Genomic DNA, 46,959 nt, shown 5'->3' with positions numbered 1-46,959 from the left:
ATCGTATCGTTCCAGTATCTTCAACGCCTTTTCGTGCAGCGGCACCCTGACAGTTTTCGCCTGACATTTCTTCGTCTTCTGCGGCATGTATTCCAGAAAACCGTCCTTGATATTGTCCCTTGTGAGACGGTAAAGGTCGCCCACTCGGCAGCCGACATAGCAGTGGAACACGAAGATGTCACGGATGACGGCCAATTTCGGGCAGTCGCTCAAGTCCGCATCGTAGAGGATATTCCTCTCTTCGGAAGTGAGGAAGAACGGGTCGCCGTAGGTAGGTTCCTTGCAGCCGTAGAGCACATAGACCTCATTGTCGGAATACTTCATCTTCTTGCACCAGTGCAGGAAGGTGCAGAACAGGTTCATGATGTTGATGACGGTCGTACCGGAAAGCGGCCTCGGTCTGTGGTTGATGAGCATGCGGGGAGCATAGAAGTCGGGGTGTTCCTGCCGCAGCTTGTACTCGTTCACCACATAATCCCGGAAAGCGTTCATCTGCTCCAGCGTGACGGTCTCCACGAAGAGGGTGAAGTCCGCCTCGCCCAGTATCTCCCGGCGGTAGTCGTGATAGCGGGACATCTTGCGCTCGAAGCGGACGATATGCTCTTTTGTTCTCTCCGCACCGTCAAACTTCTCCAGATACTCGTGGACACGTGCGAGCAGGTTCGGGTGGTTGCGCTCGAAGGCGCGGGCAGGGTACAGCACATCCTCGATGACCTGCCTCATCCACCTGCTGTCCGCCTTGTCCGAAAAGGTCTTCTCCGCCCGCTCGATGATGGAGGCGATCTGTTCCGGCAGCCGTTTCTGCTCGGCGGCAGGCACGGCTGTCGTGCGTCTGTAGCTGAGGGTATCGGATTCCCAATACTTGTCCTGCACTTCAAGTGGGGAAACGACCTTTATGTCCACATTCTTATCCCTGACCCGGAAGCAGATGTTCGAGGCCTCGGGGGAACACTTTTTCAGATAGACGGAAACTTTCATTCACGTTGCTTTTTCGGTTATGCGGCAAAGGTATAACAAATTCCCGTAAATGTTCCCATATATCCCGAAGAATCTTGCAACGGATTAAGATAAATTAAAAAGTCGTTCCCGAATCAGATACCATATAAAGTACAGAAAATCAATGGTTATATTTGCAGATGTTTAGCTCTTTTTTTCATTTCGGGCTGTATCCGGCTCCCCGAATATCATATATTGCAGTTCCACGCTTTCTTTATATTAACGAATCACTATCCCGGAGTTAGATAGTAGCTCAAACATCATGAAAAAAATTTTATTCCATTTATTTCTGCTGGCCTCATTATTTATGGCAGCTTGCCATGACGATAACGGAGGTCCCTCTTCTATTGTCATCGACAAAGATCAGCAAAACCAGACAGCTTACGCCGACGATACAGAAAAAACCATCCGGTTCGAAGCGACAGAAGCCTGGCATACCGAAGTCGACTACACAGCAACAAAAGCAACGGAAACCGTAGAAAAATGGGTAAGTCTCGATCCAGCCAGTGGCGAAGCAGGCGAAATCACCATTAAACTCGCCTTATCCACCAATTACACCGGTACTGACCGAAAAGCGACGATCCACATCATTTGCGGAGGTACGACGATCACGGTCATCATCGAACAAAAAGGAGAAACTGAAAACGGAGAGGTGCCGGATGAAGATTCTCCGGCCGATGGAGTACGTAAAATCTCTGAAATCATTACTTCCACCGACGGCGAACCGAATCACATCGTATTTACCTACGATGAACAAGGACGTGTACAAGAATACTCACTGTATAAAGAAATCTCCGGTCAGAAAAAAACAGAATACGTGACGACTCTGACTTACTCAGAAGACCGGATCGTCAAGAAAACCCAAGCTTACAATGACAGTTATACGACAGGAACAACAACCTATTCGCTATCCGAAGGCCGTATCGGCAAAGCAAGGGCGGAAACCGACAATTTCGATTGTGACACCTGGTACTACGACTCAGAAGGCAATATGACCAAATATATCGAAAGATATACGATTACGATGGGAAGTGTCGATCAGGAAGGAAATACAGGAGCAACCGTCGAAGTTCTCGATTCGACTGTCACCACTTATATCTGGCAAAACGGAGTGGTGAAAACCATGCATTACTATCCGGAAGACAATGTTTCCAACGATATCATCACCTCGGAATTCGAATATTACGATCTGGATGAAATCCGGCCATTACCATCGGTAATAAAACTACAATATTACCCGGAAGAACTGGCGGGTGAAGATCTGACTTTATTTGGTTATAACGGTAATGTTCCTGCCCGGTTCATAAAAAAAGTAACTACTTCGGGAGACCGGTGGAATAAAGACAATGGCACGACTACTTATCGCTATGTAACCGATTCTAAAGGATATGTGGTCCAAATCTACAGCAAATGGGAGTCCGCGCAGGGCAAGACCGATGCAGAAGAAAAACTGGAATGTGAAATCATTTATGAATAATTCTACGGCATGGTTGGATTGCCTGGCATTCGAGGAATCAGGCATAAAAGCCTTCGGCTGTTTCGGAAAACGGAGTGCTTACCTGATGAGCAAAGAAAAAGACGGGTACAACAATGACGAACATGTCTTCGAATACCGGACAGACAACGAAGGCTATATCCGGGAAATCACCGTTACAACTTACGATGGCCAACACCAGGTAAGCAGTAAACGTATTCACACCATCAGCTACATCGACGCAAACTGATTCTATCGTTTCATCGATCGGAATCATTCCCCTATCTTCCCGCTGAAAGCCGATTCGCTTCATATAGAGAAGATAGGGTTTCTTTATTTCGCCATAACAACCGGGGAAGCGTCTGATATGATTCACTTTGACCGGCGATCAAACGGCTTTTACATCATAAAGTCAACTTTGTTAGCGCCGGACATTCTTTATTTAAAGTTTATTTTATAATTTTGCAGCTTGTTATAAAAAAAGTGTGCTAGTCATGAAACGGATTGATTTTCAACCGGTATTATTCGATACCCTAAAAAATTATTCGAAAGAAAAATTCTTTACCGACCTGATGGCCGGAATTATTGTCGGAATCGTTGCTCTTCCATTAGCCATCGCTTTCGGTATTGCTTCGGGGGTAAGTCCCGAACAAGGTCTGATCACAGCCATAATCGCAGGATTTATCGTTTCCTTCCTGGGAGGGAGTAACGTACAGATCGGAGGACCGACTGGGGCCTTTATCGTTATCGTTTATGGTATTATTCAACAATTCGGTATCGAGGGTCTGGCGATCGCTACCGTTATGGCCGGAATCATGTTGGTCTTGATGGGAGTATTTAAACTAGGCACAATCATCCGCTTTATCCCTTATCCGATCGTCGTCGGATTTACCAGTGGTATTGCACTTACCATTTTCACGACTCAGATCAAAGATCTGTTCGGATTAACCATGGACAAAGTGCCCGCCGATTTTATCTCCAAATGGATTGCTTATTTCCACAGTTTCGACACAACGAACTGGATTGCACTAGGGGTAGGAATCGGAAGTATCCTGCTCATTATCGTCACTCCCCGGTTTTCTAAAAAAATACCGGGTTCGTTGATCGCCATCATTGTCATGACCGTTATCAGTTATCTGTTACGCCATCACCTGAATATCACCGGCCTGGAAACCATCGGCGACCGTTTTGAGATCAATGCCAGCCTGCCGACTCCCAACGGCTTAGCGTTTAATATCGAAACCATCAATCAGCTTCTGCCGGCAGCTTTCACCATCGCCATTCTGGGAGCCATCGAGTCTTTATTATCGGCCACCGTAGCAGATGGAGTCACCGGACATAAACACAATTCCAATACAGAGTTAATAGCCCAGGGAGCAGCCAATATCGTAGTTCCTTTCTTCGGAGGGATTCCAGCCACCGGAGCAATTGCCCGGACCATGACCAATATCAATAACGGCGGCAAAACTCCTGTAGCCGGTTTGATCCATGCCGTTGTATTATTATTGATACTCTTGTTCCTCGGCCCCTTGACCAAACATATTCCGATGGCTTGCCTGGCCGGCGTTTTGGTTATCGTTTCTTACAACATGAGCGAATGGCGTACATTCAAATCACTGATGAAAAACTCCAGATCGGATGTCGCTGTATTATTGACTACTTTCTTATTGACCGTCATTTTCGATCTGACCATCGCCATAGAAATCGGTCTGTTACTGGCCCTGGTACTCTTTATGAAACGAATGAGCGAAGTAACGCATATCACGGTTGCCAAAGATCAGCTCGATCTGTCGAACGAGGGCGAAATCTACCATGAAGAAGAAAAACTGATCGTACCGCAAGGAGTCGAAGTATATGAAATCGACGGCCCGTTCTTTTTCGGTGTCGCCAATAAATTCGACGAATGTATGAAAACCATCGGCGACAAACCCCGCATTCGTATCATCCGGATGCGCAAAGTACCGTTTATGGATACGACAGGGCTGCACAACCTGGAAAGCCTTTACCGTTTATCTACGAAAGAAAAAATACAGGTCATCCTCTCCGGAGTAAACGAACAGGTTCGTGCAACTTTGGTCAAATCTTCCTTTGCCCGAACCATCGGCGAAGAAAATATTTGCAGTAACATTCACGAAGCATTGAAACGGGCGGAAGTATGTCTGAAAAGTTAAAGCGCTGACTTTTCAGACACCCCGGTCTGCATCAGAATCCGAAATCATCGAGTATTACCTCTTTTTTCTCTGCTTCCTGAAAAGGTTTAGCTTCCTGATGCACCGGATTCCCTTCAATATAGATGGCGCGGAACGGACGTACCGGGCAGACATATTCACATCCCCCGCATCCGACACAAATATCGGGATTCACGGAAGGGATCGTCAAACCATTTTTATAAGGAATCATAGTCACGGCCTGAGTAGGACAATGTTCGGAGCAAGCCCCGCAACTGGTCTCGTCGGTATTGACGATACAATTTTCGCGGACAAAAACCACCCGTCCCATCTGCAGCTTATGCTTTTCCTCTTTGGTAAGCGGCAATAAAGCCCCGTTCGGACACACTTCAGAACATACCGTACAATCGAAGTTACAAAAACCATGACCGAAATCCATTTTCGGTTGCATCATCCCCCCTAAACCATAATCCATAAAGGCAGGTTTCAACACACGCGAAGGACATTTGGTGACACAAAGATGACAAGCCGTACAATGTTTCAATAAATGCTCTGCACTTTGAGAACCGGGAGGGCTCAACGGATGCTCTCTTTGCCAGGATTTATTGGTTTTAACGACAGCCTTTCCCTGAGCCAGCACTTTGTTGGGAAGAAGTAAAGACAAAGCCCCTACGGTAGCCACAAACTGCCGCTTAGAAGTATCCACCGGCTTTTCCGGCGTCTTCCGCCCTTTCTTCCACCCCAATCCGTATTTTATACTATGCTTATGGCAAACCGACAGACAATTATAGCAGTCCACACAACGGCTCTGATCTACCTTTTTGGCCTTGCTATCGATACATCCCGCCTTACATTGCCGCTCACAAAGCCCACATGAAACACAGGCATCGGCCTCTATCCGGATCTGCCAAAAAGAATAACGCGATAAAAAACCCAATAATGTTCCTACCGGACAGACAGTATTACACCAGGTACGGCCATACTTCCAGGCCAACCAGCCAATCCCGCAGAAAGTCAGGAGCCCGATGAAAAGAGAGGCCATACTCAATACATAAATATCGGTATGATAAAATGTATAATTACCGAAACTATTGAATACCCAGGCCAGCAAATTATTTACAGCCAAATAAACAGGCCGGAAAACATTTACCCCCATCCGTCCAAATGCACTATATGGATCGAGCAGGCTTAACAAAACAGTAGCACCGAGTAAAAAAGCCAACACCACTATTCCCAACACCCCATAACGCAAAACGCGTTTTTCACGGGTATAACGATAATGCTTTTTACGATTTATTCTCTTCGCTATCCAAGCTACGACATCCTGAAAAATACCCATCGGGCAAATCACCGAACAATAAATACGCCCGAATAATAGTGTCGCCACCAGCAGGATCAATACAATACCGAAACTCCCCGCCAATAAGGCCGGGACAAACTGTATCCGTGCCAGATTAGGCCATCCTGTAGTTAAACCGGCAAAATCCAGGAAATAAAAGGTAATCACGGCCCCCATGACTACCGCAAACAAAACACGTAATTTTTTTAGCATAACATCCCCCACCTTTAGCCTTTTGCCTTTAGCCTTTTGCTTTTAGCCTTTAGCTTTTTGCTTTTAGCTTTTTTACCTTTTTTTCAAATCTTAATCCTCTTCACTTTCAAGCGATTGATGTCCATCGTACCGATTTTCAGCTCCTCTCCTTTAGCCAAATGTCCAACCACCTCCAGAGGCATCTTTTCCACCTGATTGAAAAACTTAGTAGCTGCCGTATCTACAGCGACAATATCCGGCGACATAAACACCCCCTTGGCCAGCACCACGTCGGCTTCTGATTTTCCGCGCGGTCCATTGGTTTTCATCAGACGGTAAGCATCCACGACATTCAATACCGCCGGCTTACTGATTGTGCAAATATCAGCGATACATTGCTGCAAATCATTGCGATGGAAAAATCCGCGATCCCAGACAATCCCCATATGATTTTTCATCGAAATGGTCATTTTAGCCCCACCGTGATTTTTCAAAATAGGAACATTGATCCACACATCACAATCCAAAATAGCCGAATGTATTTTAGCTGTTTTCAGGCTTTTGGCCTTAGGTAGTTCCACTTCCCGGTAATAAGATTCCTCATGTGCCGGCATCACCTTAGCACCGGCCGCTTTGGCAGCCTCTTCGATTCCGCTGTTTTTATAACATTTCCGCCAGTCATCGCAAGTATGATCGAACACAACCACCTCCTTTGCACCGGCATCGAAACATTGCTTAATAATTTCAGATACCAATTCAGGATTGGTATTTCCTGCCAATTCGGGCACTTTATCCCAACCGATATTCGGTTTGACAACCACTTTTTGTCCGGCTTTGACAAATTTCCCCATACCTCCGAATTCAGCGATTGCTTTCCGGAACATTTCTGCCGGTTCACCACCCATTACGGCGACCAAATCGCATCCCCCGGCCTGAGAAGTATTTTGTGCCATGATATCCATCACCCCATCCCACTTCATTGTCACAGCAGCCCCTGTCAAGGCTAGTGTCTTTAAAAATTCTCGACGATCCATAAAGTCTGTTTATAAAGTTCGTAAAGTTATAAGGCCCATCATACGCACGAACAACTCCTTAATCCGTCCGCCATGGAAAACGAAAACACATTTCATTATACAGGCAATAGTCGGCATTCCCATTGACAGCAAAAGTCTTCACTACAGCAGCCCCCGCACCGAGCAACAACTGTCGGGCATAATTCAAGGTTGTTCCGGTTTTTACCCGGTCCTCTACCAATAATATTTTTTTCCCTTTTACCTCGAACCGGATTTCCTCTAACAACCGGGGCCGGTCGTACAATTGTTTTTGATCGGCATCCCTTAAATGCAATTTCAGCAACTGCATATCCAGATTCAAACGCTGATTCAGCATCGCTGCCGGAATAATACCTCCATTCGCAACAGCAACAATCAAATCGAATCGTTCTTCGAAAGTAATCTCCAGAAAACGCTGTCTTACTTCCTCAAAAGTCTTAACATTCATATTTAGCCAACCCTTTCAGGATTACCCAGCCAAGCACCACTTGCAACAACATTCCCGGGAATCCGATTTTAAAATCTTGCAATGCAGCAGACAAATCCGAAGCGATCAACCATTCGGCTATACCACCGAGCACCTGATAGGCCACCACCACCGCAGCGACATGCAATAAAGAAACCCGTTGACTTCTGTCGGCTACAATAGCTCCCACCAAAGCCAGTAACGTAGATTTTACCAACAAAACAGGTAACATCCCTGCCGGCGGCATCCCGAATAAGAGGTGATTACACAAAGGTGACAATACAGCAGTCAGTATACCCACTTTCAAACCGAATTTATAAGAAGCGATCAAAGTAAAAAAATAGATCGGTAAAAATATTTTACCTCCATCCGGCATTAAATGGCACAATTGGGGAAGCAGCATATTTCCTCCGACAAAAAGGACCGCAAACAAATAGGTCCGGACATTCACAACAGAAAGATTTAACTGACGAAATTGAGATACGATCATCATTTTAGTGCATATTTAAAATTTAACCACTTCAAATATACAAATTTTTCATAGTTTTGATCAATCGCTATACTTTTTTCCGATTGAAATTAAAAAAAACAATGCTTATCTTTGGAACATGAAAATTTTAGGAAATATCATTTGGTTACTATTCGGAGGAATCTTCGTCGCCGTCGAATATTTCATCGCCAGTATCGGATTATTTATCACAATCATCGGTATTCCCTTCGGGCTCCAGACAGTCAAACTCGGTATATTGGCATTATGGCCCTTCGGAAGCGAGATCGTACACCAAGAATCGCCCCACGGATGCCTTTCTACCCTGATGAACATCATCTGGTTTTTTATAGGCGGAATCTGGATTTTCCTATCGCACATTTTTTGGGGAGTCCTGTTTTGTATTACGATTATCGGTATCCCATTCGGAATGCAACATTTCAAATTAGCCGGACTGGCACTCACTCCTTTCGGACACGATGTAAAATAAAACCTTTTATCTTACAAACAATATGCTGACTCCGATGACACAATAAATCAAAGATTCTGCCACATTCACCGCCAAAGCCACCTTAGGGTTTTGCATCAAGCGACGAGCTAACCGATCCGCCACAGCAGCTACCATTGAAAAAATCAGGAAAGCCTGAACCATAAAAACAAGCCCTAACAATAACATCTGAGGAATGGGATTTTCTATCCCTTTATCTATAAATTGCGGAAAAAAAGCCAGAAAAAACAAGATTACCTTAGGATTCAATATATTCATCAGTATCCCTTTCCGGTATAGTTTTCCACTGACAGCAGCGTCTCCCGACAACTCGAAATGATTCTCCCGACGGGCCAGAAAAGCTTTTACTCCAAGATACAACAAATAAGCAGCACCGGCAAACTTCAACATCGTAAAAGCTACAGGAGAACTCATCAGCAAAATCGAAACACCCAGACTGACAGCCGTTACATGAGCGATCAAGCCGGTACACAATCCGGCGGCAAAGACCATCCCGGCCTTTCGTCCCCGGGTGATACTCTGTGTAATCACAAAAAGTATATCCGGTCCCGGCATCAAAGTCAGCAGCACTGCCGCACTAATAAATCCCCAAAGGTTCATAACTATAAATCAGATTCTAATTATTTTCAGCTAAAATTAATGCTAATAATCAAAAAAAATTAATTTTGTGAGAATAATTTAATCAATAACCATTAAAATCCATCGATCATGATTTCACTGATTATCCTGGGTATTATCTTCCTGTATGCCATTATATCTTACAATACGCTGACCCGAAAAAGAAACAATGTCGACAACGCTTTCGGTTCGATCGATGTCATGCTGAAAAAAAGATTCGACCTTATTCCCAATTTAGTCGCTACTGTACAGCAATACGCGAAACACGAAGAAGAGACGTTTGCTAAAATCACAAATTTACGGACGAAGAGCTACGACTCCCTCACAGCTGAAGAAAAAACAGATTTTGACAAAGCATTCACGGCTGCTAAAAATAATTTCTTTATGGTAGCTGAAAACTATCCGGCCTTACGGTCTTCGGAAAATTTCATGCAACTACAAAAGACACTGAACGAGACAGAAGAACAACTTTCGGCTTCCCGCCGGACCTATAATGCAGCTGTTACGGATTACAACAATTCGGTGATGACCTTTCCATCCAACATCATTGCCAATCTGTTCAGTTTTACCAAAAAAGAAGTATTCGCTATTCCGGAGGAGGAAAAAGTGAATCCGGATGTAAAAAAATTGTTCCGATCTTAATCCACAGTTATGGAACAAAACTTTCAGGATATTTATGAACAATTGCAATCCCGAATCCGACAAGCAGAAGACAAGAGGTTGCAATTAAAAGCGAAAGGAACGAAAAACGGGCTGATAGCGGGAGGTATTACCCTTGTCGCAGGAGTTGTCGTCAGCCTGATTATCGGAGGGGGATGGCCGGGTATCCTTATAGCATGTATGCTCGGCTTGATCGTACTATTTTCTTGCATTCAGTCCAAGTCGGGAGAATTATGTGCTTATTATAAAGAAAATATCATCTCATCCATTATTTCTTATCTTTGCCAGGAAGCAAGTTACCGGCCGGAAAGCGGAATCGCAGAATCGGTCTTTATGAACAGCCAGTTATTCAATACCTCACCCGACCGTTATCGCAGTGAAGATCTGATTTGCGGAAAAATCGATAAAACCAGTTTTATCTGTTCGGAAATTATAGCCGAAGAAAAACGGGTCACGACCGATTCCAAAGGCCGCAGGCAGGAACACTGGACAGATATTTTCAGAGGTTTCTTTTTTATAGCCGACTTCAACAAAAACTTTCAGGGCCAAACGGTCGTTTTCCGTAACTCCTGGTTTAAACTCAACCTGAGTAAACAGAGAGTCAAACTGGAAAATCCGAACTTTGAAAAGCAGTTCGACGTATTTTCTACAGATCAGGTAGAAGCCCGGTACATCCTCACTCCTAATTTAATGGAAAGATTACTCGAACTTGATTCCAGGTTTCCGGGGAAAATAACGGTAAGTTTCAGAGATTCTTCTGTCATCATCGCCATTCCCGATCAAACGAATCATTTTGAAACCAACATTTGGGAATGCCAGTTGAATACGGATAAACTGAAACGGGAATTCGGGACCTTGGTCAATTTATTTCAAATTATTCATGATTTAAACCTGAATCTGCGTATTTGGACCAAAGATTAACTTTTTATTGATTTATGTTACTAAATATCATTTACTTATTAGCAGGGTTTATTATTTTAGTGTATGGAGCCAATTTTCTGGTCGACGGTGGTGCAGCACTGGCCCATCGGCTGAAAGTACCGAATATCGTTATCGGCCTGACAGTGGTAGCCTTCGGAACCTCGACTCCGGAACTTGTAGTGAATATCATTTCATCGATCGAAGGAAGTTCTGCGTTGGCATTAGGTAATGTTCTGGGGAGCAACATATTCAACATCATGGCAATCCTGGGAGTGACCGCCTTATTCGTCCCTATCGGAATCAAAAGATCCACAACATGGATTGAAATTCCGCTGGCTGTACTGGCAGCAGTTCTTATCCTGATATTGGCGAACGGTGAGCCGGCAGGTATCATCACCCGGGCAGAAGGATTTTGTTTACTTTGCTTTTTTGCCGTTTTTATCGCCTACACCTTATTTATTGCCCAACGGGGTGGTCAGGAAACCGAAGAAGTAAATATAAAACCTTACAGCCTGAAGAAATCTGCACTTTTTATTTTGTTAGGTCTAGCCGGCCTCGTCGGAGGAGGACGCTTATTGGTTGACGGAGCAGTCAGTCTGGCTCAGATGGCAGGTATTTCGGAACGAATCATCGGATTGACCATTATCTCTATCGGAACCTCCCTGCCGGAATTAGCCACTTCCTTGATCGCTGCCCGCAAGAAAAACGCAGATATAGCCATCGGAAATGTCGTGGGTTCGAATATCTTCAATACCTTCCTGATCCTGGGAGCTTCGGCCGGCATATCCCCTCTGAAGGTAACAACGGATAGTGTAACCGATTTATGGGTCAATATCGGAGTTTCCGTCCTGCTGTTTATTTTTGTTTTCACCGGCAAGGGAAGACAGATCAACCGCTGGGAGGGTGCCTTATTTTTAACCCTGTATATCACCTATCTGACTTTATTGATCGTATCATAAAAGACCGGCATGTTTTTTTATACCGTTATGAAAACCCCTATCGTATATCTCCTATTCATGATCGTTCTGTATCTGTCTTGCTCACCTCGTCCCCAAAGCCCGGCCGATATTCACACCGATCTCAGCAATAACAAGATATTACAATTATCCGAACTATTCGACAGGATCCGTTATATTCCTTTGGAAACTCCAGATACCGCTTTGATAGCCAACGTACAATCGGTCACTTATCATAACGGCCGTTATTATCTTATCGCCGAAAACACCCTTTATGTTTTCAACCGCCACGGGCAATACCTCTCCCAGCATAACAACCGGGGACGGGGAGCAAACGAATACAGCAGTATCTTCAAAGTAAAAAGTTCCATCGGTGATTCTGTGATCTATGTATCGGGCGATAACGGTAAAGGCCACATCGTCATGGCTTACGACAAGAACGGAAACTACCTGAAAACATTGATACAAAACCGATCCTTCAATATGGAATTTAACGTACTGGAGAATAGTATTATCATTTCGGACGGGCGAACTGTCTCCCTATATGACAAACAAGGGAAATTGGAAAACGAAATTCGGATCAGTCCTTTCGATTCTATCTCTTTCGGTACGAGCAATCATTTATCCGATTTCTCCAGCCAGGAGGTTATATTCAGTTGTCCCGGTAGTGACACCCTCTATTTTTTGGGTAAAAGCGGCATTACCCGTAAAATATCCCTGGATTACGGTCATAATCAAAGCCCGGAGCAATTCAAAAAATCGCTTTCGAACCCGATCACCTTCCCTTATTTTCACAATTTCATTTCCTTAGGTAAAACCGTTCTGGATCTCATCGTTATCGATCAGAAACAATACATGATTCAACTGGACTTAACCCGTCGGACCGCCACGGTATGCGATACCCTTGTCAACGATATCGACCACACAATACCCTATATCCCCCGGGAGATAGTAGAAAATCAAGGTTTGATGGTTTTACCGGCCCCGGTTTTCTTTCATTTTATCCAACCGGAACAACTTTCAGCTATCCCAGCCCTCCGCAACCTGACCGAAGATGCTAATCCGGTAATCGTCGTTTTAAATTTAAAATCCTCCTCTTTATAAAACAATAGAAATATTTCTCGGCCTATCTTCACAGGCAAATCACAGAAATCATTAACTTTGTATCTGTGAGAAATAATTGTTTTAAAAAAACATAAAATTTTATTGACAAAATTTATAAACACATGAAAAAGGGATACATTGTTTTAATCGTTATCGCTGTAGTTGTATTGAGTATTTTCTTTTGGTTTAAAGGGGCTTACAACGGTATGGTCAATATGCGCGAAGCCGTATCGGCCCAATGGTCGAATGTGGAAAACCAATATCAACGGCGCCTGGATCTGATCCCCAATCTGGTCAATACAGTGAAAGGGTATGCTTCACACGAAGAAAATACACTGACCGAAGTAGTCAATGCCCGGGCAAAAGCCACTCAGATGCAATTGAATATCGACCAGCTCGACGAAGCGACCCTAAAAAAATTAAGTAACGTACAAGGGGAATTATCCTCCGCTTTATCCCGATTGATGGCTATTTCTGAAAATTATCCGGATCTGAAGGCTAACCAAAACTTTCTTGATTTGCAAGCCCAGCTCGAAGGAACGGAAAACCGGATAGCAGTAGAACGCCGGAAATTCAACGATGTCGCCCGCAGCTACAATGCTTTCATCCTGCAATTCCCCAGAAACCTGGTAGCCGGAATGTTCGGATTCACCTCCAAACCCTATTTTGAAGCCAATGCAGGAGCTGAAAATGCTCCTAAAGTAGAATTTTGAGCAATGAAACCATCCGATTTTTTCACCCCGGCTCAGAAGACCGCTATGGTTGCCGCCATCCGGCAAGCAGAAAAAGATACTTCCGGCGAAATCCGGATCCATTTCGAAAATCATTGCCGGAAGAATGTACTCGACCGTGCAGCCCAGGTCTTTGCCGACTTGAAAATGCATAAGACAGCCTTGCGGAACGGTGTACTGATTTACGTCGCATTAGAAGATAAACAATTGGCGATATTGGGAGATGCAGGGATCAATGCGAAAGTGCCGGACCATTTTTGGGATGACATAAAAAACAATATGATAGAAAAATTCAAATCAGGACAGATTTGCGAGGGAGTTTGCGAAGCTGTCCTGACTGCAGGACAGCAGCTAAAAGTTTTTTTTCCCTATCAGGCAGACGATGTCAACGAACTGTCGGACGATATCTCATTTAAAAATTAAACATGAAACGATCAGTCCTTATTTTCTTTATATGCATTACTTCCTTTTTACAGGCTCAGGATCTACCCGAACCGATGCGCCCCAAACGGATAGTCAATGATTTCACTCAGCTGTTCAGTCCACAGCAACAACAAGCATTGGAACAAAAATTGAGAAATTTTAACGACACTTCTTCCACCCAGATCGCAATAGTAACCGTCCCCACCCTACAAGGCTACGCCCCCAGCGATTATGCCCAGCGTTTAGCTGAAAAATGGGGAGTCGGCCAAAAAGGAAAAGACAACGGAGTCTTACTTCTGATCAAGCCCAAGAGCAGGACAGAAAAAGGACAAGTAGCCATTGCCGTCGGATATGGATTGGAAGGAGTCATTCCGGATGCCATCGCTTCGAGAATCATCCGGAACGAAATTATACCTGAATTTCAACAAAACAATTATTACCGGGGAATTAACAAAGCGACAGATGTACTCATGCAGCTTGCCGGTGGGGAATTTACAGCCGAACAATATGCCCGCAAAAACGGAAATGGCAGTGCCGAAGTGATCATCATTCCTATCTTGATCCTATTTCTCCTGCCTCTGTTTTTCCGAAGAAAAAAAGGGTATACCACAGGTAGCCATGGAAGTGGAGGAATCCCTCCCATATTTTTCGGAGGTTTCGGCGGTGGCGGCAGCAATTTCGGTTCTTTCAGCGGAGGTAGCGGAAGCTTCGGAGGTTTCGGCGGAGGGAGTTTCGGCGGTGGCGGGGCCAGTGGAAGCTGGTAAAACGATAAATACAGATAATGCAAATACCGGACAGTACCATATGTTCACTCCTCAATCAAGGCGAGGAGAAAGGCATGGAATATTTGTTTACCAGATATTACAAGCCTTTGGTACTATGGGCGGCTTCTTTCCTGAACAACATTCCCCAGTCGGAAGATCTGGTACAGGACTTTTTTATCCGTTTATGGGAAAAAAGGACCCAAACCTCCCTACAAGCAACCACCTTCAAATCTTTTCTTTACACTTCTGTACGCAATCTGGCATTTGACCGGATGGAAAAAAAAGATCCCCTGCGCCATGCTACCGATCTGAAGTCTTCCGACAAAGCCTGGGAAGAATACGATACCCTGGAAGAAGAAGTATTGGCCCGGGTCAAAAACGAAATCGATAAGCTTCCCGAAAGAAGCCGTCAAATCATGCAATGTATCTATTTACAAGGATTACATTATAAAGAAACTGCAGCTAAACTAGGCATTTCTATCGCTACGGTGAATACGCTTTTAGTCAACGCCCTCAAAAAAATTCGTCAGGCCTATCCCGATATAACCCAAAATATCATCCTGTTTTTGCTTTTATCCGACAAAAAAAAGATAAAAAACCAAAAACACAAAAGATTAAATTCCAATTCATTATAATTATTTTTTCAACTATTTCAAAAAAAGTTGTCTTTTCCATTCAATGAAAATTAATATTTTCCCGTACTATGGATAAATGCAACCGATATGCTAAATAAAGACAACATCGATCAATTACTTTTAAAGCATCTCTTACAGGAAAACGCCGTAGAGGAAGAACAGCTTCTGAAAGAATGGTTGGGACACGATCCTGAACATCAAAGGTACTTCGAAAGATTCCGTCGGCATCACATTCACCTTCAGGCTGCTATCCAATCCGGCCGTATTCAAGGTCAATATATTGAATTTGCATCCTGTCTGAAACGGCGTCATATCCGCCGTCTTTTTATCCGAGTTGCAGCCATCGCCCTGATTCTGCTCGGAGGCGGACTTTCCTTTTACCTGATCCATACCCCTTCACTGATTCCGACTTTAGCCGAAGTTCCGATTCATCCGGGTTCGTCAAAGGCGATTCTGCATCTTTCTTCCGGAACTGCGATTCCCGTAAACACCACTTCGCAGGAGTTAAAGGAAAAAGATGGAACACTAATCCGTATTTCCAATGAAGGAGTCTTGAATTACGCAGAATCAGCCAACATTTCGACTGCAAACCTGATAAACCGACTCGAAATCCCCAGAGGTGGAGAATTCAAAATCAAACTGGCAGACGGGACCGAAGTATGGTTGAATGCAGAGACAGAACTCCGATACCCAACAGTTTTCTCAAGCCTGGAAAGAAGAGTAAAACTTCAGGGAGAAGGCTATTTTAAAGTTGCTAAAAATGAAAAACAGCCTTTTATTGTCGAAGTCGGCGATATTGAAGTCAAAGTATATGGTACCCAATTCAATATCAGTACTCAAAATAAAGACAACATCGAAACCGTTCTGGTCAGCGGTAGCGTCAGTATCCGCCACCACGACCAGGAGACTCACCTAAACCCTTCCCAAAAGGCAGCCTATACCTCCTCCGGGAAACTAACGATTGAAGAAGTGGATGTTTTACCTTATATCACCTGGAAAGACGGAAATTTCATGTTCCAAAACGAGTCCTTGGAATCGATCATGAATAAATTAGCCAGATGGTACGATCTGGACGTATTCTACCTCAACGAGCAAACTAAAAATATTCACCTGTCAGGTATGATGACCAGATATAAAGAGGTATCGGAACTTTTCCACTATTTTGAAAAAATTTCCACCGCCCGTTTCATCATCAAAGGCCGGACCGTGACGGTAAAATAAATGTTCGTTTATTCAAAATAAACAGCCGGGAATGTACCACCATTCCCAGCTGCAATCAGATAAAAAGACAGCGGACAAAGCTAACTGTAGGCTGTCGGATTGTTTTACCTTAAAATACAAATTTATGGAATGTAAACGAATCTTTGTCCTTTCGGACTTAAAAAGATTAAAAATTGTCAGGATTATGAAGTTATTCTCAATTTTTATGCTGGTATTCACCTTGGGAGGTTTTGCTTCCGGATACTCTCAAAAGCAAGTCGTCACTTTGAATTTAAAGCAATGTGACGTCAATACGCTATTACAGGAAATCTGGAAACAAACCGGGTTGCGGTTCGTTTATAACGAACAGGATGTCGCCCAACTAAAACGCTTTGACGTTAACGCCCAACAGAAGCAAGTAGACGAAATTTTAGACCATATCTTCAAAAACACGCCTTATCAGTGTGCTTATGAAAGCGACGTTATTTATATCACCCCTCGTCCGGTAGGCGATCTTCCTCAAGTCAAACAGGAAAGAGTGAAACTTTCCGGTAATATCAAGGACAAAAACGGAAATGTTTTACCGGGAGTAACGGTCTTCATCGGTAACTCGGACATTGGTACTTCTTCCGATATCAATGGTAACTATCAGCTTGCCATCCTCAAAGGTAATGCGGTGGAAATCGTCTATTCTTTTATCGGAATGAAAAAAGTCACCTATAACTTTCCGGCAACGGAAGATGTCCGTCATAATGTCGTCATGGAAGAAGATCAGGTTGAATTGCAAGACGTTGTAGTTATCGGTTACGGAAGCAAGTCGGCAAGAAACCTGACCAGTTCCGTATCGTCGGTCAAAGCGAAAGACCTGGAAAAATATGCCAACGGAGCCACGACTTTCGACAACATGCTAGGTGGAGCAGTGAAGGGGGTATTGGTCAATCAAAACTCAGGAGAACCAGGTGCCAAAGCAACTTTAAACATCCGGGGAATCACTTCCCCGTTAAAATCGCAAAACAATAATGAACCCTTGTATGTCGTCGACGGTGTACCTTTCTTTGTCGAGCGCAGCCTGAATATGCTGAATCCGCTTTCAACTCTTTCCCCCAACGACATCGAAAGTATCGACGTATTGAAAGACGCTGCCGCAACAGCTATTTATGGTTCCAGAGGAGCCAACGGAGTAGTCATCATCAAAACCAAGGACGGTCACCGCAACGAACAAATGAAAATCAGTCTGGGATATACCTTGAGTGTCGGTAACCAAATTAAAAAATTCAAACCATTAAACACAACTAAATTTAAAAATCTCCAGGAATTAATCATTAAAAATACACTCGGAGCCATCAACAAAGCACAAATCACAGACGATAATATCATATACGGCCAAATCTATCCTGCAATCGATTATATGGCCAATACTTCCTATGATAATTACGGAAATATGATATTCGACGGATTAAAAGACGAGGCTTTCGGTGAAGAAAATACCAATTGGGTAGATGAGACCAATAATAAGAATGCACTGACTCACATGTATAATCTGGCTATCCGCGGAGGTGGAAAATTATCCAATTACTCCTTTTCTTTCAATGCAATCGACCAGGAAGGTTTGTTTATCAACGACGATATGCAACGTTACAACAGTCGTCTGTCCTTTGACTCGGATGTCTCGAAACGCTTCAAAGTAGGAGCAGCCCTGGGTTATACAATGACCAAACGCCATAGCGGAGCTGCAGGCGAAGAAATGGGTATTACCCGAGAATGGAATGTCAGACCCGATGTACCCGTATACGATGAAACGGGAGAATTATACCGCATCGACGGAACTCTGACCTGGGGTTTCCCCGTAGGTTTAGCCAATCCAGTCGCAAACCGGCAAAATAAAAACAAAAAAGAATCTTATCAATTCCTGGGAAACAGTTATCTGGAATACAAAATCTTCAACGGTTTGAAAATCAGAGGAGATATCAATATCTCTATGTTTCAGGATCAGTATAGTAATTACAACCCGCTGGTCGCCCAAGACGATTGGGGAGGCGGAGGCATGTCCACCCTTCAGGACGACCGCAGCAAAGCCGCCAATACTTCGATCAACTTCAGGGCCGACTATAATTTCCAGATAGAAGACCATTATTTCAGTTTTATGGTCGGCTATGGTTGGGACCGTTCTTTTAGTGAATATACTTCGCATTACTACATGGGCTTCCCGGATGATGAAGTCCTGAATAATGCGGGGTCTGCAACAGAAACACACTGCATCGGAGACGCAAAGTCCAAAAGTGCCCTCAATTCCATTTATGCCCGTGCCAGCTATAATTATCTCGACAAATATCTGGCAGAAATCAATTTCCGTTCTGATGCCTCTTCCAAATTCGGCCCCGGTAATCAAAGAGGTTATTTCCCTTCTATATCCCTGGGATGGCGGATGAGCAGCGAAAATTTCATGGCCGATGCAGAAAAAGTCGACGATCTGAAATTACGTTTCAGTTGGGGACAAACCGGTTCTACCAACATCAACGATTTCGTCTACAGACAATTTTATGAAAAAGGCAATCCTTATATAGGACAATCGACTCTGACTCCCGGTTTATTACCTAATCCGGATATCAAATGGGAAAGGACATCCGAATTCAACGGTGGATTAGATTACGCTTTCTTCAACCACCGCCTGTTCGGTAGCATCGACGGATACTATCGTTACACCAAAGGTGCATTGGCTCCTTCCCCCTATCCGCTCGAATCAGGTTCCACTTCCTATACGTCCAACTTAATCGACCTCTCCAACAAAGGCGTTGAGATTGAAATCGGCGGGGATATTATCCGTACAGCCGACTGGACCTGGACCTCGAAATTCAATATAGCCCTGAACCGGAACAAAATCGAAAAACTCAATGGAGCCGAGCTTTCCAGTAACGATGTCGATACCTATATAGAAGGTCAGCCTGCCGGCGTTTTAAAAGGATATATCGTCGAAAAAATATTCCAAAACGACGATGAAGTAGTTACTCTAAATAAAACAGCCGTAGCTCGTGGAGCGAATTATTACCAGGAAAAGTCGACCGGTATGGGTGACTTCAAATACAAGGACCTGGATGGGAACGGTTATATCGACAGTAAAGACCGGGAAGTTATTGCTACTCCTCAGCCTAAATTCTTCGGAGGATTTTTCAATTCGGTCAATTACAAAAATTTCAATTTGTCGTTCGTTTTCCAATTCTCCCAAGGAGCTAAAGCTGCTGTTTATAATATGATGAGCGATATGTATGGGTATATTGGAAATAACATCTATCCCGAACTCTATGGGAAAACCTGGAGTCCCGAAAATCCCGATGCTCGTTATGCACGTCTGGTTTATACCGATCCTTCCAAAAACTCTCGTTTCTCCGATCGTTACATTTACGAAACATCGTATTTACGCTTAAAGAATATTACTTTCTCTTATAATTTACCACAGAATTTCCTGAAGAAAATCAATGTACAATCGGCCATGTTATTTGTCAGCGGCTCTAATATCTGGACCGTGACCCAATGGCCGGGTATCGATCCGGAACTGATCAGTAGTTTCACTACTTCACAGATGACCCTGAATGAAGATCCCTATCCATTGAGTAAAACATTTACCTTAGGTGTTAAAGTTGAATTTTAACGATAAAATCTCATACTATGAAAACAACATATATTATTTCTACCTTATTTCTCTCTGTATTGATTTGGGCATGTGACCTGATGGGAGACGTAGATAAAGTAAAACCTTATTATAAACTGGAAGACCAAACCGCAATACGGAATGCCCAGAGTGCAGAACAGGTGTTACGCGGGGTATATACCCAATGGAGGGCCATGAGTCTTTGTAACTTCCGAAGCCATATCGGCCTGCTCGCCGGTTCATTAGCACTCTCGGGTAGTGGTGGATTGGCAGGAGAAACCGGTTTCACCGACAACAATGTACTGGAAGACAATAGTATCATCGGAAATGTCTATAATAATTTATATGATGTAATCAACGCGGCCAACTTTATGATCGAATTTTTGGAAAACAATACGGTAAAAGACCTGGACCCTGCGAGACGTATGGAAATATTAGGCGAAGGCTATTTCAACCGGGCCATGGCTCACTTTATGTTGTTACGCTATTTCGGGCAATTTTACGATACCGATTCTCCATATGGTATCGTCCTGTCCGACAAACCTTACCGGGAACCGTTAGCAAAGGCCCGCTCGACTGTAGCTGAAAGCTATAAATTTATCGAATCGGATCTCGATTCAGCTATATTATATGCTCCGGACATGCCTATGAGTAATTATACGCCCACTCATGCGCAGGCCGGAAAAACAACCGCACAAGCCCTGAAAGCAAAAGTATTACTAAGTAAAGGAGATTACGTAAATGCAGCCCTACTGGCCGATGAAGTGATTCAAACAGCCGGCAACTACGGATACGGGCTGGTTGACTTTATGAGTATCTTCAGCGATATGTTCGATTCTCCTGAAGTGCTGTTCGCTCCTTATGTCTCCAACTATGAAGAACAATGTAGTTTCATTTTAGACCGGACAACTTATAGTTCTTATTCTCAAAAAATAGCCGATGCGATGGATCCCACTCCAGGGAACAAAGAAACAGGAGAAGGTTACGATCCCCGTTTTGCCGCCCCGTTTCTTACACCGGACGTCATCACAACTTCTTTCAAAAACGGGAAATATCCTCACAGTACCAATGATGACGGCAAGAGCAATACCTACTACTTCCTGCGTTTGGGAGAAGTATATTATATCCATGCAGAAGCGGAAGCCCGGCAGGGAGGCAATCATCTTGCGGCAGCCCGTACCAGTCTGCAAACCGTTTTGGATGCCCATGTCCCGGGAGTATATGACGTGAGTACTATTCCTGACAACCAGCTTTTAGAAATGATCCGCCAGCACAAATGGATCGACCTGCTTTTTGAAAACCAAGAAGAGTGGTACGACATGATCAGGTATTATAAACACGGCGATTTAGACATCACCACCATACGCCCGAATATAAAGTCGGATAAACAATTGATCCTACCCATCCCGCAATCGGCCAAAGCAGGTAACAACTTACTCATCGAAAACCCTTAAATCCCCAAAAATGAAAAATCTGTTAACTGTGCTATTCCTTGTTCTGGCAATTCAGTATTGCCAGGCACAAAATAAATCTTTTCACATCACCGGCTCTATCCAAGGCCCATGTGAAGGGATGGTTTTCAAACTGTTGGATAATAGCTATCCTCCTCAAACAATTGCAACAACGGTCATTAAAGATCATTGTTTCGAATTGACCGGGGAAATTCCGGCACCCGGCTTTTATCGTTGGATCATCGATACGACTCCCGTAGGGAAAAAATCCTCGGAAGCCAACTGGTTGGCCGGCAATTTCTATTTGGAAAATTCGGATATCACTTTCCAGGGAGATATCCATACTTTACCCACTTATTACTGGAATCCGGAACGTAAAGGTAAGATGATAATCCAGGGTTCGGAGACAGAAGATCTGTATCAGTCATTCAAAACTTCTATCCAAGAACTGAGTAAAGCCAGAAATCAGGCAGACGGCGAATACCTCGAGCAATATCACCGTCCGGCATTAGACAACATCTTCAATACCGAGGAGGGCATTCGCCTGGCCCGCCGGATCTCCGAACTGGATCGGCAGATCATTCAGGCCACGATCCGATTTATCAAACAAAATCCGGCTTCTGTAGTGGCTCTCGATCAAGCCGGTTATTTCCTGCTCGGAGAGATCGACTTAACCTCCGGTCAGATCGAAGATCTGCAAAATACACTTTCCGGGGTTTGGGGAAATTGTCCCCGTATGACCGAATTCAAGGAAAAAGCAGAGATGGCCAAAAAAATCGCTATAGGAGCCCCGTTTCAAGACATCGAACTCACCGATCCGGAAGGGAAAAAAGTAAAATTATCCGAATGCCTTCCAACCGGAAAATATGTGATGCTCGAATTCTGGGCATCCTGGTGCGGCCCCTGCCGGGGTGAAATTCCTCATCTGAAACACGTCTACCAGAATTACAAAGACAAAGGATTCGAGATCATCAGTGTCTCGATCGATCAAAAGAATAAAGATTGGCAAAAAGCCATGAAAGAAGAAAAGATGCCCTGGATACAATTAAATGATCCGCAAGGAGAAAACGGACCGGCAATACAAGTATATAATGTGACCGGAGTACCCCATTGTATTCTGTTGGACAAAGAAGGTAAAATATTCAAAACCAATATGCGGGGCGCATACCTGGACGCCGCATTAGAACAATTAATTCCTTAATACGATGAAAAAAATATTTTTAGCTTTTTTATGCAGCAGTAGTTTAGTCGCTTGCCAAACTAAATATGACGGTTATATCCTCAACGGTAACATCGGGGGAAACAGTGAAGGCATGAAAGTACAGTTAGTAAACGAAGCCGTCTATCCTCCGGTCACCATCGACAGCACGGTTATTAAAAACGGCAGGTTCCAATTGAAAGGTAAAGTCGACCGTCCCGGTATGTATCAATTAATCATCGACAAAACCGGCCAGGATGACCCGTCCCAAATGTTAGCCAGCCGGTTTTACCTGGAAAATTCGGTTATCAGTTATTCCGGTCACGTCGACAGCCTGCGTACTTATTATTGGAGCGATGAAACCTTCCGGAAAGATCCGGTAGTAAAGGGCTCCGCCTCCCAGGATCTGTACGACCGGTATTTGAAAAGTATCGCCGATCTCAGAAAACAATCCGGAACCATAAATGAAAAGTATCTGGAAGTATATCATCGGCCGGCAATGGACGGCATATTCAATACAGAAGAGGGAATCGCGTTAATCAAACAAGAAAACGAGATCAACAAGAAATTAAACATCGCCCAATGGAAATTTATCGAAGAACATCCCGAAAGCATAGTAGGATATGATTTAGCCCTTCAATTCCTACAAGGCATGTACGTCAATTTAACCGTCCCTCAGCTCGAACAATTGACTGCACTCATCACCAAAGCCTGGGCGAATATTCCCCCAATGGCCGAAAACTTCAAAACCATAGCTGACAAAGCCAAAACGATGGCTATCGGCGAAAAATATCAGGATATCGAACTGATGAATCCGGAAGGGAAAATGGTCAAGCTTTCTTCCTGTGTACCCGAAGGAAAATATGTGATGCTGGAATTCTGGGCATCCTGGTGTGGTCCCTGCCGGGGCGAGATTCCACACCTTCGTCATGTATATCAGGAGTATAAAGACAAAGGCTTTGAAATCATCAGTATTTCTATCGACGAAAAGAAAACCGACTGGGACAAGGCGATGAAAGAAGAAAAAATGGTTTGGAAGCAACTGTGTGATCCCAACGGTTTTAACGGACCTGTCGCCCAAAAATACAATATCACAGGAGTCCCCACCTGTATCCTTCTCGATAAAGAAGGCCGTATCTTTAAAACCGAAATGCGGGGAGCCGCCTTGGATGCTGTATTACAGGAACTATACTGACTTTACCTATTCCCCCGGCCACCGATGTTGCCGGGGGTAACCTCCGTAACCATCAATAAGAATAAACCTCTCCTTTATAGGTGATTTTCAGAGAGCGGTCACTTCCCGGAAGTGGTTTCATCTCGGCCTTAACAATCTCTTCTTTCGGAGAGAACCTATTTTTCAACCGCAGATACAATAGTCCTTTATCAAAAAGATAATGACTCTCTGCATAACGGATCAGCGATTCTGCAATTTCAAAATTCAGTATTTCTTCCTCATCGGTCATACTCTTCCCCACACCGGAAACAATCCAATCTCCATCGTTAAAATTCCGGGGTGTTTGTTCTCCGTTATAATTAATTTTCAGACTGGCATCGGATATCCATTTCCGGTTTTGCAAAGCGGAAACCTGAAACACCCAGGTTCTTAAACCGGAACACAAAACGGTAATCTGTCCCTCATACGGAGCCCGGTAGCCCACAATTTCCCAGTGAGCTGTTTCAGTGGTTAATGCCAGATCGTCTGTTACAATCTTAAAAACCGAATCCTGTCCCTTCCATCCGACCCATTCGTGTTCATTCACTTGCTGAAGACGATATTCCGGGAAAAGTTCTTCTGCCCGGTCTTCTCCTTCCTCATCCAAAGCCGTCAAATAGGTGTTCATTCTCAAAGCAAGATCCCAAAACGACAAAATAGAAGCCATATTACCTTCCAAATAATCGAAATTTTGTTTACCTAACTGATAACCTGCATGAGAATCGTAGCCACACTCCTCCGAACAAGCTCCCAAAGAACCTATTAAAACAAAAATTAAAACACTGTATAACAACGATTTAAATATTTTCATAACTCTCACAACTTATTCCTTCAAAAGGAATTTCATATTTTATGTAAAATTAAGTAAAATATTTTAATAAACCAAACAATACACTTATAACAAATTCTATTCCAAAACTTATACCGATGAAAATTCTCTCAGCCAACCCGGAACTTTCCATCCGAATTTAAGTATAACAAGTATCATTAAAACGTTTAATTATGGAAAAAAACACTCGTAAAATCGAACCGGGTACACCTACTCCTGACCCGAAATATCACCTTGAAATTACAGTAGACGGCCCCTATCTGGTATATGGAAATCCCCCTCTTCAACAAGAGATCTTCGTTTTAAATAAAGAACAAATCCCCTGGGAATATGCCAAAGGGCATAAATACCCGACCGACAACGAACCCACTGCTTTATGCCGCTGTGGTCAGTCCAAAAATCATCCGTATTGCGACGGTTCCCATCACCATGCCGATTGGGATCCGACGCTAACTGCCGGCAATATCCCTCTTTTAGAGAATGCCGATCTGTATGACGGTCCCGGAGTCCAGTTGGCCGACAACACCGAATATTGTGTACATGCCCGTTTTTGTATGGCCAGAGGAACGGTTTGGCAGTTGACGGAAGATTCCGGTAACCCCGAAGCCCATGATCTGGCCGTACACGAAAGCATGTACTGCCCCTCCGGCCGGTTAAAACTCTGGGACAAAGAAGAGGAAAAATTTTATGAGCCTCCCTTAAAACCGGCTTTAGGCCTGATCGAAGACCCACAGGAAGAATGTAGTGGCCCGCTCTGGGTCAAAGGAGGTATTCCTGTGAATGGACCTGACGGCACCGAATACGAACAACGCAACCGGGTCACCCTATGCCGTTGCGGAGCATCCGCTAATAAACCCTATTGCGACGGAACCCATGTTACGGTCCACTTCCAGGACCACCTGCCCCTCAGTACCGAATCAGAAGAAAAAATGAAATAAATACAGATTCAAATCGTTCGGTTACTCTATTGTCTCAATCAGAGTTTCAGACAATGGAACAACCGAACTTCTCAAACTGTTAAGCATGCATAAATTCAGAATTATTTCCAACTCCGATAGGGCCGGTGTGCCAGCCTTACATTATAATAACGCAGATCTCCGGTCACTTCTTCTCCCAACCATTCCGGCTTTTCAAAAAGCTCATCCTCCTGCTTTAATTCAACTTCAGCCAGCAATAACCCTTTATTCTCCCCCAGAAACTCGTCTACCTCGAAAATATGCCCCCCTACTTTCACTAAATAACGAATTTTGTCAACCACCCCAGGCTCGCACAATTTCAGGAGTTCTTCTGCATCTTCCCTGGCAATCTCTTTTTCCCATTCATAGCGGGTAACTCCATGAACATCACTTTTACCTTTTACAGTAAGATAGCCCTGTTCACCTTTCACCCGTATCCTGACCGTCCTTTCCGGTACGGAGGACAAATAGCCCTGTACAATCCGAAAGGATTGGTAAGCATATGCTTTAAAGTCTCCCCGGACCAAAAACTTTCTTTCTATCTCTTGTGGCATATTGATTTCTTTTACAACAAAATTAAAGCAAAAGAAACACTTAAACAGCCAAAAAACTAAAAAAAGTCAAACTTGTCCGGGCAGCCCTGTTTAATTTACCTGTCTGATAGCCGCAACAGCTTGTGTCAATCTTTCAAAATCCTCCGGGAATACATCTCCAATAGTACCAATCCGGAATGTATCAGCATCCGAAACCTTTCCGGGATAAATGACAAAACCCTGTTGTTTCAGCAACCCATAAAACTCTGTAAACGAAAAACCCGGCTCCGGATAAAGAAAAGAAGTAATAATCGGAGACTGCTTTTCCGGTTCCAGCAAGGTGGAAAAACCAATAGCCCGCATTCCTTCCACTAATACCTCATGATTCCGGCAATAACGGCGGTAACGGGCTTCTATACCTCCCTCTGCTTTCAACTCTTTCAAAGCTTGAAAAAATGCCCGTACAACGTGAGTCGGTGAGGTAAACCGCCATTTTCCATGCCCTTTTTCCATTTCTTCCCATTGGGCATAAATATCCAGGGACAAAGAACGGGCAACTCCTTTGCATTTCAGCAATTTTTCCCGTGAAGCGAGAACAAAGGTAAAGCCCGGAACTCCCTGTATACACTTATTGGCACTACTAACCAGAAAATCAATACCCAGTTTTTTCATATCGATAGGAATCCCTCCAAAACTACTCATGGCATCAACGATCCAGGTGATCCCGCGTCCACGCAACACCTCTGCAATTTCTTCAATCGGATTCAATAAACCCGTCGTTGTTTCACTATGGACCAAAGACAAATGGCTGATTCCAGGATGATTTTTCAAAGCCTCCTCCACGATTGCAGGGGTAATCAGCTCCGTTTCTTTCAAAGCCACCATGACATAATCCAGTTTATAATAATCAGCAATGGCCGCCATCCGTTTGCCATAAGCACCATTCGCTATAATCAGTAACCTGTCGGTAGGTTTCACGACAGCTCCCAAAGTTGCCTCTACGCCATAAGTCCCACTTCCTTGTAGCAACACAGTTGTATATTCCTTCTCATCCAGTCCTGCCACCTCCAGCAATTCTTTCCGGATCACAGTAACTATTCCTTCATTGTAATCTTTATCCCAGGTACACCAATCCTGTAACATGGCTTCTTTCACCGTCTCAGAAGTACTCAACGGTCCAGGGGTCAACAGTAAATAATTTCTCATACACCTATTATTTTTTATTCATTAAATTATGTATCAGGTCCGGCAATTCACGGATATTATCCAGCACATAATGTGCACCGGCTGCCATCATCCGCTCTCTGACCTCTTGTTTCAAAGTATATAACTCCGGTTCAGGCATAGTTTTGTATTCCTCCTCGGTCAACCCCAACTCATTACTACCTGTAATTACTCCGACAGAACATACTTTTGCATTCAATCCTTCCCGGATATCGGCGATAGTATCTCCAACTTTAACCACCTCGTCAACAGAAGGAATCGCCAGCTCTGTCATGTTCCGGTAAATCATATAAGGAGCCGGGCGTCCGGCAGGCAAATGATCCGGAGTTACCAGACAATCTACAGTATATCCCTGAGCAGCAGCTCCGGGTTGTACAATTTTCATCATAGCGTCGGTATACCCTGTCGTTGAACCAATACGGATCCCTTCACGACGTAATTGTTCCATTGTCTCTATAACTCCCGGAACAGGAGTCGTAAAATCCTGAAGTGAAGCAAACAAATGTTTCTCAAAACTCTGATACATGATTGCGACATCATTCTGATTCCATTCCCGTCCATGTGCTGTACGAAACCTTTCACTCACTTCAGGCATTTTCAAAATAGCCTTTATATGTTCAATCTTTAATAATCCCATCGGTTCACGGGCTTGCCGGTAAGTGATCGTCACTCCCTGCTCCTGAAACACCTTCAAAAAAGCATTCAATGGAGCAAAACACCCAAAATCGACAGCCGTTCCGGCCCAATCCATAATGACACAACTAACTTTTTTCATGTCCTTAAATCAAATATTACTGTAATTAGAATAAAACCAATCAATAAGCATGAGCAGTTTCCAGAGGCATCACCTTTTCAGACGCTCTTCGTTTTGCCCGCCGGTACAGATAAACCCAAGCACCGACAAATAATACACTGCATCCCAAACCCACATAACCCGCCAATTGGTTATAAAACGATAACCAATTGATATCCGGATTTAAAAATTCCTTTATGGCTAAGACAATCACCGTTCCTAAATAACCGATGAAATCAATCAATACAATAAAAAAACCGACATTCCCCCGGATACGGAAACAAGCTATAAAACGATCAAAGAAAATAGTCTGAAAACACAAATAAGCAAGATACAAACAGAGACTTTGAATAAATAACCAAACTACCGGACTTAGTTGCAATGCCTCATATCTCAACGAAATAAAAGACATGGTCAGCATGCCCAAAATCACCAAACTCAATAAAATCAATAAAACCCGCATATTATTACGGACAAAAACCATTAATCCGAAGATAATCAAGATAATCAAAGTAACGATACTGTCCAATTGAGCGAATATCCATGAAGAATAACCACTCCCCGCAACATCAAATATTTTCACCAGAAAATCTTCCTTTATATCCCGTAAAGCCACCAACAAAAAATTAGCGACTAAAATAATAGAGAGAAAAGGCATATAATTTTTGAATAAAGCCCAGCGTTGCCTTCCATCCAAAGTCATCCGCTCTGCTTTCAAAGCCCTGTCTTCTTCGGAAGGTTTTGGCAGAGATTGCAACACATATCCCAATAAAGCCAGGCATGGCAAAGCACAACCACCGATCAGGGCAGGCATCCAAAACTCACTGACCTGCCAATGGTCCATCACAAACAATCCCAGGGATTTCGCTGCACCTGAACTAATCACCATGCTAATCCCCAATAAACTGGCTAGCATATCCGTTACCCGCCGCCCTTCTATAAAACTGAAAATCACTCCCCACATACATCCCAAAGCCAGCCCATTAAAAAACATAGCAAAGATATTACCCGGAGACGGCAGGATAGCAAAACCGACTAAAGCCAACTCAGCTAAAACAATCGCCCCCAAAATAAATTTTAAACGATGTTGTCCCTTTAACTCAGAAATCAATTTAATGCCGATAAACTTGGCCAACAAATAACCTAAAATCTGAGTAATAGTCACTACAACCTTATAATCCATTCCCCAAATACTCAGCCCATCAAATGTAGCAGCCGTAAAAGGTTTACGCAATGCATATACTAACGAATAAGAAAGCAGGGCCGCTCCTCCTGCCCACAGAATAAAAATAAAATCTGAAAATGATCTACGATCCCGGATAAAAGAAAAATTCATAGCCTTGTCTTTAACTGTGACAAAGCTATGAACCCAATGTTACGCCGACATTAAAAAAAATATGACGAAATAATGACGATATTCACTTTTTCAATGACACTACCACAGGCCACATCCTCGGTTGTGCCATATCCCTCCAGAAACAGTCTCTTCAAGCAGCTTTTCCGGAATAGTTCCCGGACGATCCGGATATTCCCGTTTCTTAGCATCCGTAACGATACAGGTATGTTCCTGCACCGGCTGTTCAGAGGAAATGACACCGCATTTCTGCATCAGTTCGTTAATCCAGGCGACCTGTCCATCTTTAAAAATCTTCAGTACCCTATTCTCCATTTCAAAATCATAAGCCGTACCGATTGAAAAGCCTGTGACTTGAAATCTCCCTTGACCAAAAATTTCCGTTCTATTTCCTGTGGCCTACCATTCTTCCTGATAACAAACCCGGCTCCCCGCAATTATTTATTAAAATAACTGTCTAAAAAATTCTTCAAATCGATGTGTGATTGTGGTCTGGCAAGCACCTGATTATCTTTTCCGATCACATAATAAGAAGGTATGGCCTGCACTCCGAACGACCAGAAAAAAGCCTGATTACAAGTGGTCATCGGATAAGCGAACTCATATTTTTCAACCTGAATCTTAGCATCCTTTTCACTGAGCAGACCGGCACACAGAAAAACCAGCTCCGGCTGCTCTTTCCAGCGATCATATAATTTATTCATCCACGGCTGGGCCAATACACATCCGACACACCCGGTAGAAGTAAATTGCATCACCACGATCTTGCCTTGCAGCGATGCGTTGGAATACACTTTCCCGGTCATGACATCCGTCAATTCATAAGCAGGAGCCTCATCACCCACCTTCACCTCCTGCACGAACTCGTCGAAAGAAGCGACATAGCGAATTTTATCTGCCTGAGCAGGATAAAAACAACTGTCCGGAATATCCTTCAGCTCCATATTTTCCAAAAATTCCGTATTCCGGTTTCCCGGAATTTTCCTGCCGTCCTGATCTCCCGAATTGGTATAAGACCAGTAAACAGGCAAACCTGTATGTTTTTCTATAAATAAAGCATACGTATTATAACTATGCATCACTTTATATCTTACATTGGCTTTCCATGACTCATTATCACTTTTCGAGGGAATAAGCGTGACATCATTATGCCGTTTGAGTACATAACAATCCTGCCCGTTAAAAAGCGTATCCGGCGCCCGCTCCACCCATACATCGACGATCCGGGAAGAATCGGAAGCAACTTCACGCAGTTTCTTACCATCCAGGATTTGCTGCATCAAATCGAGCTCCTCCTGGATCCGGGCAAAATAATCATACCTTTTCGCACCGGGTTCAACAGGAATACGCGTACCAAGTAACATATCCAGATATACACAAGCCATATAAGGCTGATCGTTCCGGTAGAAAACCCGGTTATCGATTTGTTCGAAGGTAAAAAAATAAGTACCCGAATCCCGTACTACCTGTTTAAAGAGAAAAGGTATCCGACTGGCCAGCTCATCCGACAACTCCGCACCGTCAAAAGCAGCATTACTGACCAGGACAGCCGACACAGACTGTAGTTCATCCAAGCTTTTCACAGCAAGCCGAACAATCTCTTGCGGTTGCTGTGACCGACAGCCACAAACCACATAAATCATTAATATACAAAACAAAACATTCTTCATCATAATACAAAGATAAAAAATGTTTTCAGGTTTCAACAAATAACAACAAAAAAAAGCCGCTCCCCGGAAAGAAGCGGCTTCCCAAATCAAAATCCCGATACTTTACTTTTTACGTATCCCCTTCGTAGCAACCTTTTTACCTGTACCGGTAGCCGCGATCTTTTCGACAGGTTTACCGGATGAAGCGCGTTTCACCCGTTCGCCTTCCAAATACCGAACCACCGCATACTTGGCAGCGGCAATCGTCTCCCGGTTCACTTTTTCAATGACACTACCACGAGCCACGTCCTCGGTCGTGCAATATCCCTCCAGAAGCAACAACTGTACGATCATATTATTGATATTCGTTTCTTCACTATATCCCTCTGCGACATACAACTGTTCCATATGTTCGGCGAATTCACACGCAAATTCCGGATAATTCGGCAAACTCATCAATTCCTCGAACGTCTCGCTGAAACTACTCAGTTCGATATTCAGATTGGGATTCACCAACAAAGGACTGAATTCTTTCTTCGGGTCTACAGGTACAAAATCCACCAGATTACTCATATCTACCTTACGGTCGATATCGTCCATCCGGCGATAGTCGGCTTTCTTCATGTTCTCCAGCTGATAGATAAAGAAATTATATCGCCACAATTCCGAACTATTCATTTCTCCTTTGAAAATAGGACGATATTTCTCGTTCAGCAGGCGTTTCACGCAAATTTTCCCTTCATTGATTTCCGGGCGGGTAATCCGTACCTCTTGAATCATCCGTTTCAGCTCCATAGCGGCTTTCTGAGGTCCGGTAATCTCCCGGCCTTTCTTGCCGATCTCCGTTGAAAGCATACCACATTGAATATTCCGGGCTTTCCCCTTACCGTCGCTCCCTCCGCGCATGATTTTCACCAGGTTCATCACCGATTCCAACTGTCCTTCCTCAGCAATAAACGGTTGCCCTCCCGGAGTACTGGCCAGAGAATCGAAAATCGCACTGAACATCTTCCGGTCGATCATCATTTCCCGGCTTTCTCTTTCCCCATACGATACGGTAGCAATAAACCGGTTCTGTATCATATCGAAAGAGACCGTTTGGATGGTATAGCCAACCCCGTCCCGTTTAAACTGCTTACCGCCGAAAATCTGACCGACTACTTCCGTAATATCGATCTTATCCAATAATTTGAACGAAGAAGCCAGATAATATTGCTTTTCATTTTCTACATAATCCCAATCTAAAATATCATCCAGATAATTACCATGACGGGCAATCACATCTACAATATTCTTATCTGCCGTATAACGCTTCAAGGTACGCTGGAAATTAGGACCATCCTGACTGGTCGCTTTCTCTTTCCTCTCCCCATGGGCATCCATATACAACAGGAAATTTTCAGGATTGTCCACCCGGGTTATACCTGCTTCCTCCTTCGAATAGTTTCCGGCACTCAGCATGATATCGATCTTATAAGGCATCGTGATATCACACATACCGCTCACCGTGCTCCGGGAATTGAGATCTTCGACATTACTGTCGGCACTACTTTCAAACAGATACTTATAATACTTGATATAATCCGGGTCGAAATCCGTCGTCCGTGAGAAATCACCGACCTCTGTACCGATCCCATACAGATTACCTTCGGCATCCTGAAACTCATGGAACATATCGCCCGCAATCAGTTTTACCGAACGGACCCCCTCGAGGTTATTCCGCAACCATTTCAGGATAAAAGCGGCGATCATTTCCGACTTCCCTACCCCACTATCCCCATTGATCTCGATAACAAAGATACTACCGTCGTTTTCTTCCACGGCAAACAAAGAACCGTGACGCGGATTACCGCCGATCTCTTTAATTTTCTCATTGATCACCGTCAGACGTGGTTTCTTGACATCCCCGAAATAATCTACCTTCTGTTTCAACGGCGTAACGATCGTCTTGATGTTCCCGTTCGGCCCCGGTATATCGAAATACCCGATCTGCGGGAAAGAAATCAGCTTTTCGGGAGCCCCCAGGAAACTGATCACATCCGGGACGAACCGGGTGATATCTTCGATCGGAATGTCTTCGGTATAATTCAGCCGGTAGTTATCGGTCAGGTATTTCATATATCCCTTCTGGAAAATCACCAGCTCCTTCACCATGCCATGTTTCACCACCTTACAGCGATAATCGTCCGAATCCATATTGGCGATAAACCGGGCCAAACGACCGATAAAAAAAGACGAATCGGGCCGCAAATCCAATAGCTTCAAATAATCGTTCGGTCCTGCCTCCCCAAGCCGCTTTTTCGAAATAGTCCCCGGACGATCCACTTTGTGGAACGGATATTCCCGTTTCTTAGCATCCGTAACGATACGGGTATGCTCCTGCACCGGCTGCTCGGAAGAAATGACACCGCATTTCTGCATCAGTTCGTTGATCCAGGCGATCCGTCCATCTTCGAAAGTCTCCAGCACCTTATTCTCCATTTCAAAATCTTTATAAATAGAAATACCGTGCTGTACCATCTCGTTGACACTGGAATTTTGTTTCATAAAAGCCGTCTCCACCAGCCGGACCATCGTATGGGTATAGCGCTTGTAATAATCGGTTCCTTTTGTCCGCTTGATCATGCTGATATAGAACAACACCACTTTCCGGCTCACCCGGTGGATCTCTTTCTCAGCCACCTTAATATCCCGGCGCCGCATGATATAATCGTTGATTTCCTTCAATTGGGTGGGTAATATCTCGGTGATAAACTCCTCTGTAAACATCTTCACCTCCCTGTCCGCACAAGCTCCGATCTTATCGCTGAAATACTTCAATTTGGCCGATACCAGCCGATAGAAAGAATGATCGTTATGTAATAAATACAGAAACAGGATCTTATCGGTTACCGGCAAATTTTCTTTGTTCATCCCCGAAGCGATCGAATCCATCATATACCCCATACACTTCTGAGCCAGCAACGTCTCTTTAAATTCGGGCAGAGCGCGGAGACGGTTGATAAATTCATCTACCCAGATTTGCAGGTTCAGGTCACTCAACCGAATACCGGTGATTTCCTCGAATGTTTCTCCGGCTACCCGGACAATCTCCTTGCGGCTGGGTTCGAGGCTGTCTTTTTCAAACGGCAGATTGAAATGCAATAAAATTTCCCGGATATATTTCTTGATAATCACATTGATTCCTTCCAATTTCGATTTATCCAACTCCGGATTTCCGGTTGCATCGATAGCTAAAATCTTCACTTTACTATCCGAGAACAGAAGATGCTCCATTTCAATCAGAATTTCCCGCATCACATTTTTCTCCATCGGATCGTCCAGTACATTATAGTTGGGCTGGAACGTCTTCTTATTAGTGATATATTTCAGGATCACCGCCTTACTGTATTTCGAACTTACCGTATTGAAATCCAGGTCGGCAATGGCCGGCACTTGCTTATAAATCTGTGCCAGTAAATTTTCATATACCTTCGTAAAAGCAGCACTCCGGATAAACTCGAATACATCCCGGCAAGAACCGATCTTGTCGCCATGTAATTCGATGACCGAATTTACCGACCGGTCGATCGTCGTAATGCTCACTCCGCTACGCTCGGGAGAGGCATGGTACAAGGTCCGGATATCACGGATCTGCAAAGAAGGCGCTTTGTCTTTCCGGTATTTAGCGGATAAAGGATAATCGCCGATAATCGTATCAATCAATTCCTGAATTTTAGTATAAGCGAAAATCTCATCCAAAATCGTATGGCTTTCCACCTCCTTATAAGCCGCATCCAACCGCTTAGCCGCAAACAGTGTCCAATATTTCATAAAAATGGTAAAACCGTCTTCCAGTTCATATTTAAACACTTGCTTACTCTCCTCGGTATCGGCAAGAAAACCTCCGATAGCAAAGCGGACCAAACCGGTAGGATAGGGCACAGCAGCAATCCCCCGGTGTAACGCCAGATATTGGCAGAAACAAAGCAGATCGGCATAAGAAAACCCTTCCCCCACCCGGAAGTTAAACAAATAAGAACCATCCGAAGGCAACCAACTGACTTCCGTCCCTTCGAATTCAGCTACAACCCGTTGAGCCACCTCTTTTGCCCAACTCATCCGTAACATCGATTCTGAACGGAAATTCTTATTCACCCGGAAACGGTTCAGATTTTCCACCAACCGTTTCTGGTAATAAACGAAGAAAGGTTCGTTGTGGTATTTAAAATCGTCCGGCAGGGCCAATATATCCAGTTTATCCAAAGCTACCAGCTCATCCAGCAGGAACAGGTACAACGGGCTACCTTCAAATCCGGCGGTCTTATGCAACTGACGGTTTGCAACACTATTGGCGTTCGATTTTTCAATCCGTCCGATCTGTTCATTGATAAACCGGATCAGTGTCTCTTTGATCTTAAAGCGGGAAGCATTTTTCGGTAACTCGCTTTCCAGCGTATCTTTTATTTTTTTAGCTACCTGTGCCGTCTCCAGCAAATTATTCAACATCAGTAAAGAGTTGTTATTGCCGTGCGAACAGGAATTCAGCTGACGCACAAAAGCAGCGACCGCAGCAGCCTGAGGGGTCACCGCCAAAGCCCCTAACCGATCGCCCGTAGCCGACAAATTCTTGGTGGTCGATAACGATGATACCGCCCGGATATTGGCCTGGGCATTGATATTATTGATGATATACCGCGAGATCGTACGCCATTTCGGCATATGTTTATCCGTAACCTTCACACTGTCGGCATAAGCTTCGTCGAGAAAAAGAGTAATCTTACAAGTATTCATCAGTTTCAGGAACGAATTCAAAGCTTCGGTATTGAAATCCGTATAACCGGTCGGATTATTCGGATCGTTGATCAGAATCGTCGTATTCTCACAAAACAAATCCCAAAGGCTGCCACTATCGTCGAATAAAGCCAGCGTCGATTTGATACGGAGTAATTTATCCGTCAGCCGTTCATAGGCTAAACGTCCGTCAGGCAAATTCTCGATTTCGATATCGAAAGGATTGATATCGAAAGTATCGTCAGGCAGCAAATCCTTATATTCCCAAGCCTGCATCGCATTGTAAATAATATAAGGTTTCGGCTTTCCATTGGGATGAAACAACAGATCCCGGATAATCATCTGTACCGAATCGGAAACCGAAGTCTGTTCCAGATTGCCTAAAGCCGATAAGAATTCTTTCACGATTTGCTGATCCTCCACAGGCAAGGCCCGGTATTTTTCCCGGATCCCCAGGTCATTGAGGAAATTATCGTAACGGCCTTTATTGTTAGCATCATTATCTATCTTCGTGATATAAGCCTGATATTTCTCTAAAAACAGGTTGATGCCGAAATTCTTATGAAAGTGATTCTTCAGGGTACGTTCATAATTGCTGGGGATAATATTCAGGATCAACCGGCAAGCTTTATACACCTTATCTTCCAGTCGGTGCAAAGGCTTTTGCAACAGATAACGTCCATAAGTACGGATCTGGTTGCGTCCGCCGCCTTCCAATACACTCAACACCTGAATCTGGGGGCAATCCGAATAAAAGTATTGCCGGATCCGGCTTTCGAACTCATCGATCAGTTCACGGGTTTGTGCCTGCCGTTTTTCTTCTTTATGGCAATTCTCCAGAAAATAAATAAAATCCCGTAATTTTTCCAGGGAATATTTATCCTGAACGATCTTCCTGGAGAACATATCCAGTTTAAACACATTCAACCGTTTCACCGCATCCCCGGTAGTCCCGATCTGTTCGGTCAGAATCTGATTGATCTCTTTCTCGTAGGCTTTGATTTGCAGCTCGATTTTTTCCCGGAATTCTGACAGGAAAGAGGGATTCACATTTTCCAGAATCAACCGCAAGTTCAATTGCGTATTGGCCGGAGAACCCAATTTCTTGGTATGTACCTTATTCAGTGTATGGATAATCCCGTTATGAAAACAGAACACCAGAGAGGTATTGGAACTCCTCGATTCCCGCGAATCGTCGACAATCACCAGACGGGTCAGCAGAGGAAACCATTTTTCACCGGAGAAAGGATTCACCCGCATATGCCGGGCTTTCACCACAAAGACCGAGGTTGTATCCACCCTCATCTGTTCGAACAATTCTTCGGTAGAAGGATTCTCCAACACTTGTACACTATTCTTACCGAACACTTCTCCCCGGAGCAGACTGACCGCTTTATCGGCATTTCCCGAAACCACCGTCGTAATCATACCGTTCAGTCCCTTGAAATTCACCGCCCAACGCATCCGGTTGAGAAAGTCGGCCTTCTCAGCCCCGGTTGTATAATGGGTACTCTGGCCGATCATCTGCTCCAAAGTATCCATCAAATAATTCCAATGCGCTTCGTTCAGGTCACCGGTCACCCCGATCACATCCCGGTATTTCCGCAAATCGCGTACCTGCCCGCCCAATTGTACCTGGGAGATAAACTCGATATGGCTACTGCGCACAGGAGGAGTTCCTACCGAAAAATCATGAGTGTCTTTAATATTTTTCAAGAGAACTCTGGAATCAGGACTTACTGCTTCGGTATCCAGGAACTCATCGATCTTCTTCACAAACTCTCCCCGCCTTCCACTCAATTCGAAAGCTTTGGAAGGATGATGCGGACAAAGCATCAAAGCAACATCCGTATATCCCGGAATATCTTCCCGGAACTTCAACAAATAACGGTTGATCTCCGACTGCTGGACAGCCGGGTCATCGGGTTCTTCAAAACAAAGCTTCACAAAACTGGTCAGATTGTCATAAATATGACGCGGCAAAAAAATCTCTGCCCGTTCCCCTAACGATTCGTAAAGATTCAGTAATTGTCGGGCCTCATTACTCAGAAATGCCCTCGGTTCTCCTTTGATTTTCATTGTATGGTTTTAATTTCTACTCTTTTTTTCATGACAAAACCGGTCAGTTCGAACCTCTTCACTTTTATCGCAAAAAAAAGCCCGCCTTTCAGCGGGCTTCTTTATTCTATTATATTTTCCCCTATGCCAACAGAAGCCCGCAACGTAACTTTACGTTTAAAATTATTGTCCGTCAACTTCATCATTACAGTCATCATAGGTTTCTGTCTTTCATATTTTCAGGTACAATATTAAGAATTAATATACGAAAACCGGCCGGTTTGTTAAAGAAACGTGAAAATTTTAAAGGAAAACGTTTGAGTAAACTTTCCTTCCAACAACTGTATAATATTTAACAATAAAGGACGGAGACGGAGTTTCCGGGCTATTTTCCGACAAAAAAAGAGAATCGCAATAAAAGCCACTTTATCACGATTCTCTCTTCAACCACCAAAACTCAGTCCTGAATCAGGCCATCAATTATTTCCCGGATTTTGTTCCATCAACTTATTGGCATTGATTTCGCTCGAAGGGATCGGATAAATCCGTTTATAAGGCAAATTGGCTTTATACAATTCGGGATCGGCGGCAGTAGCCATTTTTTCAGCCACAGCCCGATTGGTTTCCAGAAGCTGATCCACTCCCATCCGCCAGGTGGCGTACCATTCATGCCCATTCTCGAACCCCAGTTCCAGTATCCATTCCTGATAGATCGTCTGTAATATATCGGTCACTCCCGTAATAGCCGGTAATCCATGACCGGAACGTAAAGCATTCAGGGTAGCCAAAGGATCTCCTTTCCCGGTACGGGCTTCACATTCGGCTTTCATCATATAAATCTCTGAATAACGCATCAGGTAAGTGGGCATTGTTCCTTCTGCATTCGAAGCTTTCCGAATCGTCTGCTGAGGTCCGAAAACATCCCCGACTCCATTTTTCAGGATAACCGTTTTCCGGGGATCGTCCCCGACCAGTTCCATAAAAGACTCCGTAGGTCCCCATTTCCCCTCATTATAATACGCCTGTACCCGCGTGGCCTGATATTTCACTTCATCTGTCCCTGCAAATCCCCGGGTATAGATCAGCTCCTGATTAGAAAAATCGGTAAAAACAGCCGAATAGGGGGCCACCAATGCCCGTTCTCCGTCACCGATAAACGTATTGGCAGCCTCTAAAGCCTCACTGTATTTCCCCATATAGAAAAGTACTTTCACTTTAAGAGCCTTGGCAGCCATTTTCGACGCAAAATCCGAAGAAGTAAAATCCGGGGCGTTCGATATAGCATACTCGATATCCTTCAGGATAAAATCATACGTCTGCTGAACCGTCGAACGGGCTTTATAGACATCATCGGAAGTAGGGGGAGTCTCCCGGATGATCATCCCATATTTACTGTCCAATTTATCATATTCCCCGAACATCCTCAACAAATCGAACATATACCACCCCCGCAGAAACCGGATCTCTCCCATCATGGTGGTTTTCCGTCCATCGGTAAACAGATTATCGCTCATTCCTTCCAAAACAGCCAGTAATTTCGTCGACGAATTGATAATCGTATTAAAAGCATCCCAAAAAGGAGTATATGCTGCCCCCACCAGATTCAGTTCCGGCAAACGGTTTTCGATATAATAGATACTCACAACCACGCCGGGATTGTCGTTTCTTTGCAAAATACCGGCAGTCATTGCATGATTTCCGATCGACATATAAGACTCATACCCGATCTGTTCACCATAAATACCGGTCAAAGCGGTTTCTGCCGACTTTTCATCCGTAATCGCATTATCAGGAGTCAGATTATGCGGAGGCTCCTGGTTCAGGACGTCCGTAATCTGGCAGGAAAACAGCAGACTACCGACCATCAAAAGGATAAATATCTTTTTCATAAGCATTCGTGCTAATAATTAAAAATTAAGTCGTAACCCGATTGTATAAGAACGGACACCCGGATAAATATCACTATCGTAATTTCCTCCGTAGTTAGCCGTAGCACTACCTACCGTCGCCGGATCGATTCCCGGATAACGGGTGATAGTGAAAAGATTGGCGATAGCGAAATATACCTGTCCCCCTTTGTAATACCTGGCATCCCACAATACCGGCAAATTGTACTGGATCCGCAAATGCGACAGCTTCAAATAAGAAGCTTTGTGTACTTCCAGATTATTCGTCGCCGGAACCGGATCGTCGACATACAAAGCCGGTAAACGGGAAGACGTATTCTGTTCGGACCAACGGTTGTAAAGGTTATAATCGATCAGGTTGTTCAACGAACCGGAAATATTTTGCAAAGTATTGTTATACAAGCGTTCTGCACCTACCGAATAATTGAACATCAGATACAGGGATAAATCTTTCCAGGACACATTGGAAGAAAATCCCCCCTGAAATTTCGGTTCCGGATTAGCAATGATGACCCGGTCTTTCACGCTGATATGCCCGTCTCCATTCACATCCCGGTAAATAATCTGTCCCGGTTTGGTCTCGCTGCTATAATAATAAGTGGCAGTCCCGTTACTCAGCTCCTGTGCCTTTTTATTATATTCCTCGATCTGTGTCCAGGACTGGAATATACCGTCGGTCTGGTACCCCAGAACAGCTCCCACCGGATGTCCTTCGGCCAGTACTTCGGTACCGCTTCCCTGTACCACACCTTTACCGGCCCAATCCTGTGCCCCTTCGGATACCAAAGATTTCACCTTATTGCGGTTAACGGCCAGATTAAAAGTAACGTCCCATTTCACCTCCGTCTCCCTGAAAATCTTTGCATCGACGATCCACTCGAATCCCTTATTCTGTACCCGTCCGACATTTTTATACATCCCGCTGAAGGGTTGCAGTGAAGTCGGAAAATCGATATACCACAACAGGTCGTTGGTGTTCTTATAATACCAGCCGATAGATCCGCTCAACCGGTAATCCAGCAAAGCATAATCGACAGCGATATCGAACTGCTTGGTCCGTTCCCAGCGTAAATCGTTATTTCCCAAGGTTGTCGGGATAATTCCCGGTTTTCCCAGAAAATCGTTCGGGCCATAAAGATCCTTATTGTTATAATTACCGATATTCTGTGTTCCCGTCACTCCGGCCGAAAGCCTTAATTTCAATTCGTTCACTTCTTCAATATCCTTCATGAAAGGTTCCTGATCGATTTTCCAGGCAAAAGCCCCCGAGGGGAAAAAACCGTATTTATTGTGCGAACCGAATTTCGACGAACCGTCGAAACGAGCCGTAAAAGTGAAAAGATATTTTTCCATCAATTGGTAGTTAAACCGTCCGAAGACCGAAATCAGTCCGTTTCCGGACGAATTTCCGCTTACATCGTAAGGAGTTGTAGCGCTACTCAGGTTATTCAAGATTTTGTCCATCGGAAAATCGACACCGGTAGCACTGAAATCACCTGCCTTGTAACGCTCGAACGAGACTCCGAACAAAGCATCCAAAGCATGTATCTCCTTAAATGTCCCCTCATATTTCAATGTATTATCCCAAAGGGTACGTACCGATTCGCTACTTCCCCGTACAGCTTTACCGGTATAATTGTTATAATAATTACCTTCCTGTAAAAAACTGGGATAATATTGGTGGGTGAAATTAAAGTTCTTAGCTACAGAGAAAGTTGAACGAAAACGAAGTCCCGGAATAATCTGGGCCTCTCCGAATACCGTCCCATTAAACCGATAAACATCGTTCCGGTTGGTAATCTTCGTTTTGGCCACCGGATTATCTGTCGTACCGATCTTATAATAACTACCGTCCTCTGCATAAACCGGGACATCCGGACGAAACTGTTTGATCTGCCACAACCCTTGTCCTTCCTGGGATTGATCGGTATACGCCAAACTTACATTGGTACCGAATTTCAATACCGAAGTCACATCCCAATCCAGGTTGATCCGCCCGGTATACCGTTTCAGGTCATCCCCTTTCAATACTCCATTTTGGAAACTCATCCCGAAGGAAGTAAAATATTTCAGTCTTGAACTTCCTCCCCTCACCGAAAGCTCCACACTGTTCGTTGAAGCTTTCTGTGACAATAGTTTATACCAATCTGTATCGGCATCCTTCAGGATAGTCCCTTCTTTAATGCTCAAAGCCGTTTCATTGGTCGGATCCACTTTTAACGTATTGATTGCAGCATCCATCATGACATTCCGGAATTCATTCGCATTCAATATGCTGAAATTCTCTATCTGGGTATCGAAATTGGTAAAATACTTCAGATTCAGCTGAGGCTTTTCATTCTGTATCCCCCGTTTGGTTGTAATCAATACCACGCCATTAGCGGCCCTCGACCCATAAATAGCCGCTGCCGAAGCATCCTTCAATATATCGATCGACTGAATATCATCCGGGTTTATGGCGATCATATCGGCTTGTTCGGCCGGAATACCGTCGATCACATACAAAGGTTCATTGGTACCTTCCAACGAAGTGGATCCCCTCACCCGGATCTTCACCGGTTCACCGGGTTTCGCCGAAGCCATAGACACCTGAACCCCCGGCGCTTTCCCCTGCAAGGCAGAAGCGACATTCATCACCGGTTCCTTTTCCAGATCAGCAGCCCCGACAGAAGATACCGAACCGGTTAAATCCCTGAGCCGGGTAGTACCGTACCCAACCACCACGACCTCGTCCAGCTTCCTGGCTTCCGGCTTTAAAGTAAAATTATAAACCTCGATTCCCGGCATAATCGTCTTCTCCGCCTCTGAATAACCGATAAATGAAGCACTCAACGTCTTCGCCTCAGGGTTTATCCGTAAGGTATAATCTCCGTTGACATCGGTAGCCACTCCTACCATAGTCCCCTTTATCCAAACATTCGCCCCCACAATCGGAGCTCCGTTCTCATCCGTTACCTTACCGTGAACAACCCGCAACGTTTCCGCATTCTGTTGTTTGTCCCTACTGCCCGGAACCCTAGCCACCGACTGTCCGGGAAGCAATAAAAGCCATACCATTCCGAAAGCTACAGATAGCCATATCGACCAACCTCCGTGTCTTCCTTTCAAAACCGTTTTCTCCATTTCTTGTCTCATAAATTTTCCAGGTTAGAAAGATTCGTTTTTTCACTAGTATTCGCATTTTTTATCAATAAGGTTTGGAAAATCATCGACAAAAAATTCCCTTATCCGTCACCGGACAAGGGAACCCCTTTTTTAGCTTTTCTTTCCTACCGCTAACTTATAGCTTCTTCGATTACTCTTTTAAAATCCATTTTCACTTCCTGCAAATTTTTTCCTCCATAGGTCAGGGATTTTTCACCGACCCGCACAATACCGAAAATCATTTTTTCTTCCTCGTCATACTCCTCATAACCCTGATAACCTTTGTATTTCAAGCCACATAAGAAATCAAGCAAATAGGCAAAACGGCCTTGACGTGCCGCCCGGTATGGCCGGACCACAAAACCTCTACCCGGGGAGAAACTCATCAACTGCTCGCTACCGTCCGGTACAAGCAGGACAAACTGATTTTCACCACAAACCTCATCGTATGCCTTCATCGTCACCACCAGCCCATCGTTCCACATACCCAGGACATACATCTCGAAAGCCCCCAGATCCGCGGTCGCCTGAACGGTATCCGAGACATCACAAACCAGGGTATAATTCCCCAGGCAAAAACGATCATAACAAACAGAAAACTCTTTCATCGCCGATCATTACTTATTTAATTTTTCTACAAAGCTCGCCGGAATATTAACCATGGCACACCCCAGCATATCGATACGTACCAACACCTTCGTCACTCCCTTGTGTCTGATCAGTTCACCTTCCGTCCCCCTCAGCGAACCTTTCACCACCCTGACCAAATCACCGGCCTTTATATTTTCATTGGTCATTTCCACTGCCTCTTCCGAGAAATCCAGCAAAAAACGGAAGTCCTCCATCTGCTTATCCGGAATCACAGCAGCCCCCGCCTCTCCCTTCAGCCTCAGAAAAGCCACCACCCCCTTCGTCTGCAGCACCTTCACCTGTTCCTGACGGCTCACCCGCACAAACACCAAGCCTGCAATTACCGGCACCACCACCCGCGACTTCCGGTACGTCCACTGCCTCAACACCGTCTGTACCGGCAAAAAACACTCCACACCCAGCTCCTCCAACCGGTCACGCACCTTCTTCTCCGCACGCGAGGCGGTGAAGACAGCGTGCCAATGAACCGTTTCCGTTTTTTGCCTATCTATTGCCATACATCCTTTCATAGTATCCCTGATAATCTCCGCTCGTCACCTGATCCAGCCACTCCTGATTATCCAGATACCATTTCACCGTTTTCTCTATACCCTCCTCGAACTGTAAAGAAGGTTCCCAGCCCAATTCATTTTTCAGTTTCGTCGAATCGATAGCATAGCGCAAATCATGTCCGGCCCGGTCTGTCACGTATGTGATCAGCTTCTCCGATGCTCCTTCAGGGCGTCCCAGTAAGCGATCTACCGTCTTGATCAGAACCCGGATCAAATCGATATTTTTCCATTCGTTAAAGCCACCGATATTATATGTTTCGGCAACCTTTCCATTATGGAAAATAAGATCGATGGCCCGGGCATGATCCACCACATACAACCAGTCACGCACATTTTCCCCCTTTCCGTAAACGGGCAAAGGTTTATTGTGACGGATGTTATTGATAAACAAAGGGATTAGCTTTTCCGGGAATTGGTAAGGACCGTAGTTATTACTGCAATTGGTTACAAGGGTAGGCATACCGAAAGTATCGTGAAAGGCCCTCACGAAATGATCGGAAGAAGCTTTCGAAGCCGAGTAGGGGGAATGCGGATCATATTTCGTTGTCTCCGTAAAAAAGGTGCCGTCAAACTTCAGGGCCCCATACACCTCATCGGTAGAGATATGATAGAAACGTTTCCCGTCATATTGTCCGTCCCAGCTTACTTTAGCGGCTTGCAACAAAGACAGGGTCCCCATCACATTCGTCTGAGCAAAGGTAAACGGATCTTTGATCGAGCGGTCTACATGGCTTTCCGCTGCCAGATGGATCACTCCGTCGATACTGTGCTGCCGGAACAATTCCAGTATCTTTTCAAAATCACAGATATCTGCTTTTACAAAAGTATAATTCGGCTGCTGTTCGATGTCTGCCAGATTGGCCAGATTCCCCGCATAAGTCAGCTTATCCAGATTAATGATATGATATTCCGGATATTTCGTCACAAACAGACGCACTACATGCGAGCCGATAAAACCGGCACCACCGGTAATCAATACATTCCTTTTAAAATCCATTATTTCCGTTTTAATTCATTTATACATTTCACAAGTGAATCCTTCCAGTAAGGAATGGTACAATCAAAATCCCGTTTCACTTTTGTTTTATCCAGCACTGAGAAAGCCGGACGTTTTACTTTACCCGGAAACTCATCCGAATGGCACGGCCGGATGTCACAAGTATTTCCCGATAAAGCAACGATCTCTTTAGCAAAATCATACCACGAACACACGCCCTCATTGGAAAAATGGTAAATTCCCTGATGTTGCCTGTATTTTCCCGTTTCGATGGCGTGAACGATCAAAGTGGCCAAGTCGGCGGCATAAGTCGGCGTTCCCACCTGGTCAAATACGACATTCAACTGCTCCCTTTCCACTGTCAAACGCTGTATGGTCTTTACAAAATTATTCCCGAAAGCAGAATACAGCCAGGCTGTCCGGAAGATCAGGTAACGACATCCGCTCTGCTCTACAGCCTGTTCTCCTGCCAGCTTCGTCCTGCCGTAAGCACCCAACGGATCGGTCGGTTCATCCTCCCGGTAAGGCAGATTCCTGTTTCCGCCGAACACATAATCAGTTGAAACGTGAATCAAGGTAGCATTCGCTTCCTTACAGACAACTGCCAGGTTCTCCACCGCCAGACGATTAATCCTATCAGCCGTCCCTTCATCTTCCTCTGCCTTGTCTACATTCGTATAGGCAGCACAATTCACCACTACGCTGATTTTCTCGTCCGCCACATAACGCCGCACGGCATCCAAATCGGTAATGTCCAATTCCGCTATATCGGTAAAGATATAGCAATCTTTTCCGTTCTTCCCGCCAGCCAGCCGCCTCATCTCATTCCCCAACTGTCCGTTGGCTCCGGTCACCAATATCCTATTCATAGAGATTCACATTATAGTCAAACCAATCACAGGCATCTTTCAGGCATGGATGGTGTCTGTCCTTTTCAGAAAGGATCACCTTAGCGGCCGGAATCCGCCAGTCGATTCCTAAATCCGGATCATCCCAGGCTAAAGCCCCCTCACTTTCCGGTGCATAAAAATTATCGCATTTATACTGGAAAACAGCTTCTGTACTCAATACCGCAAAACCATGGGCAAATCCCCGCGGAACGAAAAACTGCCGTTTATTCTCCTCCGTTAATTCAACGGAAACATGCTTCCCGAATGTAGGCGATCCCTTACGGATATCCACCGCCACATCCAGTACACGACCTTTCACCACCCGCACCAGTTTGGATTGGGCATACGGAGGTTGCTGGAAATGCAATCCCCTCACCACACCGTAACACGATTTCGACTCATTATCCTGGACAAAAACGGTTTTACATACCTGCCGTTCGAAATCACG

At 44.4% G+C, this 46,959-nt stretch carries 39 protein-coding genes; 18 read left to right on the top strand and 21 right to left on the bottom strand.

What is annotated here, in order from left to right; genetic code table 11:
- The coding region (locus tag WS42_RS15370; RefSeq protein ID WP_286728330.1) for a site-specific integrase at positions 1-978 on the bottom strand (978 nt) is incomplete at its 3' end.
- A gap of 280 nt (positions 979-1,258) precedes the next feature.
- Between WS42_RS15370 and WS42_RS05650 the strand changes: the two genes are divergently transcribed.
- The 3 genes from WS42_RS05650 (at position 1,259) to WS42_RS05640 (ending at position 4,641) form a co-directional block, all read left to right on the top strand.
- Complete coding sequence (locus WS42_RS05650) at positions 1,259-2,473, top strand: BACON domain-containing protein (RefSeq protein WP_013613232.1); 1,215 nt, start codon at positions 1,259-1,261, stop codon at positions 2,471-2,473.
- Positions 2,466-2,720, top strand: coding sequence for a hypothetical protein (locus WS42_RS05645; protein WP_046402733.1), 255 nt, complete (start codon positions 2,466-2,468; stop codon positions 2,718-2,720). Before WS42_RS05650 ends, WS42_RS05645 begins: the two co-directional genes overlap by 8 nt.
- Positions 2,721-2,964: 244 nt before the next feature.
- On the top strand, positions 2,965-4,641 hold the full coding sequence (locus WS42_RS05640; protein ID WP_013613230.1) for a SulP family inorganic anion transporter: 1,677 nt from the start codon (positions 2,965-2,967) through the stop codon (positions 4,639-4,641).
- Between the two features lie 31 nt (positions 4,642-4,672).
- On the opposite strand, the gene WS42_RS05635 is transcribed toward WS42_RS05640, so the two are convergent.
- From WS42_RS05635 to WS42_RS05620, 4 genes are all read right to left on the bottom strand, one after another.
- Positions 4,673-6,190: a 4Fe-4S binding protein gene (locus WS42_RS05635; RefSeq protein WP_046450833.1), complete on the bottom strand. Its 1,518-nt coding sequence runs from the start codon at positions 6,188-6,190 to the stop codon at positions 4,673-4,675.
- A gap of 83 nt (positions 6,191-6,273) precedes the next feature.
- Entirely contained in the window at positions 6,274-7,203 is a 930-nt protein-coding gene (locus WS42_RS05630) for a DUF362 domain-containing protein (protein ID WP_046402736.1), read from the bottom strand.
- A gap of 58 nt (positions 7,204-7,261) precedes the next feature.
- Positions 7,262-7,669, bottom strand: a complete 408-nt coding sequence (locus tag WS42_RS05625) for a phosphoribosyltransferase (RefSeq protein WP_013613227.1) — start codon at positions 7,667-7,669, stop codon at positions 7,262-7,264.
- Complete coding sequence (locus tag WS42_RS05620) at positions 7,659-8,180, bottom strand: hypothetical protein (protein ID WP_013613226.1); 522 nt, start codon at positions 8,178-8,180, stop codon at positions 7,659-7,661. Before WS42_RS05620 ends, WS42_RS05625 begins: the two co-directional genes overlap by 11 nt.
- 115 nt (positions 8,181-8,295) lie before the next feature.
- Between WS42_RS05620 and WS42_RS05615 the strand changes: the two genes are divergently transcribed.
- On the top strand, positions 8,296-8,664 hold the full coding sequence (locus tag WS42_RS05615) for a YccF domain-containing protein (protein WP_046450832.1): 369 nt from the start codon (positions 8,296-8,298) through the stop codon (positions 8,662-8,664).
- 6 nt (positions 8,665-8,670) lie between these two features.
- Here the strand turns inward: WS42_RS05615 and WS42_RS05610 are convergent, their stop codons facing one another.
- Positions 8,671-9,282: a LysE family translocator gene (locus WS42_RS05610; protein ID WP_013613224.1), complete on the bottom strand. Its 612-nt coding sequence runs from the start codon at positions 9,280-9,282 to the stop codon at positions 8,671-8,673.
- 108 nt (positions 9,283-9,390) lie between these two features.
- Between WS42_RS05610 and WS42_RS05605 the strand changes: the two genes are divergently transcribed.
- The 13 genes from WS42_RS05605 (at position 9,391) to WS42_RS05545 (ending at position 24,184) form a co-directional block, all read left to right on the top strand.
- On the top strand, positions 9,391-9,942 hold the full coding sequence (locus WS42_RS05605) for a LemA family protein (RefSeq protein WP_046402740.1): 552 nt from the start codon (positions 9,391-9,393) through the stop codon (positions 9,940-9,942).
- A 9-nt stretch (positions 9,943-9,951) separates the two neighbouring features.
- Entirely contained in the window at positions 9,952-10,881 is a 930-nt protein-coding gene (locus tag WS42_RS05600; protein ID WP_046402742.1) for a DUF3137 domain-containing protein, read from the top strand.
- Between the two features lie 14 nt (positions 10,882-10,895).
- Entirely contained in the window at positions 10,896-11,840 is a 945-nt protein-coding gene (locus tag WS42_RS05595; protein WP_046402744.1) for a calcium/sodium antiporter, read from the top strand.
- Between the two features lie 27 nt (positions 11,841-11,867).
- Complete coding sequence (locus tag WS42_RS05590) at positions 11,868-12,941, top strand: DUF4934 domain-containing protein (protein ID WP_162613263.1); 1,074 nt, start codon at positions 11,868-11,870, stop codon at positions 12,939-12,941.
- Positions 12,942-13,063: 122 nt separating this feature from the next.
- A complete protein-coding gene (locus WS42_RS05585) occupies positions 13,064-13,654 on the top strand; it encodes a LemA family protein (RefSeq protein ID WP_046404527.1) in 591 nt (196 codons plus the stop codon).
- A 3-nt stretch (positions 13,655-13,657) separates the two neighbouring features.
- On the top strand, positions 13,658-14,095 hold the full coding sequence (locus tag WS42_RS05580) for a TPM domain-containing protein (RefSeq protein ID WP_046450830.1): 438 nt from the start codon (positions 13,658-13,660) through the stop codon (positions 14,093-14,095).
- 2 nt (positions 14,096-14,097) lie between these two features.
- Positions 14,098-14,859, top strand: coding sequence for a TPM domain-containing protein (locus WS42_RS05575; RefSeq protein ID WP_013613217.1), 762 nt, complete (start codon positions 14,098-14,100; stop codon positions 14,857-14,859).
- 17 nt (positions 14,860-14,876) lie between these two features.
- Complete coding sequence (locus WS42_RS05570; protein ID WP_046450829.1) at positions 14,877-15,494, top strand: RNA polymerase sigma factor; 618 nt, start codon at positions 14,877-14,879, stop codon at positions 15,492-15,494.
- Positions 15,495-15,581: 87 nt separating this feature from the next.
- Complete coding sequence (locus WS42_RS05565; protein ID WP_046450828.1) at positions 15,582-16,715, top strand: FecR family protein; 1,134 nt, start codon at positions 15,582-15,584, stop codon at positions 16,713-16,715.
- A 184-nt stretch (positions 16,716-16,899) separates the two neighbouring features.
- Positions 16,900-20,340: a TonB-dependent receptor gene (locus tag WS42_RS05560; protein ID WP_046450827.1), complete on the top strand. Its 3,441-nt coding sequence runs from the start codon at positions 16,900-16,902 to the stop codon at positions 20,338-20,340.
- A gap of 17 nt (positions 20,341-20,357) precedes the next feature.
- Entirely contained in the window at positions 20,358-21,794 is a 1,437-nt protein-coding gene (locus WS42_RS05555; RefSeq protein WP_013613213.1) for a RagB/SusD family nutrient uptake outer membrane protein, read from the top strand.
- Between the two features lie 10 nt (positions 21,795-21,804).
- Positions 21,805-22,992, top strand: a complete 1,188-nt coding sequence (locus WS42_RS15365) for a TlpA disulfide reductase family protein (protein ID WP_013613212.1) — start codon at positions 21,805-21,807, stop codon at positions 22,990-22,992.
- A 4-nt stretch (positions 22,993-22,996) separates the two neighbouring features.
- Positions 22,997-24,184: a TlpA disulfide reductase family protein gene (locus WS42_RS05545; RefSeq protein ID WP_022160353.1), complete on the top strand. Its 1,188-nt coding sequence runs from the start codon at positions 22,997-22,999 to the stop codon at positions 24,182-24,184.
- A gap of 52 nt (positions 24,185-24,236) precedes the next feature.
- On the opposite strand, the gene WS42_RS05540 is transcribed toward WS42_RS05545, so the two are convergent.
- Positions 24,237-25,013, bottom strand: coding sequence for a hypothetical protein (locus WS42_RS05540; RefSeq protein WP_046402756.1), 777 nt, complete (start codon positions 25,011-25,013; stop codon positions 24,237-24,239).
- A 191-nt stretch (positions 25,014-25,204) separates the two neighbouring features.
- Between WS42_RS05540 and WS42_RS05535 the strand changes: the two genes are divergently transcribed.
- Positions 25,205-25,969: a CDGSH iron-sulfur domain-containing protein gene (locus tag WS42_RS05535; protein ID WP_046450826.1), complete on the top strand. Its 765-nt coding sequence runs from the start codon at positions 25,205-25,207 to the stop codon at positions 25,967-25,969.
- Between the two features lie 101 nt (positions 25,970-26,070).
- Here WS42_RS05535 and WS42_RS05530 read toward each other — a convergent pair whose 3' ends face one another.
- The 14 genes from WS42_RS05530 to rfbC form a co-directional block, all read right to left on the bottom strand.
- The gene (locus tag WS42_RS05530; RefSeq protein ID WP_022160350.1) at positions 26,071-26,541 is read right to left on the bottom strand and encodes a CYTH domain-containing protein; all 471 of its coding nucleotides are present in this window, start codon (positions 26,539-26,541) and stop codon (positions 26,071-26,073) included.
- A 90-nt stretch (positions 26,542-26,631) separates the two neighbouring features.
- Positions 26,632-27,726 (bottom strand): 2-aminoethylphosphonate--pyruvate transaminase, encoded by a 1,095-nt coding sequence (gene phnW, locus WS42_RS05525; protein WP_046402761.1) that lies wholly within the window; start codon positions 27,724-27,726, stop codon positions 26,632-26,634.
- 7 nt (positions 27,727-27,733) lie between these two features.
- Complete coding sequence (gene phnX / locus WS42_RS05520) at positions 27,734-28,519, bottom strand: phosphonoacetaldehyde hydrolase (protein ID WP_046402763.1); 786 nt, start codon at positions 28,517-28,519, stop codon at positions 27,734-27,736.
- Between the two features lie 40 nt (positions 28,520-28,559).
- On the bottom strand, positions 28,560-29,873 hold the full coding sequence (locus tag WS42_RS05515; RefSeq protein WP_046402766.1) for a DUF5690 family protein: 1,314 nt from the start codon (positions 29,871-29,873) through the stop codon (positions 28,560-28,562).
- Between the two features lie 99 nt (positions 29,874-29,972).
- Positions 29,973-30,206, bottom strand: a complete 234-nt coding sequence (locus WS42_RS05510; protein ID WP_046402767.1) for a hypothetical protein — start codon at positions 30,204-30,206, stop codon at positions 29,973-29,975.
- 122 nt (positions 30,207-30,328) lie between these two features.
- Positions 30,329-31,564 carry a TlpA family protein disulfide reductase gene (locus WS42_RS15360; RefSeq protein ID WP_147345786.1) on the bottom strand — a complete coding sequence of 412 codons (1,236 nt, stop codon included), beginning with the start codon at positions 31,562-31,564 and terminating at the stop codon, positions 30,329-30,331.
- A 99-nt stretch (positions 31,565-31,663) separates the two neighbouring features.
- On the bottom strand, positions 31,664-38,392 hold the full coding sequence (locus tag WS42_RS05500; protein WP_046450825.1) for an aminotransferase class I/II-fold pyridoxal phosphate-dependent enzyme: 6,729 nt from the start codon (positions 38,390-38,392) through the stop codon (positions 31,664-31,666).
- A gap of 455 nt (positions 38,393-38,847) precedes the next feature.
- Positions 38,848-40,260, bottom strand: coding sequence for a RagB/SusD family nutrient uptake outer membrane protein (locus tag WS42_RS05490; protein ID WP_162613264.1), 1,413 nt, complete (start codon positions 40,258-40,260; stop codon positions 38,848-38,850).
- Positions 40,261-40,278: 18 nt separating this feature from the next.
- On the bottom strand, positions 40,279-43,413 hold the full coding sequence (locus WS42_RS05485) for a SusC/RagA family TonB-linked outer membrane protein (protein ID WP_195203574.1): 3,135 nt from the start codon (positions 43,411-43,413) through the stop codon (positions 40,279-40,281).
- Positions 43,414-43,553: 140 nt separating this feature from the next.
- Positions 43,554-44,030 carry a hypothetical protein gene (locus WS42_RS05480; RefSeq protein WP_013613200.1) on the bottom strand — a complete coding sequence of 159 codons (477 nt, stop codon included), beginning with the start codon at positions 44,028-44,030 and terminating at the stop codon, positions 43,554-43,556.
- 9 nt (positions 44,031-44,039) lie between these two features.
- Positions 44,040-44,570, bottom strand: coding sequence for a UpxY family transcription antiterminator (locus tag WS42_RS05475; protein ID WP_286728323.1), 531 nt, complete (start codon positions 44,568-44,570; stop codon positions 44,040-44,042).
- Positions 44,557-45,621 carry a dTDP-glucose 4,6-dehydratase gene (rfbB, locus tag WS42_RS05470; RefSeq protein ID WP_046450822.1) on the bottom strand — a complete coding sequence of 355 codons (1,065 nt, stop codon included), beginning with the start codon at positions 45,619-45,621 and terminating at the stop codon, positions 44,557-44,559. The genes WS42_RS05475 and rfbB overlap by 14 nt, the downstream gene beginning before the upstream one ends.
- Complete coding sequence (rfbD, locus tag WS42_RS05465; protein WP_046450821.1) at positions 45,621-46,490, bottom strand: dTDP-4-dehydrorhamnose reductase; 870 nt, start codon at positions 46,488-46,490, stop codon at positions 45,621-45,623. Before rfbD ends, rfbB begins: the two co-directional genes overlap by 1 nt.
- On the bottom strand, positions 46,483-46,959 hold a 477-nt coding region (gene rfbC / locus WS42_RS05460), incomplete at its 5' end, for a dTDP-4-dehydrorhamnose 3,5-epimerase (protein WP_046450820.1). The genes rfbD and rfbC, both read right to left, overlap by 8 nt.

It is taken from the genome of Odoribacter sp. N54.MGS-14 (assembly GCF_000980295.1).
In the GTDB taxonomy this organism is placed as follows: Bacteria; Bacteroidota; Bacteroidia; order Bacteroidales; family Marinifilaceae; genus Odoribacter; species Odoribacter splanchnicus.
The sequence above is the reverse complement of the archived record's forward strand: the minus strand, read 5'-3'. Positions and strand labels throughout refer to the sequence as shown.

What these genes read in the sequence shown, in the direction of transcription:
- WS42_RS05650 (WP_013613232.1), top strand. Translation starts at nt 1,259, where the DNA reads ATGAAAAAAATTTTATTCCATTTATTTCTGCTGGCCTCATTATTTATG.
- WS42_RS05645 (WP_046402733.1), top strand. Translation starts at nt 2,466, where the DNA reads ATGAATAATTCTACGGCATGGTTGGATTGCCTGGCATTCGAGGAATCA.
- WS42_RS05640 (WP_013613230.1), top strand. Translation starts at nt 2,965, where the DNA reads ATGAAACGGATTGATTTTCAACCGGTATTATTCGATACCCTAAAAAAT.
- WS42_RS05635 (WP_046450833.1), bottom strand. Translation starts at nt 6,190, where the DNA reads ATGCTAAAAAAATTACGTGTTTTGTTTGCGGTAGTCATGGGGGCCGTG.
- WS42_RS05630 (WP_046402736.1), bottom strand. Translation starts at nt 7,203, where the DNA reads ATGGATCGTCGAGAATTTTTAAAGACACTAGCCTTGACAGGGGCTGCT.
- WS42_RS05625 (WP_013613227.1), bottom strand. Translation starts at nt 7,669, where the DNA reads ATGAATGTTAAGACTTTTGAGGAAGTAAGACAGCGTTTTCTGGAGATT.
- WS42_RS05620 (WP_013613226.1), bottom strand. Translation starts at nt 8,180, where the DNA reads ATGATGATCGTATCTCAATTTCGTCAGTTAAATCTTTCTGTTGTGAAT.
- WS42_RS05615 (WP_046450832.1), top strand. Translation starts at nt 8,296, where the DNA reads ATGAAAATTTTAGGAAATATCATTTGGTTACTATTCGGAGGAATCTTC.
- WS42_RS05610 (WP_013613224.1), bottom strand. Translation starts at nt 9,282, where the DNA reads ATGAACCTTTGGGGATTTATTAGTGCGGCAGTGCTGCTGACTTTGATG.
- WS42_RS05605 (WP_046402740.1), top strand. Translation starts at nt 9,391, where the DNA reads ATGATTTCACTGATTATCCTGGGTATTATCTTCCTGTATGCCATTATA.
- WS42_RS05600 (WP_046402742.1), top strand. Translation starts at nt 9,952, where the DNA reads ATGGAACAAAACTTTCAGGATATTTATGAACAATTGCAATCCCGAATC.
- WS42_RS05595 (WP_046402744.1), top strand. Translation starts at nt 10,896, where the DNA reads ATGTTACTAAATATCATTTACTTATTAGCAGGGTTTATTATTTTAGTG.
- WS42_RS05590 (WP_162613263.1), top strand. Translation starts at nt 11,868, where the DNA reads ATGAAAACCCCTATCGTATATCTCCTATTCATGATCGTTCTGTATCTG.
- WS42_RS05585 (WP_046404527.1), top strand. Translation starts at nt 13,064, where the DNA reads ATGAAAAAGGGATACATTGTTTTAATCGTTATCGCTGTAGTTGTATTG.
- WS42_RS05580 (WP_046450830.1), top strand. Translation starts at nt 13,658, where the DNA reads ATGAAACCATCCGATTTTTTCACCCCGGCTCAGAAGACCGCTATGGTT.
- WS42_RS05575 (WP_013613217.1), top strand. Translation starts at nt 14,098, where the DNA reads ATGAAACGATCAGTCCTTATTTTCTTTATATGCATTACTTCCTTTTTA.
- WS42_RS05570 (WP_046450829.1), top strand. Translation starts at nt 14,877, where the DNA reads ATGCAAATACCGGACAGTACCATATGTTCACTCCTCAATCAAGGCGAG.
- WS42_RS05565 (WP_046450828.1), top strand. Translation starts at nt 15,582, where the DNA reads ATGCTAAATAAAGACAACATCGATCAATTACTTTTAAAGCATCTCTTA.
- WS42_RS05560 (WP_046450827.1), top strand. Translation starts at nt 16,900, where the DNA reads ATGAAGTTATTCTCAATTTTTATGCTGGTATTCACCTTGGGAGGTTTT.
- WS42_RS05555 (WP_013613213.1), top strand. Translation starts at nt 20,358, where the DNA reads ATGAAAACAACATATATTATTTCTACCTTATTTCTCTCTGTATTGATT.
- WS42_RS15365 (WP_013613212.1), top strand. Translation starts at nt 21,805, where the DNA reads ATGAAAAATCTGTTAACTGTGCTATTCCTTGTTCTGGCAATTCAGTAT.
- WS42_RS05545 (WP_022160353.1), top strand. Translation starts at nt 22,997, where the DNA reads ATGAAAAAAATATTTTTAGCTTTTTTATGCAGCAGTAGTTTAGTCGCT.
- WS42_RS05540 (WP_046402756.1), bottom strand. Translation starts at nt 25,013, where the DNA reads ATGAAAATATTTAAATCGTTGTTATACAGTGTTTTAATTTTTGTTTTA.
- WS42_RS05535 (WP_046450826.1), top strand. Translation starts at nt 25,205, where the DNA reads ATGGAAAAAAACACTCGTAAAATCGAACCGGGTACACCTACTCCTGAC.
- WS42_RS05530 (WP_022160350.1), bottom strand. Translation starts at nt 26,541, where the DNA reads ATGCCACAAGAGATAGAAAGAAAGTTTTTGGTCCGGGGAGACTTTAAA.
- phnW (WP_046402761.1), bottom strand. Translation starts at nt 27,726, where the DNA reads ATGAGAAATTATTTACTGTTGACCCCTGGACCGTTGAGTACTTCTGAG.
- phnX (WP_046402763.1), bottom strand. Translation starts at nt 28,519, where the DNA reads ATGAAAAAAGTTAGTTGTGTCATTATGGATTGGGCCGGAACGGCTGTC.
- WS42_RS05515 (WP_046402766.1), bottom strand. Translation starts at nt 29,873, where the DNA reads ATGAATTTTTCTTTTATCCGGGATCGTAGATCATTTTCAGATTTTATT.
- WS42_RS05510 (WP_046402767.1), bottom strand. Translation starts at nt 30,206, where the DNA reads ATGGAGAATAGGGTACTGAAGATTTTTAAAGATGGACAGGTCGCCTGG.
- WS42_RS15360 (WP_147345786.1), bottom strand. Translation starts at nt 31,564, where the DNA reads ATGATGAAGAATGTTTTGTTTTGTATATTAATGATTTATGTGGTTTGT.
- WS42_RS05500 (WP_046450825.1), bottom strand. Translation starts at nt 38,392, where the DNA reads ATGAAAATCAAAGGAGAACCGAGGGCATTTCTGAGTAATGAGGCCCGA.
- WS42_RS05490 (WP_162613264.1), bottom strand. Translation starts at nt 40,260, where the DNA reads ATGAAAAAGATATTTATCCTTTTGATGGTCGGTAGTCTGCTGTTTTCC.
- WS42_RS05485 (WP_195203574.1), bottom strand. Translation starts at nt 43,413, where the DNA reads ATGAGACAAGAAATGGAGAAAACGGTTTTGAAAGGAAGACACGGAGGT.
- WS42_RS05480 (WP_013613200.1), bottom strand. Translation starts at nt 44,030, where the DNA reads ATGAAAGAGTTTTCTGTTTGTTATGATCGTTTTTGCCTGGGGAATTAT.
- WS42_RS05475 (WP_286728323.1), bottom strand. Translation starts at nt 44,570, where the DNA reads ATGGCAATAGATAGGCAAAAAACGGAAACGGTTCATTGGCACGCTGTC.
- rfbB (WP_046450822.1), bottom strand. Translation starts at nt 45,621, where the DNA reads ATGGATTTTAAAAGGAATGTATTGATTACCGGTGGTGCCGGTTTTATC.
- rfbD (WP_046450821.1), bottom strand. Translation starts at nt 46,490, where the DNA reads ATGAATAGGATATTGGTGACCGGAGCCAACGGACAGTTGGGGAATGAG.